Source organism: Paraburkholderia humisilvae (assembly GCF_902859855.1).
In the GTDB taxonomy this organism is placed as follows: Bacteria; Pseudomonadota; Gammaproteobacteria; order Burkholderiales; family Burkholderiaceae; genus Paraburkholderia; species Paraburkholderia humisilvae.
In genome coordinates, this window is record NZ_CADIKH010000003.1 from 1 (window position 1) to 57,671 (window position 57,671).

Genomic DNA, 57,671 nt, shown 5'->3' on the forward strand with positions numbered 1-57,671 from the left:
CGTCGTTCCGTTCGCGGAATGGCTGAGCAAGTGGAAAGACAACCGCGACGCTCCGCTCTATCCATTGCTCAGCCTGTTCCGGGACAACATGTACGATGGACGCTCCACGGTGGAACTGTACCAGGACACCTATCGCTGGGACTGCAAGAACGTGACGAATTTTCTCAAGGGCAGCGGTATTGAAGAACCGAGATTTAGCGATGAAGAACTGACTCGGTATCTTGAGAACTCAATCGGCTTCGTGGCGACAACGTCCTAGACTAGCGGGAAGTCAGACTGTGAGGCTGATCCGGAAGTCGGGATCAGCCTCACGCAGACGTGGGAGCCGGCGTGCGCGCGTGCGTTGCGAACCCACGCGCGATCGTTCTTCGTATCGTCAGCACGTACCTGTCGCATTGCGTTTCCGGTTGTGCGCCGGTCTCGCTTGGCCCGATGCTGAGCGCAAGTGCATGGCAACGACAGCGTCCGCGCGCTCCGTGTCTCTTCCCGATTTGATCGAGCAATGGCGCACCAACCTTTCAAAATGTTTTTGTAAGCGTGCATCAGGCCGCATTTTGGTGGAGTTGTGCTGAACGCATAGATACCGAGCTTTTCACGTTTCGCCTTGTGATTGGCTAATCGGCGTATGTGCGCTTGCATACATAACGGGACGCAACGCGCAAACAGGCCAATAACGAATGTTCTACCTTTAAAAGATTGATAGCCGATCTACTGACTAACCATTCGTTAGCAATCCAATTTAACCAGGCAAGCCGGGTAACACGCTCGCGAGCCGTTGTTTTGGAAATCGCCGTCATGATCAAGCGCTTGACATCGTGTGTTATATCGATCGTTGTGATCATGTTCCTTGCAATTGGGGCGTGCGGCGAAAGCTACGCCGGTGACGCGGCATCGGATGCGGCCCCCGCTACCGCGGCGTCCGCCCCTGCCCCTGTATACGTCAAGGTGCCTGCCAGCACGATCGTCGCAATGCTGAACTATTCAGTGGACAAGGACGGGATGGTGACCTTGTCTGCGGATCAACTCCCTAACATGGTCACCCAGGCTCACTATAGCGATCGCAAGGGCGAAATCTCTGTTCTGATTCTCGGTTCGATCGCATTCGGAATATTAAGCATCGCGATCATCGCGTGGCTTGCCTACCTCATACGAGCTATTTTCTGGATCGAAGCCGCAAAGGATAAATCGGCCAAGTGGCGCAAATATCTGATGCAACTTCCGCTGGGAGCGCCCGAAGGAAGCGTGCGCGCACTGATTACGTTGTTCATCGTCGTGTTCGGTCTGATCGTGCTGGCGCTGCAGAACTATCTGGGGCTGGACAACGCAAACGCTATCGCCGGCTTTGTTGGCAGCGTAATTGCCTTCTACTTTGCGGCGCGTAACAGCGATCAGGTGCAGAAGGCCGTCGAACTGGCTCATGACGCGTCAAAAGATACGACCACTACGGTCGCGGCCGCAATTCACACCGCAACGACGGCAGCCGTTAGTGCACAACAGGACGCGACCGAAAAAGCCAGTACGGCATCAGCGGCGGCCGTCAACAACGCTGCGAGCGCCACCCAAGGCGTGCTAAAGGTTGTGTCGTCACAGTTGGCACCGGCGTCAACGGACACGACAGGCGGCGCTGCACAACCGGCAGCCGATCTTCAGAACCTGTCGGACCAGCTCACGGCGATGCAGACCGTCGCGCATGCGGCGTCCACGCTCAATATCGGCGCCGACGTTTTGCCCAATGCCGCATCGACTCTGACGACCTTGAACAATCTGGTGGCGAAGATACAGCCGCTCACGACAGGCAACCCGGACCCGGCAAGCGTTCAGGACGCGATTACGACGGTGACGCAGCAGCTTCCCGCGTTACAGTCCGCCGGGCTGCCCGGCGCGCTGGGTTCCGCGCTTGCAGTGTTCCGGCGGCTCGCCGGTCCCGCAGCGACGATCGTCGCTGGACTGCCGGGCGGTCCGGTCGGATTGATAGCCGGTGTTATTACGGCAGGAATTCAGCTAGCCAATGATCGCCAACGCTACGCTCCTGTCAAAACCGCGCTGCTGAACAAACCTTTCGATCCGGCCTTTATGCCTTCGGCAGTCGATGCCGCACTGGCGAAGTGCGCGCTTTCCGGTGCTCCTTTGATGCTTGAGCATTACTCGCCGCTTGACGACGATACCGCCACAGGCTTGCTCACGTTCGCGCTTCAAAAGAAAGAGCAAGGAAGCGGTTCGCTGAGTCCGGGAGATCTGGCGTCCAAGGCGTGGAGTTTTGTGAGCAGAGCGGCGCAACCGGCTGCCGGCCAGCCCGCTTTTCCTTCACCCAAAGTGGCGTTCGCGTCGCTCGCGGACGTCACGGCCGCCTTCGACGAGTACCTCGCATCAGTCGTCTTCCAATGCGCGATCGCACATGTCGGCGCCGCGCTGCCGCTTCCTTCCGTACCCGGAATTCCGCAGGGAGCGACGATCGATTTGCAACAGCTGGCAAACGCGGCGCGCGCGATCTTGCCCGACCCCAAGGCCAGTGCGGAACTGGAGCGGCTGGTGTATATCGCCGAGGCCCTTGGCGGTCTGCCGACGCATCCCGACCAGATCGCTTCGATTGCGGCGGGCGCGCTGAACGCCTCCTTGACGGTGCCAGTTGTCGCTACACCTGACGAGGCACCACAAAACGCTAACCCGCAGCCATGAACCGTTCCGGTCGCTGAGCATTCGGGTTTGCGCTCAGCAAATTGACTCCACCCTTGAGCCGAAGACATGTCCACATTTACTCGCAATCTCTGGTTCACGTCGCCGATGATGCGCGGAGGCGACGTGGTCGACGTTCAGGGGCAGTTGTACACCAAGGGCTTCCAATTGAAGACCGATGGTCTCTTCGGCCGCGAAACCGCCAACGCGGTAAGTGACTTTCAGCGCAAGAACAGACTTTCTGTTGATGGCGTCGTAGGGCACATGACGTGGGCGGAGCTATTCGACGTTCCATCGGTGCAGCCCGACCGATTTGCAGAAGACATCCTCACTGAAGCGCAAATCAGCGCACTTATGCAGAAGCACCGATATTTCGGCGGCAGCGCGGGAAGAGCGCAGTGGGCGCTGGAAAAAAATGGGCTGGTGGTGGATGACGCGGCCGGCCCCGTGTATGCGCCGAGCGACCAGGAGGCCGTTGGGCAGGTGATGGAAAAATTCGCTTCGATTATCTACGCGGTACTGACGAAGGTACAAGTGCCGATTGAACTCGTCGTCGCCTGCATCTGCGTGGAGAGCAGCGGAAATCCGAATGCGATTCGACGGGAACCCGGCTGCTCGTTCGTCGATCCGGAACTGACACCGGCGAAGGTTTCGGTCGGGCTCATGCAGACCTTGCTCAGCACAGCACGCGACGCACTGCAGCGACAGGACATCCATATCGCGGATCTGCGCGACCCGGCACTTTCGATCGAAGCGGGTGCGACTTATATGTGGCGGCAGGGACGGCTCACCGGTTTCGATCCGCCGGTCGTCGGTGCTGCCTACAACGCGGGTAGCCTGCGTTTCGATTCGAGCCCGCAGAACCGCTGGCGGATGGTCCAGTACCCGATCGGGACTTCGCAGTACGACGACCGCTTCGTCGGCTTTTTTAACGCTGCTATGGACGGGGCTAATTCGCTTTTTGACAAGATTGCCGATCCTTTAGTTAAACAGAGGATACCGAGTCTTAGAAAATTAATGCCCATAGCTCGTTGACTCAGCCTTCGCATGGAGGACGCCGATCATACGAGACGGCAGTCACGCGGCCGGCTGACCCGCTCTAGCCTGGAGGCGGCGGCCCCCCCGGAGCCGGCGCCGGAGGGAGCGGTGGCGGTGGCGGCACGAACACCGCCGCGACATACGCCGGTTTGTTACCCCGCATCCGGGGCTCCTGGGCGCGCCCACAACCCAGCGTCCAGCTCGTACCGGCGACCTCGTTGACCAGCCACTGATGATAGGTCGTCGCCGCGCCCGCGGAGGCGGCAAACAGCAACCGCCCGATCTGCCGTGTCATGCCATGCCCCGCGCGCCACCGCACGCCATTGCGCAACACCGACCCGACGACGCGCACTGCGTTGCCGTGCGCGGTCAGGTGTAGGTGCACTTCGTAACGGTCCGGACGTAGAGGCGGAGCGGCGTCGAAATACAGCTTGACCAGCGGGCCCCACTGGTCACCCGTCACATAGCGGTGACTGATCGGCAACGCCGCCCATGCGGGCGGCGGGAGCGGCAGGGGTGGTGGGGGCGGGGGCGGGATGATCGCTACGGGCGGCGCGACTGGCCCCGGCACCGGGCCTCGCCGATGGGGCGGGACGTAAGGTGCCGGCGGCCCCGCCAGTGGAGGGGGGCCGGGCGGAGCGAGCGGCGCAGGTGGCGGTGGCACGAACGGCACCGGTGGCGCAAGTGGCACAGGCGGCGCGGGCGCCGGATTGCGTAGGTGGGGCGGTACGTAGCGTCTCATTCCGGTCGTCGTGGACGTGGTTTTTCAGTCGGCGCATCCGATCGGATGCCGACACGTATTATCCGGACCGGAACTGCCTCGCTGTATCCCTGGTTCCAGGTATAACGGGAAGTGGCCGGGGTGACGGATCACGATGCCGCTCAGCGAAACTCAAAACCTTATGGCTAGCAATGCCAGGTGCATAGGCCGATCACACAGGAACATTTGCGATGTGCTGCCGGATGGATGCGCAGAGGCCCTGCAGCACCGATCGATATCAATGTGGCAGACAAGTGTCGAGACGTCCGTTCATGAAACGGACATTCGCACACGGATGGTCTGGATATCCGCTTCCAGCCACAAAGTATCCATGTATCAAGTCGCCCACCCGCCGCCTCGCCATCGCTGATGATCCGCAGGCAGTTCATCCGTTCATTGCATTCCCCATTGCACAAAGCTGTTGCGGCGCCGCTGCGAACGCCCTTCAATGAAAATGTGGCGCTTCCCGGCGCCACGGCGCGAATCTGGTTGAACGACATCGTGCAGAACAGGCCAATCCCGCCGGCCATGAGGACCCGCGTGCAGCATGGCCTGCGCCAGCGTGGATTATCTCCACCCGGACGACAGGCCAATATCGCGCTACTTGAAGAAAGTCATTTGTGCCAGTTTGACGATGAACAAGACAATCGCGACCAGGAGATAGCCGCGCAACACGCCCATCCAGAATCGCTTGGCGAGAGTCAGCGTAGGCGCGGGCAATTCCGCCAGCGGCGCCATGCGCCAGGCTTCACGCTCTTCCTTGCTGTAGACCCGAACCTCGACTGCGTTCGCGGCGCTACGCTTGCGAGTACCCACAAGCACGGTTGTCAAATAGACAAGCGCCGCGAGCGCTGAGCCACCGCCGAGAATTCCGATGATGACGTTACTGCCGATGTCCGGAAATACGACCGAGGTGGTCAGAATAATCGACAGCATCACCAGCACCCAGATAATGGCGCCCGTGAAGACATTCATTGGCTTCGAATTGACCCACGGACCGAGCACCGCTTTGTCGTTGCACAGGAGCAGCAGAAATACCGTTGCGCTTGGAAGCACAATGCCGGCGAGCGTTTGCACAGCAAGCGTCAGTAGGCCGAGAGGGGTTCCCGGAACGAGGACGAGCGCAGCCGCTGCTGCGACGATCGCAAAGTACACGAAATAAAAACCTTTCGCGTCCGACGGCTTGCGATGAAGTGAGTGCTTGAGGCTAAACACGTCAGCGATCGCATACGAAGCCGCGAGCGATTCCGATGCGGCACCGATGAGGCAGGCATCAAACAGTGCAACCGCGAAGAGCACGGCAGATGTATGTCCGGCGTACTTGGCCAGTCCTCGAATGAAGCCTTCTGTGTCAGTGAAGTTACCGAACTCCGGCTTCCCGGCGAAGAGTGCGGCTCCAATCGAGACCATCGCAACAGCCCCGAGCATCACAATCATGATGCCGATGCAGAGGTCAGCACGCTCATACTTGATGAAACGAGGCGTAATGCGTTTATCAACGACATAGCTTTGCTGAAAGAACAACTGCCATGGTGCTACCGTAGTCCCGACGATGCCGATGATAAGCAGCATGACATCGCTCAGATTCGAGTGCGCGGGCCAGTTCGGTATGAAGAAGTCTCGAGCGACTTGTCCGACCGGGGGGTGAACGTTAAGCAGAACCGGTATCAGTAGCAGACTCCCTACGCACAGCACCACGGCAAAGCGTTCGAACCGGCGGAAACTGCCGGTGCTCACGGCAATCATGATAAGAGCAGCGGCAATGCATACGCCAGCGATTTTTGAAAAACCGAAAAAGTCCAGTACAAAGTCAACGCCGACGAACTCTGTGACCATCGTTAGCGCATTGAGCGCGAACAGATCGATGACACTGAAGACGCCCCAAAACTTGCCAAAACGTTCAAAAATCAGGCGTGCATGGCCGACACCGGAGACGGCGCCGAGACGCAGTACCATTTCCTGGTTGACATAGAGTACCGGTATGAGCAGCAGCAGAGTCCATAGCAACGTGGTGCCATAGTTTTGACCGGCTTGGGTATAAGTGCCGAACGCGCCGGCATCGTTGTCCCCGACCATCACGATAAGACCCGGCCCCACGATCGCCATGAGCGTACGAAAGCGCGCCCACCAGGTAGTACGGCGGCCATTGTCGTGCTGCTTTATCGTACCGAGGGCACCTTCGATATCCCCAATATGAAGTTCATCAAGCACCGCCGTACGCTTCGATGCGATTTGCGGTGAGGTGGTGTGCGGTGTAGACATTCTTTCTTCTCCTAAGCGATACCTGATCGGAACAATCCACGTCGGCTCATTGCATTCATTGCGACCATGGTTGGGCTAACGCCGTGTCAGCCGAGTCAGGCGAAGCCTTTGTTCGCTATTGCGTGACCGTAATCTTCTTAATGCTTTCTCAAAACCAGTAACAACTATCATCAATCGACATGAGAAGAACTCCCTCTTTTTAACTTGAATGAAAATATCCGATGTGTGGCTCTGCGGTTCTTCCATCAGAGCTGGAACGTGTAACGAGGTAACGTGATCGGAGCGGACTTATAGATAGCGGCTGATTTCCTTGAATTCGGAGAGCACCTCCTCAGCGGCCTCACGACTCATGCCCGCCCGGGCATCGAGACAGTGGTCGATATGGTCATGAATCACCGCCTGTTTTGCATGGGTGACGGCCTTCTCAACGGCATCGAGTTGCCTCGCCACATCTATGCAGTTCTGACTTGCCTCGATCATCGAAATGATGTCGTGCAGATTCAACTCCGCGTGTCTCAGCCGCAGGACGACATTAATATGGGACGTATGGATAGCAGGTTTGTTCATGGGAGTTTGTCGGCATTAATTTGGGTAAGCCGATGCTCCGTGAACTCCATGCATTGCTATCTCGAACAACCCGTCAGACGGCGGCATGCATCAGGGCTCACGTGCATCGCAAGATCGTTTCTTGTCAGTAGCGTTATGCATCAACGCCTTTGAGTCTCACGCGCGGCAAGTTTCCGGATCACGGCCCACACAGCGGCGGCGATGTCGCGCAAATGGTGAAAATGAGAGCCGGAGCGGAGCAGGTTGCCGTATTCGGCCCGCGCGTCTTCGACGTGCGGGAGTTTAGAAAGTAGCAGTGCGAAATGCATGATCGTTCCTTCAATTGAATCTGAACCTTGCGTAACGGTGCTTCGCGAGAGTCACGCCAGGCTCAAATTCGAACTTCCCCAGCGAGTGGGGGAGAGTAGAAAGAACGCTTGTGGCGGGATCAGGCGAAACGGATGAGGTCCGGCGAATGAGGGTGCCGGTTCCGTAATCGACTAGGGTCGGGATCGGGATCAGCCATGAGCCACTCCTTTTGCGTCTTGCCACGCAATATGCGCGGACGAGTTTAACCACGCGCGGGTCGGGAGGATGCCCGCGCGAACGAACGGCACGCGAGACCAGATGGCCTGCATGCACCACACCGTTTGCGCTGCGAGCGAGCAACATGCAGGCGCGCCGCGCCAACGGCTGGACGGCCATTCGAAATTGATGCGCGGGGGAGTCGAAGAAAAAGGCTACAGCGGACTACGGCGCGCACCGTCTGCCTGCGGGCAGAGCGGCGGCCAGGAAAGATCGGGGCTGGACGTCGTGCCGGTCAGGCGTTGTTCGAAGGTCGACTACTGCTACTGTCCAAGGCGTCAGCTCCTGATTACTGAAGACGTGGCATTCTAGGCAGGCAGATAAGCGGCTGTCAACGTTTTCCGCAAATTATTTAGGGGGGAAGCCTTCCTTCGTCAATATCGGCGGGCTTGCTTGATCCCCTCCAGGAGGATACCATTCGAACTATGAGCAAAAGCCATCAGTCACACCCCGATATCGTTCTTCGACTCAAGCGTGCCGAAGGGCACCTGCGCAGCACGGTTGCAATGATCGAAGCGGGCCGGAACTGCGTTGAGATCGCGCAGCAGTTGCATGCGATCGAAAAAGCCATCATCAACGCGAAGAAGGCATTTATCCATGACCACGTGGATCACTGCATCAGATTGCAAGCCGACGATGATGGCGAGTCCGCCAAGGTTGCATTGTCCGAATTCAAGGAAATCAGCAAGTATCTGTAAAACCTGCTCGGTGAGCCTTCGTCGAAGGCTCACCGACGCCTGGACGTTCAGAACACGATGCTGGTCCGCACGCCGACGACAAACTCGTTGCCGATACGTGCCGGTGAATTCCCGGGATTCGGAATGCCACCACCGGGCCGGATGAAGTACTGCATGTCGCCCTGCAGTTGCCACCATGGGGCCAGTTGGTACTGGTAGGTCGCTTCGATGACGGTTTCGGCGCTGCGCGATGGATAGCCGGGCGTGCTCAAGGCGGCTGTGTCGCTTGCGAGATCACGTGCATGCGAGCCGATTTTCGCGTATCCGACGGCAAGCCCAGCCGCATCGTTGTCACGTCCCTTGAAGGGCGCTTTCAGCGTCACGCCCGCGTTCACGCCCAGGTCGACGAGATTGCGGTCGCCCGGTGCGCCCATGATTCTCGCGAACACGTTGACTGACTGCGCACTGTCGGCTGCCGGTCGCCAAACCATCTGGTCGGCGACCGCGTACACGCTCCAGTTGCCGTGATGGTTTTGCGGGACGCCGCTGCTTGCGGGGCTTGCCAGAGAGACGCCATTGCTGGAAACACGCTGATCCGCAAACTGCTGCGTGTCGTACCAGAAGCCGAGCTTATAGGTGCCGGGTAGATCGAAAGACTGCGTGCCTGACGCGCTCGCAGAGCGTGCGTTTTCTGAGGGCGGGTTTAGCGCGTACTGGACTTCCCCGATCAACAAGGCACCGCCTTCGAGGCTGAAGTTCGTACCGTGTGCGTTTAACTGCTGCGGGTCGCCTTCACCGCTTCCCGCAGGGTTGCCCCCGAACACCCCTGCGAGTACCGTAACCGTATCCGTCAACGCGCCGCGTACACGCACGCCGGGCGATGCTAGCGGGTAAGCCGGGCCGCCGGCAGGCAAATCGACGGAAGGCAGTGCAGACCAGCCGAAGGTCGCGTTCATGAATAGGCTCGCGTAGTCGCTCGTCATGAACTCCTGGTCAAGGCTTTGCTGACCGATCTTGATGTCGACGCGACCGTCCGCGAGCGATTGCTGGTACCAGAGTTCCCAAAGGCGTGTCGTGGCCTGCGCCTCGACTCCGCTCGCGAACTGCAAAGTCTGCAGATTGCGTGTACTGATGCTCGTCCCGTGAATCTGCAAGGCGGACACATTGAAGATACCGCCCGCGATGCCGAAAGCCTTTTGCGTTTCCACGCCGAGGCTAATCTCCGTCATCCCGTCGTATGTGCCGCCGCGCGCAGTGCCACCCGACAGGTTGTTCAGATACTCGCTGGTTTCCTGCAGGCCGAACGTCACGCCGTACTTACCGAGCCACGGGCGCAGACCGCCCATATCGCCGAACAGATTGGAGCGTTCCCAGAGTCCCTGCTGGGCGGGCGGATTTGTATCGGACGCCTGGCTTGTTGCATTGCCGCTCGTGCTCTGCGCAATGGCGGACGCGCCGCCGAAGGCCATCAGCATTGCCACGCTGAGTTTCCCGCCGTACACGGGCCACGGTCGGATACCTGAGTGGCTTATCGAAGGGCGAGACAAGACGTTCGAAGTGAAGGCGCTGAACGGGCTAACGCATCCCGTGGCCCTTGGGCGAAGCATGGCAGATTTTTTGGCAAACATAGGTATCCCCAGCCGGCCGCAAGCGGCAGGCGACGAACAGAATGCGACGGTTTCCGCGCAGCCAGGCTGGCGGAAAACTGACGAACAGAGTGAGCGTGCTGAAGACAGGCCGTTTGATACCAGCCAGAAAGAAGCGCGCTAACCCGCGATGCGAGCTAGCGGCAAGAGCGTGCGCTCGTGGCTGCTAGATCGCGTATGTGTTGCCGGCGCAGGCCGGCATCGGACTTCCACTACTAGAGCAATCGTCCACAAGGGACTCCTTTCATTGAGACGGGCCGGATTCTATGCACGCTTGATGAGCAGTGCAAGTAAAAAACACATCAATTCTGACCGGTACCTTCTTGCACCACAAAACACGGATTGCCTAACCTCCGGGCATTGATAGATTCGGCATGCGAACCTCCGATACTTGTTGCGTAATTGCATCTCCGTGTCGCGAGTATCGGGTTGACCTGACAACGTCAGGCTTATTAGAATCCGGGGGTCTTCACGAACAGGTGCCGATTTTGGACTCAAGCAGTAGTCGATCTAAGAGATATTTAGCTACCTGAGCAACAGGGCGTCTGAGCTTCCTTTCATAAGCCACCGTCCTGCCATCAGGCAGACGGTGCGCGTCTTTACCATTCCCCCGTGCACCCTGATTTCCATTGTCCGGTCGAGGCTTTTGCTCGTCCGGAGAAAGGGTTTGGCCAGCCGACATTTGTCGGTCCGGCCTGTCTCCGTTCGGTCCTACGTTCGTAGTCAAAGCGAGACATATTTATAACAGTAAGGATATCGAAATATTGTGTTTAATCAGAAATGGAAGAGGATGATATGACCTTCGAATTTGTCGGGCGGCTGCTGGCCGCGTTCGCGTGCGGCGTCGCAATTGGCCTTGAGCGGCAGATACGTCAGCGCACGGCGGGGCTGCGTACGATCACGCTGGTGGCATGCGGTGCCTGCCTGTTTGTATCGCTCGGCACGCTAATGGGAACGGGAGTCACACAGATCGCGGCCTATGTCGTTTCCGGTGTCGGCTTCCTGGGGGGCGGCGTAATCATGCGGGAAAAGGGATCGATACACGGCATCAACACGGCGGCAACTTTGTGGTGTGCGGCGGCCGTGGGGGTGTTGTCAGGAACGGGATACTATGGCCCCGCTCTTGCGGGGACGATCGCGGTTCTTACCGCGAATACCGTGTTGCGTGAGATCAGCCGGGCGATCAATGCTGCTCCCGTGTCGACAGCGGACCTTATACGCGCGTATCAATTGACGGTTGTGTGCCGGGAGGAAGATGAAATCCACATTCGAGCGCTACTGTCGAATGCGATCCATTCCGAGCCTTTGTCGTTCCAGAGTCTGACGAGCCGGGACTGTTCAGATCATCCCCCGCGTGTCGAGGTCGCCGCGACGTGCCGCACCCATCCGAGCCATCAGACTCGACTCGAACAGATCGCGAGCCGCATCAGCATGGAGAAGGGTGTGTCTAGCGTCAGCTGGTCCGCAAACGAAGCCGAACCCGTACCGGAATAAGGTGCGCGCCGGACCTGCTTCGCATCATTTCCTTTCATGACCGGATAACAGCGGTACGACAATATGGAAGCACGTACCAGAGTATTGATCAAGGGATGGTTGTGTGTCACGCTGCTCGGCGTTGCTGTTTCTGAGGTGGAGGCATTGATTTTCGTGGCCACCTTCTTCCCCTTTTCTGATTCCGCTCTCTTGCCAGTCATACTGGCGCATCTGGCCAGCACCGTGATTCTGGTTATGGTCTGGGCCGTTCGGGATGCAAGGAGCGCATATCAACGCGCGTTAGACGATGGCTACGTGAGGTTGGCGCCACGCACTCGTGTGGTAACCGGTATCGCGCGAGATTGCCCGCGGCGATGGCTTGTCGTCTTGCACATTCAACTTCATCCGGAATTGATTGATCTTTAACGCCGATGTGTCTAGGGTGCGGCTCGCCGATCGGCTCGTTTCTATAGCCGTCCGGGAGCTTCGCTCAGGGGCAACTTGATCCAATATTCGAGCGTCTTTACTTATCCTATCCAGGGGGATAGGATACGGCTTATGAGCAAAATCACTACTCACACCTCTCATGCGGACGTCACTCTGCGTCCACAACGCGCCGACGGGCACTTGCGTAAGGTGGTCACGATGATTAAAACCGATCGGACCTGCGTCGAACTCGTCTTGCAGCTTTTTGGAATCGAGAAGCCCATCACTATCGCGAAGAGGGCTCTCATTCATGACCAGGCGGACCATCGCCTCGAAGTACAAGCTGCAACTGGCGTTGAGTCCGCCAGGACGTGTTCGCGGAATTCAAGGAGGTCGGCGAAAAGCTATAGGCCACATAATGGATCTTCTTACTGAGGGGTTGCATACGGAGTCAGCAGGGGTGCTCGTCGGCACGGTACTTGTGGTCGGTGTTCTGCATACGATCGTCCCTGACCACTGGCTGCCCATCACGCTCATTGCACGGCAGCGGGCCTGGAGCCGGACTGAGACAGCACGGGCCGCGCTCCTTGTCGGAATCGGGCATGTCGTGACAACGCTAGTTCTGGCTGCAATGGTCTGGCTCGTCGGCGTTGTGGTCACGGAAGAGTTCGGACATTGGGTCGACACATTGTCTAGCCTGGCACTCGTTGCCATTGGACTGTGGATTGCCGTTTCATCGTGGTTCAACCTGCATTCGGGTGATGGCCATGGACATATGAATGAGCAGCACGGCCACACGCATGAATTCTCCCGTCTCATCGCCTCGGACGGATCCGCAAATCGAATTCATGGCCCCGCGCTGCAGCGGATCAATAGTGAACACGGCGCACTTCATCTATCCATCTATGAGTTCGGTCGATCGCCGCGCTTTCGCTTTACGTCATCGCGACCTGACTCGGTGACAAATGTCACCGTCGAGACGTGTCGCGACGACGGTATCCACCAAACGTTCGCACTAGCACGACACGGAGAGTATTGGGAGTCTCTGGAGGAAATTCCCGAACCGCATGAGTTCGACGCCAGCATCATGGTCGGACACGATGAAAGCGGACGCTCTTACCAAGTAGTGTTCACGGAGCGTAAACGCCATGATCATGGCCAGAGTTACCACCATAGATCCAACAAGGGAACGCCCCGAAAGATCTCATCGCTTACGATGCTTCTGCTGATTCTCGGTTCGTCACCTATGGTCGAGGGAATCCCGGTTTTCTTCGCTGCTGGCAAGTACGGGTTAAGCCTGATCTTCATCATGGCGCTTGTGTTTGCGGCGAGCACGATCCTGACCTACGTACTGGTTTGCGTTTTCTGGGCCACATCGCTTCAGCGCGTCAATTTCGGCGCTGTCGAACGCCACGGTGAAGTACTGAGTGGGGCATTTATTGCGCTTGTTGGGATAGCGTCCTGGATGTTTCCAGTTCTCTAGGACAAGAAGCTCAACTACACCTACAGCGAGGCCGATCACGCGCACTAGCTTGCTTATTGATTGCAGTGAGCCGCATCGATAGTTCGCGCCAATCTGTCTGACAGGCCGTCAATTTCAGGAAGCTTTTATGCCTGCCAAGATAATCCGCTTCACCGGGCGTCAGTTACTTGATGATCTCAATCGGCATGTCTGGGTCCGTCTTATTCGTGATTACTATGGCATGAAATGCGAGCTGTCGGACGGGCCTCCGGCAGATTGCAATATTGTCGGCTGGCAGGCGGGGCAGGTGCAGATCATCGAAGCAGAACCTCGCTCATCAGACGCTGTCGCCGATGTCACAAAAGGATACCGGCTGGGACAGCGGCAGCCATATTTTTGTCGCCATTGTCAGACACGGATCCATGGTCATCCGGCAAAGGGATATCGTGCACAACTTCGAAGAGGGCAGCGTGCTAGTGCTCGATCCGTTGAACGAGTTCGCACAGGTGGTCGGCAAGCGGTCGCACTTCACGTTGTTGCGTTTGCCCAGGTCGGCGCTGCAGCATCGGGGTATTCCCTGCCGGCTCGGCGACATCCGCATTGACCACGCATCGTCGCCTGATTTGTGCGCTGTGCGCGATTATTTTCTGTTTCTGGCACAGTTGGCCTACACGGTCAGCGATGACCTGAAAACGCGCTTCGCGGAGCAAAGTCTGGATTTGATGGACATCGTATTGAAGGAGGAGCCGAGGACCTGCAAACGATCGAGTGCTGCGATCGTGGTATTGCACGCGAAACAGATCATTGCGCGCCTTGCTTGCAATCCGGATCTGAACATTGCGCGCATCGCGCACGAAATGAACGTATCACCGAACTATCTGGGGCGCGCGTTTCACTCGGTTGGACAATCACCCATGCGCTACGTTACGTCGTTGCGCCTTGACCACGCGGCGCGACTGCTTGCCGATGAGACATTGCAGGTGAAGCAAATCGCATTCAGTTGCGGGTTTATTAATGCCTCGCACTTCAGCAAAGCGTTTAAGCAAAAATATGGTGTGACGCCGCGCGAGTTTCGCACCGCGCGTCAGATCGAGATGACGCAAAACGCCGAATACCGCGTCGCGCAATCTGCAACGGCGTTAGCCCGGAAGGCTCGTTCTGGCGCGGTGGAATGAGCATCTCCAGTCCTGTGCTTGGCGGAAGGCAGCAGGAGTCGAACCTACCAGAGAGTGTCTGACACCCCCTACTGGGTTTGAAGCCCAGCCGCACCACCAGATGCGTATGCCTTCCCTTAACAGCAATCTGACAACCACTAACGACTAGTTGCATTTACAACGTTTCGTTTATCCTGCTATCCGCGCGCAACAGGTGCACATCACGCTGAAACCGAGTATAGCCAACCCGATCGAAGAACTCTAAAACCTGAATCGCGCGCTTGCGCCCAAGCCCCGTCGCGTCACGGAACGCTGCTGTGGACACCGCCCCATCCTGCTCCGTAGCCAACTGCGCGACCCGACCTGCGAGCTCCCGCATCAAATCCCGGTGATAGAAAAGATCGCGCACCACCTGATACACGTCGCCTTGCCGCGCGAGCTTGCGCAACAACGCACGCACATCCTCTTCGCGTCGATGTACCGCACCCGCCAGTTCACGCACCCACGGCGGGTCGTAGCCGCCATCAGCGATCAACGGCAAAATCATCTGCTTAAGCGCTTCTTCGTGCCGATCAAGCGATACCGCATGCGCGGGCAAATGTAGCCACGGCCCACGCTTCGAAACAATCCGTTCGGCCACGAGCGCGTCGATCAACGCATGCCACAACGCGTCGGACAACAGCGGCGCGGCGATGCGCCGCAGACGAGACGCATCCGGCCCCTGCTCATCGGGAAAACGTGCATGAAACTGCTGCAACGCATCGACAATCTGCTCGCGCATTTGCTTCCAATGATGTCGCAGCACGACAAACCCGTCATTGGCCGCTTTACCGTGTAACGCGATGTCGACCGCGTCATCAGGCAACCCCACCGCATCGTGCGGCAACCCTGTCAAACACATCAGCATCGAGCGCTGCATGCCCCTCGGCGCCTGCTCGAGCAGCGGTGCAATGCGTCCATCATCGAGCCATATCCGCAAAGCATCGAGCCACGCGCGCCGTTCCGCGGTCCTGCGTTTGCGCGCGGGCCCAAACGGATCGAGCACGCGTCCGCCGCCGACCGTGCGAGTCGCTTGCGCATTGCGCACGATCAAGCGATCGCCGGCCAGCGCGCAGACCGGTGCGTCGAACACCAGTTGTACACGCGCCCTCTGCCCCGCTGTCAACGCATCGCCGTCCAGCAAAGCGACGTGGGCAACGCGATGCGTCGTGCCCAGATGCACGTGCAGCGGTGTCCAATGCTGCAAGGTAAGGCCGGCGGCGTCCAGCAACGTCAGTTCGACGTCGAGCCGCTCCGATAGCTTCGCGAGACGCAAATCGACAATCCAGTCACCGCGCGCGATCGCATCCTTGTCAATACCGGCAAGGTTGAGTGCGCAACGTTGTCCCGCATGCGCGCTTTGCGCCGCGCGATTTTGTGCGTGGATGCCGCGCACGCGAACCGGCTTCAGCGCTGGCGCAAGCATCAACGTGTCGCCCGTCGCGACGCGTCCCGCGAACACCGTTCCGGTGACGATCGTCCCATGACCCGCAAGCGTAAAAACACGATCGACCGCCAGTCTGAATAACCCGTCGTCACGGCGCTCGTGCCACGCGAGCGCGGCGTCACGCAAATAGGCATCGAGCTGCACGACACCCTGGTCGCCGGCAGATGTCGCATTCGTTTCGAAAACCGGCGCACTGTCGAATGACGTGGAAGCGAGCCACGCACCGATCTCGCCGTGCACCTGCGCAAGCCGCGCCGCATCGACGCGATCCACCTTCGTCAACGCAACGGCACCGCGCGTCACGCCAAGCAATTCCAGAATCGCCAGATGCTCGCGCGTTTGCGGCATCACGCCATCGTCGGCGGCAATCACAAGCAGTGCGAAGTCGATTCCGCACGCCCCTGCCGCCATCGTATGGACAAGCTTTTCGTGTCCGGGCACGTCGATCACGCCAAGCACGTCACCATTCGCGAGCGGCGTATAGGCATAGCCCAGTTCAATCGAAATACCGCGCGCTTTCTCTTCCTTCAGGCGGTCGGTATCGACGCCCGTCAGCGCGCGCACCAATGTGGTCTTGCCGTGATCGATATGGCCCGCCGTGCCGACGATCATAGGCGCAACTCCGCCCATTGCGCGATGAACGATGTTTCGTCGGCCACCTCGAGGCAGCGCAGATCGAGCCGCAGCGCATCGTCAGCGATACGGCCAAGCACCGGGCGCGGCAAATCGCGCAGCGCCTTTTCCAGTTGCACGAGTGCACGGCCGCCGCGCCTCGCTGTCGTGACGCGCACCGCGAGTCCGTAGCTCGGCAACTGATCGACCGGCAACGCACCGCTGCCGATCTGGCTGAACATCGGTTCGACACTCACCGCGTAGCGCTCGCCAAGCGCGTGCTGCAGCGATGGCTGCACACGCCCAGCCGCTGCGTGCATATCGGAGGCCGGCCGCGTAAGCAGCCGCAGTGTCGTCAGCCTTTGCGCGAGAAATTCGGGCGCGCGGTACAGCTGCAACACCGGCTCAAGTGCAGCAAGCGTGAGCTTGCCGACGCGCAGCGCACGCTTCAACGGATGCTTTTTAATTTTGCGGATCAACGCTTCGCGCCCCACGATCAACCCCGCCTGTGGCCCTCCGAGCAGCTTGTCGCCGCTAAACGTGACAAGATCGGCGCCCGCATCGATCGTCCCGCGCACAGTCGGCTCCGCGGGCAGTCCCCATTGCGCGAGATCGACCAGGGTGCCGCTGCCCAGATCGAATGCGACCGGCAGCGTGTGACGGTGCGCAATCTGCGCGAGTTCGTCGATTTCGACGCTCTTTGTAAAGCCGCTGATCGCATAGTTGCTGCAATGCACTTTCATCAGCAATGCCGTGCGCGGATTGATCGCCTCTTCATAGTCTTTCGCATGCGTGCGGTTGGTCGTGCCGATCTCGCGCAAACGCGCGCCGGCACGCGCCATGATGTCCGGAATGCGAAACGCGCCGCCGATCTCGACCAGTTCCCCGCGCGAAACAACTACTTCCTTCTTCGACGCCAATGCAGACAAAGTCAGCAAAACCGCAGCGGCATTGTTGTTGACGACGGTCGCCGCCTCGGCGCCGGTCAATTCGCAGATCAGATCGTCAATCAGGTCGTCGCGATCGCCACGTGCACCCGTCGTCAGATCGAATTCAAGGTTGGCCGGTCGTGTCAGTACGTCGACCACCGCTCGCACCGCTTCGTCGGGCAGCAGCGCGCGCCCGAGATTCGTATGCAATACGGTGCCGGTCAGATTGAATACCGGGCGAAAATGGCTGCGCGCGCGCTGTTCGAGCACACTGCTTGCGCGTGCAACGACGTGTGCTTCATAACTGGCGGCAGACTCCAACGCCTCCCCATCTGCACCACCAGACGCAGCCACGTCGGCATTCCTCTCCGCAAGCAATTCCCCGCGCAGCGCGTCAAGCGACACGCGCACTGCGTCGATCACCTGGGTGCGCCCATACACTTCAGTCAACCTCTGCACCGCGTGCATCGACATCACACGCTCAACCGCGGGCACGCGCGCAAGACGTGCGCGCCGCCGTTCACTCGTCGCCGCATCGCTCACGCGCGCCTCCCCGCTCAACGGTCCGATGCCACTTCAGGCCACAGCAGCGGATTGGGCCCGCTGCGCTCGTAGCCCGCTTCATTCATCAGCAAATCGAGCGTAAGGCTCGCCAGATCATCGGCGAGCGGCTCGATATCGAAGTCCTTTTCCTGGTAGCCGATCTTTCGATAGGTATGACATTCATCGCACGATTCGGCCTTCAATGCGTCGCTGCCGCCTTCGATGCCGTGATAAGCAATGCCCTTCGTCGAATCGCAGTTTGAGCACTTGACGCGAACGCTATGCGTTTCGGTCCCGCACAGTCCACATTGCAGATAGCGATAACCCTGGTACGGTCCGCCGATCCGCACGATGCTGGCCACCGGCCGCCCGCCGCACACCGGGCACGTACCCGGCGTATCGAGGTACGGAATGTCGCGCACGTCGAAGCGGGTAGCAAGATCGGTCCACACCACCTGAAGCGCCGCCATGATGAACGGCGCGGTAGCCGGTTCGACCTCATTGAAACGCTGCGCAAGAATCGCGTCCGCTTGCGCGTCAAGTTCGGCGCCGCCCGTCAAACGCAGCGCATCGATCACCTTGCCGAGCGCAGGCGCCACCGGGCCCGAGGCTTCAATGCGGTCGAGCAGGCGCTGCAGCACATCGCGCCACGCCGGATCGCGATCCGGCGACAACGCGGGAACGAGCGGCATCGAGTTCCGCTGCGCTTGCGCGATGACTTCGGCGGAAGGCATCGTTGCTTCGAACTTCGCGAGCACCTGCTGCTGCGCATCCGCCAACGATGCCATGAGCCGCAGATAACCGCCGATCGGATTATCGTTCGCGAGCTTGCGCAACCGCGCAGCACGAGTCGCAAACAAAGAAACCCGCTCGGGCAAACGGATACGCGGAATGGCGGAATGATCGAGCGATTCGATCTGCCCTGGGTCGAGTATGCGCTGCACCAATGGCGGGGCTCCGGTTAGGCATCACACGATCGGCATACTTAAGCGTTTGACCACCGACACGCTGTGTCCAGATTCTCGCGCCGGTTTGACCAGTCAGCAATAGCTGCAGAGGCGGAAGCGAAAAACGGCCGCCGCGGCGGCGCATTTCCCGGATCGTGTGCCCTATTTGATGCTCTCCCGGAACCAGCGCGGATGATGTTTTCTGGCCCAGCCGAGCGTCACCGTTCCGCGCAGCATCGCGTCGACCGAGCCCTTGACCCACAGCGCCGCGTAAATATGCACGATGATGCCGACGATCAGCACGAACGCCGCGATGGCGTGCACCAGCGCCGCCGCCCGCACGACATCGATCGGAAAATAGAACGCGAAGTACGCGCGCCAGATCACGATGCCGCTCAACAGCAGCAGCATAAGGCAGACCACCATCACGAAGAACAGCAGCTTCTGTCCGGCGTTGTAGCGGCCGATTTCGGGCAGCTTGTCTTCGCGATTGGCAAGCACGTCGTTCATCTGCCGCATCCATTGCCAGTCGTTCGCGTCGAGATAGTTGTGATGCCAGAAGCGCAGCGCGAGTATCAGGAACGACACGAACATCACGATACCGATGAACGGATGCAGAATGCGCGTCCACTGGCCGCCGCCTAATATCGCGGACAGCCAGAACATCGCCGGATGGAACATCGACAGCCCGGACAACGCGAGCAGCACGAACGTGATCGCGGTAATCCAATGGTTGGTGCGCTCGTTGGGCGTGTAGCGCACGATCAGGTTCGGATCGTGATCTTTCATGGGGTCGGCTCCTCGGTCTTGCCTTCAGGCTTGTCGACAGACTGCGTTCCGCGCTGCTCCCTGATTCTGCGGGCCTCGTCGCGCGCGGCGTTTTCCTCGTCCTCGGTCACTTCATTCGGCCCGACGCGCGTGTAATGGAAGAAGCCCGCCAGCGCGGTGAACGCCATCACGGCGAGCGCAAGCGGCTTCGCAATGCCCTTCCAGACGCGCACCATCGGGCTGATGGTCGGGTTGTCCGGCAGCCCGTGGTACAGCGACGGCTGGTCCGCGTGGTGAAGCACGTACATCACGTGCGTGCCGCCCACACCCGGCGGGTTGTACAGGCCTGCCTGTTCGAAACCGCGCGACTTCAGGTCGACGATGCGTTCTTCGGCATGCGCGATCATGTCCACCTTGGTGCCGAACACGATCGCACCGGTCGGACACGTCTTCACGCAAGCGGGTTCCTGCCCCACCGCGACGCGATCCGAACACAGCGTGCACTTGTACACACGGTGATCGGACTTCGAAAGGCGCGGAATATTGAACGGGCAACCCGCGATGCAATAACCGCAGCCGATGCAGTTTTCCTCATGGAAATCGACGATGCCATTCGTGTACTGAACAATCGCGCCCGGCGACGGACACGCCTTCAAACACCCCGGATCTTCGCAATGCATGCAGCCGTCCTTGCGGATCAGCCATTCGAGGTTGCCGTTCGGGTTGTCATACTCGGCAAAGCGCATGACCGTCCACGAATGTTCGGTCAGATCGGGCGGATTGTCGTAGACACCCCGATTGATGCCGATTTCGTCGCGCAGGTCGTTCCACTCCATGCACGCGGTCTGGCACGCCTTGCAGCCGATGCACTTGCTGACGTCGATCAGCTTCGCGACGCTGCCGTTGACCGGCTCGCGCACCGACGTCGGCTGTACGGTGGTGGCCGACTGGCGCCTGATATCGAGTGATTGCAGTGCCATCGCGCCCCCTATGCCTTCTCGACTTTCACGAGAAACGACTTGAATTCCGGCGTCTGCGTATTGGCGTCACCGACGAACGGCGTCAGCGTATTCGTCAGATAACCGGGTCTGGCCAAGCCTTTAAACCCCCAATGCAGCGGAATACCGACGGTCTGAATCTTCTTGCCGTCGACCATCAGCGGCTTGATCCGCTTGGTCACGACCGCCACCGCCACAATATGGCCGCGATTGCTCGACACCCTGACACGATCACCTGCGACAACACCGACCTCCTTCGCAAGGTCTTCGCCGATTTCGACGAACTGTTGCGGCTGGATGATCGCATTCAGGCGCGCGTGCTTGGTCCAGAAGTGGAAATGCTCCGTGATCCGATAGGTGGTCGCAACGTGCGGGAAAGCGGACACCTTGCCGAATGCCGCGCGGTCGTCAGGGAATACCCGCGCACCCGGGTTATTCGTCGCGAGTGGGTTTTGCGGGTGGAACGGGTTATACCCGAGCGGCGTTTCGAACGGTTCGTAGTGCTCGGGGAACGGCCCTTCGTTCATCATGTCACGCGCGAAGAAGCGCGCGACGCCCTCCGGGTTCATGATGAACGGCCCCATACCGCCGTCCGGGTTCTCGTCCAGCTTGAAGTCGGGAACGTCCGGGCCGCTCCATGCGTTGCCATTCCATGCAATCAGCTTGCGCGACGGATCGAACGGCTTGCCGTTCGGGTCGCACGATGCGCGGTTGTACAGTACGCGGCGGTTCGCCGGCCACGCCCACGCCCAGTTCAGCGACTGGCCGATGCCGGTCGGATCCGCGTTGTCGCGCCGCCCCATCTGGTTGCCCGCCTGCGTCCACGCGCCGCAGAAAATCCAGCAGCCGCTTGAAGTCGAGCCGTCATCGCGCAGCATCGCGAAGCCCGGCAACTGTTCGCCGGCCTTCGCGAGCACCTTGGTCGAATCCTTCGGGTCGGTCACGTCCGCGAGCGCCTTGCCGTTGAACTCCATCGCGATCTCTTCCGGCGTCGGGCTACCGGGATGCGCATACGGCCAGCTCAGCTTGAGCAGCGGCTCAGGATACTTGCCGCCGTCCTTCTGATACATCGCGCGCATCCGCAAAAAGATGCCGGACATGATTTCGAGGTCGCTCCTCGCATCGCCTGGCGGCAGCACGCCTTGCCAGTGCCATTGCAGTACGCGCGACGAGCTGACGAGCGACCCGCGTTCTTCCGCAAAGCAGGTGGTCGGCAGCCGGAACACCTCAGTCTGGATCTGCGACGAATCGACATCGTTGTATTCGCCGTAGTTTTTCCAGAACTCGGACGTCTCCGTCGCGAGCGGATCCATGATCACAAGCCACTTCAGTTTCGACAGCGCCGCGGTCATCTTCGCCTTGTTCGGCGCCGACGCAAGCGGATTGAACCCCTGCGCGAGATAGCCATTGACCTTGCCTTGCACCATCAGCTCGTAGATCTGCAGCATGTCGTACGGCTTGTCGAGCTTCGGCAGATAGTCGTAGCCCCAGTTATTGTCGGCGCTTGCCGCATCGCCGTACCACGACTTCATCATGCTGACGAAGAACGCCTTGTAATTCCTCCAGTAGCTCAGCTGATTGGGCCGCAACGGCTGTGACGCGCGCTGCTTGATGTAGCCGTCGAAGTCCTGCTCGCCTTCGTTAGGCAATGTCATATAGCCGGTCAGCAGGTTCGACATCAAGCCGAGATCGGTCAGCCCCTGGATGTTCGAGTGACCACGCAACGCATTCATCCCGCCACCCGCGACGCCGATGTTGCCAAGCAGCAATTGCACCATCGCGCCACAGCGGATCATCTGCGAGCCGATCGAGTGCTGCGTCCAGCCAAGCGCATACAGGATCGTGCAGGCACGGTTCGGTGCGGCGCACGTCGCGAGCATTTCGCAGACCTTTAGAAACTTGTCCTTGGGCGTACCGCATACCTTTTCGACCATCTCGGGGGTATAGCGCGAGTAGTGCTGCTTCATCAGGTTGTACACGCAACGAGGGTTCTGCAACGTCGCATCGGTCTTCACAAAACCATCATCGCCGAGCTCATAGTTCCACGATGTTTTGTCCGTGTACTTGCTGTTTTTCGTGTCGAAGCCGGAGTAGATGCCGTCGTTGAACGCAAAGTCCTCGCGTACGAGGAACGTGAAGTCGGTGTAGTTCTTCACGTATTCGTGCTGGATTGTGTCGTGGGTCAGCAGATAGTTGATCACCCCACCAAGAAACGCGATGTCGGTCCCGGTTCGAATCGGCGCATAAAAGTCCGCCACCGACGCCGTGCGGTTAAAGCGCGGATCGACGACGATCAGTTTCGCGCCTCGATGCGCCTTCGCCTCGGTGACCCATTTGAACCCGCACGGGTGCGCCTCGGCCGAATCGCCGCCCATCACCAGTATCACGTCCGCGTTCCGGATGTCGACCCAATGATTCGTCATCGCGCCGCGGCCAAACGTCGGGGCAAGACCTGCCACCGTCGGGCCGTGTCAGACACGCGCCTGGTTGTCGAACGCCAGCATCCCGGTCGCGCGGATCACCTTGTGCGTCAGATAGCCAACCTCATTACTGCTCGCGGATGCGGCGAGCATGCCGGTAGTCAGCCAGCGGTTCACCTTTTTGCCATCCGCGGTGGTCTCGATGAAATTCGCATCGCGATCGTCTTTCATCAGTTTCGCGATACGGTCGAGCGCATCATTCCATGAGATCGGCTGCCAGTCTTTCGCGCCGGCCGGTCGGTACTCCGGAATCTGCAAGCGGCTTTCGCTATGGATGAAATCGAGCAGGCTCGCGCCCTTCGGACACAGCGTGCCGCGATTGACCGGATGGTCCGGATCGCCTTCGATATGAAAAATGCTCGCGGTGGCGTTCTTTGCGCCGTCGCCGAGGCCGTACATCAGGATGCCGCAGCCCACTGAGCAGTACGGGCAGGTATTGCGGGTTTCGGTGGCACGCGACAGCTTGTACTGCCGCACTTCGGCAAGCGCGACATCCGGCGAATAGCCGAGCAACGCCAGGCTCGACCCTGCCAATGTGGTGGCACTCACCTTCAGGAACTGACGCCGGGACATCTGTAGCATGGAAGCCCTCGCGTTCGGCTGTGGGGTATCAAAAAGTATAAGTCGTTTATTTCGCTCTGTTTAAATGGATAAAAGTGCGGGAAAACACGGTTTAATCTGATACACATAGCGCGCCGCAGCAACAGGCATAGCACTTGCGCCGGTATCGGCGGACAGCGGGCGCCGCGCGATCGCCGCAGCGCGCCGCCACTCATCCCGTGTCTTCCGGTACGGAGGATCGCCATGGAACTCGAATCTTTCTCCGCCGACAAGCTGCATCATGCAGCCCGGATGCAGGCGTCCTGGGCCGTCGGTGCGTTCCGGCAGTTCATCGAAAACCGCTGTCCGGCGATGGCCGCGAGCATCGCGTTCTATGCGGCGTTCTCGCTTGCGCCAACGCTCGTGATGGTGATCGCCGTCGCGGGTTGGTTTCTCGGCGGTGAAGCCGCGCGCGGCGAGTTGTATCGCGAGGTGCATAACGTGCTCGGCAACGACGCGGCCGCGGCAATCACGACAATCGTACAGAACGCGCACCGCAGCGGCAGCGCGGGCGGCGCAGCAGCGGTCATCTCGTTCGCCATGCTTGCGATCGGTGCGTCTGCAACCTTTGCGTCACTGAACAGTGCGCTCAATATTGTCTGGCCGGCCAGCGGGCCGCGCACATCGAGCATGATGGCGCTCGTACGGGTCAGGCTGATCTCGTTCAGCCTCGTGCTGGGCGTTGCGTTCCTGCTGATCGTATCGCTCGTACTCGATGCGACGATCACGTTCGTCGGCAACTGGCTGTGGGGCGATTCACCCTACATCGTGCTCGGCAACCTGCTGCAACTGGCGGTGGGGCTGCTGGTACTGTCGCTGTCATTTGCCGGACTGCTAAAGTTTCTGCCCGACGCGCCGGTGCGCTGGCGCGATGCGCTGGTGGGCGGCTTCGTGGCGGCGTTGCTGTTTTCCGCGGGCAAGAAGCTGTTCGCGCTGTATCTCGCGCATGCGGGCATGGCGAATTCGTTTGGCGCGGCGGGCTCACTCGCCGTATTGCTGATGTGGCTGTACTTCTCGGCGCTCGTGCTGCTGCTCGGCGCGGAATTCTCGGCGGCGCGCGGCCGGCTGCACGACCCGCGCGGCGCATGGGCGTTTCTGCAGCAGACTCCGCCGGGCAGCCGGGCGATGATCGCGTCGGTGCTCGCCGCGCCGACCGCGGGTGTGAATCCCACGCGCGGCTCCAAAGTTACGCGTGGCCAGCCTGCGACGGGAACCGCCGACGCGCAGCGGCGCGCCGAATCGGCTGCCGCTGCAAGCGGTGGCGACGCGCGACGGCGCCCCGTGTTCCGCAAAGCGGCCCGCATGGGCCGCTCAGTCATGGATGCCGAAACCCGCGCAACGCTTGCGGCGGCAACAACCCTCGTACAGGCCGGTCGTACCGCGGTCGCCGCGGACCGCTACGTGCGGCGCCACCCATGGACCTCGGTGCTGTTCGCGGCAGGCACGGCGATCCTCGTGGCCGCGCTCGCTGGCCGCCATGGCGGCGAGCACTGAGCGCACGGCGCACCTGCTGCCGCGCGAGGAATGTCCCCGCCGGGATGGCCCGATTCGGCACCCACGGTGCCGGCGCAGACGCGCCGCACCACATTTGAGCGCTGTTGTCCAGCCTTCCGACGTCGAAAGCAAGTGAACAGAATGCTTACTTCCGCGCCGCATACAGCCCTTTCGCCTAGACAACTACATTACAAATAACTGTCATAAAACAGTGTGTTATGCAATTCTCAGCGGATGTGGGCCGCCAAATCAACAATAATGCTAGTTAGAGGATAAAACATTGTCGTAATCGCAATAATCACGGATAGGCTTGTGATACAAGGGTTTCCGTCACCTGTCACATTTTCGATACACCTTTATTTTTTTCGTTTCTTGTGCATCCACCCCCTGCGTTATTCTCCGTTTCGCAACAACTAAACAATCATCTGCGTGGAGATTTGGATGAAACGAATCGCACTGTCTACCCTCTCGTTGGCTCTTCTAGGTGCTGCCAGCGCGGCGCACGCCCAGAGCAGCGTGACCCTGTATGGCTTGATCGACGACGCGTTCCAATGGGTGCACAACGCTAACCCGGCGAACGACAACCTTTACCACCTGCAATCCGGCAACATGCAAGGTAGCCGTTGGGGTTTGAAAGGTACTGAAGACCTCGGCGGTGGCCTGAAGGCGATCTTCCAGTTGGAAAACGGCTTTGACCCGAACAACGGCAAGCTGGGCCAGGGCGGCCGCCTGTTCGGCCGTCAAGCGTATGTCGGCTTGACGCAGGATCAGTACGGCACGGTCACGTTGGGCCGCCAGTACGACCCGCTGGTCGATATGGTCCAGCCGCTCACGGCTGATAACTTCTTCGGCAGCACGTTCACCACGCCGGGCGACGTCGACAACAACGACAACAGCTCGCGTACGAACAACGCGGTCAAGTACGTGTCGCCGGTGTGGAGCGGCTTCCAGTTCGAAGGCATGTACGCGTTCGGCGGCGTGGCTGGCACGACGGGTTCGGGCCAGACGTGGTCGGGTGCCGCGACGTACGGCGTCGGTCCGTTCAGCGTCGCCGCAGGCTACATCCGCATGGACAACGCGAACGGCTTCGCGGCACGTGGCGGCGCTCCGGCGACGGGCACGACCCCGGCCGTCACGCCGGGTTGGAGCACGAACGCAACGTCGGACGCAACGTTTGACGGCTCGACGATCAACAGCGCGTACGCTTCGGCGAAGTCGATCAGCATCTCGTCGGCAGCGGCCCAGTACGTCGCAGGTCCGTTCACGTTCAACGCGCGCTACAGCTTCGCGCAGTACAAGCCGGATGGCTTCTCGGCGTTCGCCGAACAGGCCAAGTTCAACGTGGTCGGCGGTTACGTCGGTTACCAGATGTCGCCGGCCCTGCTGCTGGGCCTCGGCTATATCTGGACGCACGAATCGGGCGACGTGTCGGCGAACTACCATCAGGTGTCGGCTGGCGCGGACTACTCGCTGTCGAAGCGCACCGACCTGTACCTGATCGGCGCATGGCAACACGCCGGCGGCACGCAGCGTATCAGCGCGACCGAGACGGCCGACGCAACGGCATCGGTCGGTTCGTATGGCTTCCAGTCGGGTTCGGACACGCAAGCCATGGTCAGCATCGGTATCCGTCACAAGTTCTAATAAGCAACAACAAGCTGCGCAGCTGAAGTTCAATGCTGCGTTTCGAAGCCAGTCTGAGGCGCAAGCCGCAGGCTGGCTTTTTTCTTTGGGCGGTGGGTGTCGATGGGGTCAGTCGATGCGGGAGCCGGCACGCGGCGGGATGACGCGTGAAGAACGCCGCGCTCGCCGCTTCAGCGCGGCGCTTTCGGCTTGTCTGCCTGCGCCAGCGTCTGTGCGGGCCGCGTGTCGATCGCGCCATGCGCCGCCGCACTCGCCGGCGCACGAAACAGCACCCGCTCGCCCTCCTGATCGACGTGCGGAATGGCTGCCGCATCCTGCCAGTCCGGGTCCGGAATCTCGCCGAATACCTGGCGCAGCCGTTCACCCCATGTGCGGTGAATCATCTGGTAGTACGCATTATCGTGCGTGATCGTCACGAAGCGCGTGACGCGCAGCGTGTCCTTCTGATACACCAGCAGATCGAGCGGCAAACCGACCGACAGGTTCGAGCGCAGCGTCGAATCCATCGAGATCAATGCGCATTTGGCCGCTTCGTCGAGCGGCGTTTGCGGCACCAGCACGCGGTCGATAATCGGCTTGCCGTACTTCGATTCGCCGATCTGGAAGTATGGGTTGACGCTCGACGCCTCGATGAAATTGCCGGCCGCGTAGATCATGAACAGGCGTGAACATGGCGGCGCCGTCTGCGAATCGTCATCGGTGGCGGCCTGCGCGATCTGTCCGCCAAGGATAAAGCTGCAATTGAATTCGACGCCGAAATCCTCCAGCGCCTGTGCTTCGCGCCGATGGACGTTGCGCACCGCGCGGCCGACCACGCGCGCCGCATCGGGCATCGTCCGCACGCTCCACAGCGTCGGTTCCCGCGGGTCGGCCGGTTCGGACAATTCGCGCAGCACGGCCTGCGTCAGCGACAGATTGCCCGCGGCGAGCAGCACCAGCACGCGCTCGCCCGGCTGCTCGAACACGGACATCTTGCGCGCCGTGCTGACATGGTCGACGCCGGCGTTGGTACGCGTGTCCGCCAGAAACACCAGCCCTTCATCGACGCTCAGTGCGACGCAATACGTCATGACAAACCCTTGGAGGCGACCGGACGCCGCCATTTTAAGCGTGCCGCGCGCCACCGGGCCATGATGCGGCCAGCGGCACGCGTTCGCGTTCGTTGTTATTGCGGCGACAGTTCCTGCGCGCTGACCGACACCGTGACGTCGAGGCGCTCGCCGAGGCCACCGATGCGCCGCCCGCGCACCGGCGACGCCGCTTCGTAATCGCGCGCCGCCGCGAGCCGGCAATAAACATCCGTGGCGAAAGCCGCGTGCGTGACGTCGACCGATACCCAACCGATACCGGCCAGCCACACATCCACCCACGCGTGGCTCGCGGCATCATCGACGTCGCCGTGCTCGATATAGCCGCTCACGTAGCGCGCCGGTACGCCGCGCGCACGGCAGCAGGCGAGCATCAGATGCGTATGGTCCTGGCAAACGCCGCGGCCGAGCGCGAGCGCCTGCGCCGCAGTGCTCGTGACCGCGGTCACGCCGGCCTCGAACGGCACGCGCTCGATAATCCGTTCGGCGAGCGCGATCAGCGCGGCCGGTGAATCGAGTGGCGGCACCGAATGCGCGAGCTCGCAAATCGCCGGATCGGTGTCGGTCAAGCGGGTCGCGCACGTATAGTGCTCGAGCGGAATCGGACCGGCGGCGTCGTTCAGACGTCCGTCGATGAGCGTCATCGTGTCGACTTCGCCCGACACATGCACGCGAATCTCGTCGTGCGGCCGGTTCAGCACGAGCGTATGCAGCACGTTGCCATAGGCGTCGAATGTCGAGTCGAGCTTGCCGGGCGCATCGAGCAACCAGCGCCGCACGGTCTGCGACGCGCCGCTGACCGGCGTCAGGCGTAACTGCTGGATGGAATAGTGGACCGTCGCATCGTAGCGATAGACCGTGTCGTGGCGGATCGTCATAAACATAGGGGCACTCCGTCAGGCCACCGGCAACAACAGATAGGTGCGGGCGACCATGTTGCCAAGTTCGAACACGCGCGCAAGGAACTGCGTGAGCCATGCATGCAGGCCCGCTTCGAAGATCTGCCGGATATCGGCGTACAGCAGCTCCGCGCGCAGCTTGCCGGCAAAGCGTTCGCACTGGTTCGAGCCCTGCGTGCGCAGCATCGCGAGATTCGCGCACACGCCGTCGAGCGACGCGAGCAGCGAACGCGGCATCTGCGAATTAAGGATCATCAGCTCGACGACCCGCGCCGGCGTCACGACGTCGCGATACACCTTGCGGTATATCTCCAGCGCGGACACCGAACTCAGAATCGAGGTCCAGTAATAGAAGTCTTCGAGCTGCCGCGCCGCGTCGCGGGAATTGGGCGCCGCGTCGGCAAAGCGGACGTCGAGGATCCGTGCGGTGTTGTCCGCACGCTCGAGAAATGTGCCCAACTGGGTGAAGAAAAACGCGTCGTCCTGCAGCGCGGTGCCGAGCGTCACGCCGCGCGACAGGTGCGAGCGGAATTTCACCCATTCGAACAGCGCGACCGGATGGCTGGTCAGCTGCCCGGCCGCGGTCCGTTCGTTGAATTCGAGCCAGGTGTCGTTGATCGTCTCCCACCATTCGGTCGTCAGCGTCCCGCGCACCGCGCGCGCGTTTTCGCGCGCCGCGTGCAGACACGACTGAATACTCGACGGATTGGCCTGGTCGGCCACCATGAAATCGAGCACGTTCTCGCGCGTCGGCTCCGCGTGGCGCTGCCCGAACGCGTCTTCGAGCTCGGAGATGCGCAGCACCGCTCGCTGCGCGCGCGCCTCCTGTTCGGCCGTTTGCGGCAGCAACTGCGCTTTCAGGTTGATGTCGAGCATGCGCGCGGTGTTCTCCGCGCGTTCCATATAGCGGGCCATCCAGAACAGGTGGTCGGCGGTGCGGCTCAGCATGATGGCTTTCCGTTGTCGATCGGCACGGGATAAGAACGGCGCGGCGCGTGGTCACCCGTGACGACCCACGCGCGCCGGCGGGCTGCAGTTGCCCGCCGCGGCGGCAGACTGATGCGCGGCAAACGCGCTCAGTCGACCATCCAGGTGTCTTTCGTCCCTCCTCCCTGCGACGAATTGACGACGAGCGACCCCTGCTGCAGCGCGACGCGCGTGAGGCCACCCGCAACCATCGTAACGGTCTTGCCGGACAGCACGAATGGCCGCAAATCGATATGGCGCGGCGCAATGCCCGCTTCGACGAAGGTCGGGCAGGCGGACAGCGCGAGGGTCGGCTGCGCGATATAGCCGGCCGGCCGCGCGATCAGACGCGCGCGGAACGCTTCGATCTCGGCGGCCGTCGCGGCCGGACCGACCAGCATCCCGTAGCCGCCCGCGCCGTGCACTTCTTTCACGACGAGTTCGGGCAAATGCGCAAGCGTGTAAGCGAGATCGTCCGGCTTGCGGCATTGGTAAGTCGGCACGTTGTTGAGAATCGGCTTTTCGCCGAGGTAAAACTCGATCATCTCCGGCACGTACGGATAGATCGATTTGTCGTCGGCAATGCCGGTGCCCATCGCATTCGCGAGCGAAACACGGCCGGCGCGATAGGCGGTCAATAGGCCCGGCACGCCGAGCGCCGAATCCGGGCGGAACGCGAGCGGATCGAGAAAGTCGTCGTCGACACGGCGGTAAATCACATCGACGCGCCGCGGCCCCTGCGTCGTGCGCATGAACACGTAGTTATCGTCGACGAAGAGATCCTTCCCTTCGACCAGTTCCACGCCCATCTGCTGAGCGAGGAACGTATGTTCGAAGTATGCGGAGTTGTACATGCCCGGCGTCAGCACGACCACCACCGGATCGTCGACGCCGGCCGGCGCGACCGAGCGCAGCATATCGAGCAGCAGATCGGGATAATGCGCGACCGGCGCAATGCGGTTCTGCACGAACAGCTCCGGGAAAAGCCGCATCATCATCTTGCGGTTTTCCAGCATGTACGACACACCGGACGGAACGCGCAGATTGTCCTCGAGCACGTAGAACTCGCCGTCCATCCCGGCGCGCACGACGTCGACACCGGCAATATGCGCGTAGATACCGAGCGGCACGTCGACGCCCTGCATCTCCGGACGGTACTGTGCGTTCGTATAGACCTGCCCCGCCGGCACGACGCCGGCGCGTACGATATTGCGCTCGTGATAGACGTCGTGGATAAACAGATTGAGCGCCCGCACCCGTTGGCGCAGGCCGTCTTCAAGGGTGCGCCACTCGTCGCGCGGAATGATGCGCGGAATCAGATCGAACGGAATCAGCCGCTCAGTGCCGGACAGATCCCCGTTGACCGCGAATGTGATGCCGACACGCCGGAACAGCAGATCCGCCTCCGCGCGCTTGCGCGCGATCGCTTCGCCGCCCTGTTGCGCCAACCATTTCGCGAAGCGTGCGTAGTGCGGCCGCACGGCATCGTCGAGTTGACGCATCTCGTCATAGCATCGCATGTCACGCCCCGCTCTTTTTGTCGGATAGAAGGCGAATGCGCTGCGCATTCGGTGTCTGTCAGGTTCAAGCAAGCGTTATGCCATTGGCGTCGCGTACGGCATCGGGTTGATGGGCACGGCCACACGCACATCCGTATGCACTGCGAACGCGCATCGCACCGCGAAGCGTCACGAAAGCGGATCAGAACCGGTTTGCGGGTCGAGCGCGGCGGCGAACGGCTTGATCCGATCGTACTGCGCAGCACGGCAATGCGCTAGCGAGGTGCGCGCGGTAGCGCACGAGAAACCAGTTCGATGCAGCGGCGAACCGAGTTAGGGAATCCGACGGAACGAACAATGTGAGTGGAGACGGCGCAGCGGGTTAAGCCGAAGTCTCGCTCGATCAATCTGGCGTTGGAATAAAAAATCCCCGCGAGTGTTCTTTCGCGGGGATTTGAAATGTTGCTGCAAATTCGGCGACTGCCGATGTGGCCTGATGCGCGGCTTTTGCGGAGAGATCAGCATGACATCTCACCGCCGCCCGAAGACGGCGGCGAGCAACCATGCGGCACGACCGCTTAGGCCGAAGCTGCGTCCTTCAGCTTCTTCAGCGCACGTGCCTTGACGCGCACGGAAGCCGGCTTAGCCGGGAACCAGCGCTCCTCACCCGTGAACGGGTCCTTGCCGAAGCGCTTCTTCTTCGCCGGAACCGCTTGCACGACGATCTTCAGAAGACCCGACAGCGTGAACTCGCCAGCGCCCTTCTTGTGGACCGAGCCGAGGATCGTGTCTTCGAGGGCAGCCAGAACAGCCTTGGCGGACTTCGGTTCGACACCGGAACGCTCTGCGACGTGTGCAGCCAGCGAGGCCTTCGTGAAGGTGTCCTTGATCGGCGACGATGCGCCGGACGCCTTCACGGCGACCTTCTTAGCCGCGGCTTTCTTCGCGGGAGCCTTCGTTGCAGCGGCTTTCTTGGTCGCTGCGGTGGTCGCCTTCTTGGCAACCTTCTTTGCGGAAGTCGGCATGTTTCTCCTACCTGTTGTTGGTCAGTGAGCCACGAAGCACACACGACATGTGCGCGCTTCACGCGGGATTCTACAAGCGCTAAGGCATTTCGCGCGAATCTTTTATGCGTCGACGGGCTGTTTTGTTGCGTGCCGCAGACTACACGACACATTTTGACGCTTGTTTTACGGGTTAAAAGTCACCACGTCGCATTTTGTAGGTACCTGTACATCACCTTTTGGACCTGGGCGTCTGCGTCACCCGATGGTGGGCGGCACGACCGGCGGACCCATCGTCGAGCGCCGGCAGCAACCGCTCGAGTGCGGTCAACGCCGCGTCGATCTGACCAGCCTCGATGCTGCCGTACCCGAACACGAAGCCTTGCCGCGAGCGAGCGCCAAGCTGGAACGGCGCGATGCCGTACAGCGCGATCGATGCGCGACGCGCCGCTTCGGCGACGGCCGCCTCGGTCAGCGGCGCCTTAAGCAGCGCCGCCAGGTGAATGCCGGCCACGGGCACGATGGGTTCGAACCAGTGCGCAAGACCGCCTTGCAGATGCGCGAGCAGTTGTGCACGCCGGGCCGCGTACAGTTTGTGCATCCGTTTCAGATGCTTCGCGAAGTCGCCGTTCAGCATGAACCGCGCGAGCGCGGTCTGCGTCAACATGCAGCCGTGCCAGTCGGTCACCCGGCGAGCGTTCGCAAGCGCTCGGGTCAGCGACGCGGGCGGCACCAGATAGCCGACTCGCAAGTCAAGAAACATCGTCTTCGAAAACGTGCCGACGTAGGCGACCAGCCCGGCGCGGTCGAGGCTCTTGAGCGGCTCCATCGGCCGGCCTTCGAAGCGGTACTCGCAATCGTAGTCATCCTCGATGATCACCGCGCCGCGCGCCTGCGCCCATTCGAGCAAGGCGACGCGCCGCTCGAGACTCATCGGCATACCGAGCGGGAACTGATGCGAAGGCGTCACATAGACGAGCCGCGCGTCGTTCGGCAGCTTGTCGACCGCGAGGCCGTCGCCGTCGACCGGCACCGGCACGAGCTTCGCGCCGGCCGCTGCGAAACACGCACGGGCCGGCGGATAACCCGGGTCCTCGACAACGGCGACATCGCCGCTACGCAGCGTGACGCGCGCGAGCAGATCGAGCGCTTGCTGGGCGCCTTGCGTGACGATCACCTCTTCCCAGTTGCTGTCGACCGCCCGGTTAAACGCGAGATAGCGTGATATCGCGACCCGCAGTTCCTGTTCGCCGGCCGCCTCGCGGTACGTGCCCGAGCCGCGCGCCTGCACACGCAGCGCGTGATTCACACAGCGGCGCCACACGTCGAACGGAAAATGCGACTTGTCGGTCACGCCGCCGACGAAGTCGTAGGTCACCTCCGCGCACGCCAGCGGCGGCAGAAGCGGCGCGGCATCCCATAACGGCAGAGGCCGCACGCCCGCTTTCGCGGGCGTGCGAGCCTGCTGCGCCGCGCGCGCATGCGCGGAAGGTTCGGCGGGCAATCTGCGCAACCCCTCGGCGACGTAGGTGCCCGCGCCGGGTCGCGCATAGAGAAAACCTTCGGCCAGCAACCGCTCGAACACATCGAGCGTGGTCTTGCGCGACACGCCGAGCTGCGTGGCAAGATCGCGCGTCGACGGCAATCGCGTGCCGCCCGCGAGCCGCCCTTCGACGATGCCCGCCCGCAGTTGCCGGTAGATCTGGCCGGCAAGGTCGTGACCGCCTTCGACTGCGATATGGATGTCCATCCGGCTCAGTAAGTCCGGCGAGAAGGATCGACGAGATGCGCGGCAATCAGCAGACTCACGCACGGCGCCGCAAACAGAATGAACAACCCGAAGTTCGCCCAGGCCCGGGTATGCCGCGTCGCCAGCCAATAGACCACGACGGCGAACTGCAGCGCGCAGAAGAGCCACACGGGCACAGTCGTCAGGATGCTCGCATGACGCGTGCCGGCGAACCACAAACCGACCGGCACAATCAGCGCGCTGACGAACGCCAGCATGCCGAACAGCGCGCTGCGTCGGACGCGCCGCGCAAGCATCAGCACGGCGAGCACGCACTGCCCGGCCGCGGCGCCGAACATCAGGCGCGGCACCGCGCTGCCGGTTGGGTAGGCGTGCGGATCGATCAGATACGCGGTATAGACGATCGCGGTTCGCAATGTATCTGTCATCGTATTGCAGGGCGAATGCAGCATATAAGCAAGCGGGAAAACGGCGCGCGCGTGCGGCACGCGGGTTTAGACGACCACCGACACGACGATCGCAAGCCAGATAAAGGCGACCCCCGCAATGAACATGCGACGCGCGATGCGTATTTTCGCGTCGCTGGTATCGGGCTCGACCGGCGCGGTGGCCATCCATGGTACGAGGCCGAGAAACGCAAACCCGAGCAGCGCGAGTCCCGCGATGACCCGGTCAATACCGGTCCAGCCGCTCGGTTCGTTGATCCCCCAGTAGCCGAGGAACACGATGCCGATCGAGAACACCGTTGCCGAAGCAGAACTGAGCGCCACCACCGACCCTTGGGGACTCGGCATGATTCACCTCCTGTCGCAAGGCTTCTTATCGTGCGATCGATTCTACTTGATGCGGCTGGCGGCGCTCCGCTTGCGCCGGCTGCGGCGCGACCGACGCAAGATTCGGCGAATCGCGGTCGAATGGGTAGGTTAACCGCGTGCTATGTCAGCTTCCGCGTGCCTCGCGTGCCTCATAGGCTTTCAGATGCGTATACGCGACGCGCAGCAGCGACAGCGGCAAGCCGGCCGGCGGGGCATCGGAATGCCGCGCATCGGCGCCGCGTTCGATCATGTCGCCAAGAATATGGTCGGCTTCGATCTTCGAGTGGTTTTCGATGTCGCGCAGCATCGACGCGGTCAACGGCGAGCCTTCCTTGAACAGCATCGTGCGGGCACGCGTCTGCGCACCGTCGCTCATTGGAAACCCGTTGTGCTGCGCGACCGCCCGGCACTCGTCGAACAGGCCTTCGATCAACTGCCGGCCATCCGGCGCCCGCATCATGTCGCCGATCGACGCACGGTTCAGACACGTGCTCGCGGCGAGCGTCGCGAGAAATATCCACTTGTCCCACATTTGCTGGACGATATTGTCAGCCGCCTGTGAATCGAAGCCGGCGCCTTCGAAGGTGCGCCCGATTTCCCGCACGCGCTCGGATATCCCGCCAGCAAGCTCGCCGTAGGTAATCGCATGCGCCTCGTTCAGATGCTCGATTTCGCGATTGCGGTTAAGCGTCGCGGAAATCAGTCCGATGCCGCCCACCACGTTCGCCGCGCCGAATTTTGCCTTCAGCACGTCGATATGACGCATGCCGTTCAGCACCGGCAGCACCATCGTCTGCGGGCCGACCGCGGGCGCGAACGATTCGATCGCGTCGTCGAGGTTGTACGCTTTGCAACTGAGCAGCACGAGGTCATACGGCGCGCGGATACCCTTCGCGACCACCGTCGGCACGTCGCGCAGCGTCACGTTGCCATGCGGGCTTTTTATCACCAGACCTGAGCGTTCCAGTTCCTCGGCACGCCCGGCGCGGACCAGAAACGTGACGTCGCGGCCCGCCTGAATCAGACGTCCGCCAAAATATCCACCGAGCGCGCCCGCGCCCACGACGAGAATTCGCATCGTCATTCCTTCGATTGATGATCGCCCAACGGAAGTGTACGCGTGGCGACGCCCACGACGCCGCCAAACGCGCACGGCCCGCGGCATAGGCCGCGGGCCGCTTGCATGCCTGCTTGTCCACCGGTTGACGGGTCTGCGCGCACGACGACGCGCACGCCGAACCGGTCAGAGGATTTCGAGCGCGAGTGCGATGCCCTGGCCGCCGCCGATGCATAGCGTCACCACACCGCGCTTGAGCCCATCGCGCCGCATCGAATGAATCAGCCGGGTGGTCAGAATCGCCCCGGTCGCACCGATCGGATGGCCGTGTGCAACCGCACCGCCTTCGACGTTCACGACATCTTCCGCCAGGCCCAATTGCTGGATCACCGCAAGCGGCACCGCGGCAAACGCCTCGTTGATCTCGAAACGCTCGACGTCAGCAAGTTTCCAGCCCGCGCGTTCGACCGCCGTGCGCACCGCCGGCACCGGACCCAGACCGAACATACCCGGCTCGACCGCCGCGACGCCGTACGCGACGATCCGCGCGTACGGCTCGATGCCGTTCGCGTCCGCGTAAGCACGCGACGCCACCAGCATGGCCGCCGCGCCGCTATTCAGACCCGGCGCATTGCCAGCGGTAATCGTGCCGTCGCGGCGAAACGCGGGCCGCAGCTTCGCGAGCGTTTCGACGGTCGTATCCGGACGCAACTGTTCGTCCTGAATAAAGCGGAGGGTTTCCTTGCGGCCCTGCACCTCGACCGGCACGAGTTCCGCTTCGAACGCACCGCGCTTTTGCGCGGCCGCCAAACGCTGATGCGAACGCGCGGCCCAACGATCCTGCGCTTCGCGCGTGATCGCGAGCTTCGTCGCCAGGTCTTCGGTATGCCAGCCGGAATGCTCGTTCGAAAACGCGTCGACGAGACCGTCGTGCAATGCGCTGTCATAAATCTGCGCGGTGCCCATCCGGTAACCCCAGCGGCCTTTGTCGAGCAGAAACGGCGCGCGGTCCATATTCTCCATCCCGCCCGCCACCGCGACCTCGCCGAAGCCGAGCCAGATTTCCTGCGCGGCCGATACAATCGCCTGCACGCCCGAACCGCACACGCGATTCACGGTCTGCGACGGCACCGAAACCGGCACGCCGCCCCCGATCGCCGCCTGGCGCGCCGGGTTCATCTTGTTGCCGGCCTGCACGACATTACCCATCACGACCGAGCTGAGCTTGTTCGCATCGAACCCGCTGCGGCGCACCGTCTCACGCACCGTAATCGCGCCGAGTTCGGTCGCGGGCACGTCTTTCAGCGTGCCGCCGAATGCGCCGATGGCGGTTCTGACCGGATTGCTGATCACGATTTCTCGAGTAGTCATTCGCTGTTCCTCACTAGCAAGTACTGCACTTCGAAGCCTCGCCACGCGAGGCGCCTGGGTTCATCCGGCAGCGTCCCGCAAGGAAGCCGGGACGCGTCGCCGCCTGTCCGTCAATTGACTGCCACCGTCGCCGACGCATCCCACCCTCCGCCAAGCGACCGGTACAACGCGACCGCGGCCTGCGCATGCGTGCGTTTCGCTTCATTCAGCGATTCAGCATCGGTCAGGTATACCTGCTGCGCATCGAGCACATCGAGGAAGCTCGACGCACCGCCCTTATATAACTGCGTCGACAGCTTCAAGGCCTGGTCCGATGACGTGAGCGCGCCGCCCAGCCGGTCCACCTGCGTCGCACCGCTGACCAGGTCGCTGCGCGTATCCTCGATCTCCTTTAACGCGTTCAACATCGTCTGATCGAGGGCCAGTTGCGATTCGCGCATCCGGCTTTCGCTCGCATCGATATTCGCGGTGATCCGCCCTGCGTTGAAGATCGGGCTTGTTGCGCTCAGTGCGGCGCTAAACAGGTTATCTGTAAGGGTCGGCGTGCCGACCCACGATGCGGCGAGCAACCCGTCCGTCAGATTAAGCTGAAACTTCGGATAGCGCTCGGAGCGGGCTACACCGACCTCCGCAGCACGCTGTTCGACCTTTGCGTACGCGGTGCGCACGTCCGGACGGCGCAGCAGCGCCTCGGACGGCAGCGTCACCGGCGCGCCCTGCGACGGCACCGGAATCGGTCGCGCATCGGTCAGCACGAGACTGCTGACGCTTTCCGGCGTGCGACCCGAAAACACCGCAATCAGGCTTAATTGATGCTGCATTTCCGACTGCACGCGTGGAATGCGCGCTTGCAGGTCCTGCAACTGGTTCTGCGCGCGGGCAACGTCCAGTTGCGTCGACAGCCCATAGTGCAGCCGGTCCTGGGTCAGCTTGAGCGCGCGGCTGCGGATCTTCTCGTTATCGTTGAGGATCTGCAGTTCCGATTGCGCCCATCGCAGGTTGATATAGGCTGCCGCCGTATTCGCCGCCAGCGCAAGCCGCAATTCGTTCAGCGCGGACTCGCGCCCCGACACCTGCGCCTGTGCGGCCAGCACCGCGAGCCGCTCGCCGCCGAACACGTCGGGTTGCCAGTTGGCCGAAAGGCCCACGCCGGCCGCATCGACATAACCGAGCGGTGGCGGCAGGATCTGCCGCGTATGCGCCGCAGTCGCGGTTGCGTCGAGTTCCGGCAGCAATGCCGCGTGGCGCACTTTCACGTCGTCCTGAGCCTGCTTCACGCGTTCGACAGCGGCTTTCACGTCGAGGTTGTCGTTCAGCACCGACTGCACCAATTCGTGCATCACCGGGTCGCCGAACTGCGACCACCAGGTATTCGCATCGACCGTGTCGCGCGGGGTGTCGACGCTCCATGCAGTCGGCGCCACGGTCTTCACAGCTTCCGGCAAATCGTTATGTGTCGCGGGTTGAACCGCGCAGGCCGCAAGCGTCAACACGGCGGCAGCGGCCAGCGCTTTCAGAAGCATCGGTTTCATGTCGGTTCCTTCAATGAGCATCGGGGGGCGGCGCGCCATTGACGCTGAATGGCTTCGAAAACAGCATCGCGAAGAGCGCCACGCCGAAACACAGCGCCACGGCAAGAAACGTATCGGCGAACGTGAGCGTCAGCGCTTCGCGCATCAGCAGTTGATGCAGCGACGCGACGCTGCCTTGCACACCGTTCACCACATCGCCGCCCGCGGCAGCCAGAAAAGCCGCCTGCTCGCGCAGGAACGATTCGACGACCGGGCGACCCGCGCTCACGTGCTCATCGAGCCGTTCATAGTGCAAGTTCAGCCGGTCGTTCAGCATCGTGCTGACCACCGCGATGCCGATCGCGCCGCCGAGGTTACGCATCAGGTTGAACAGACCGCTTGCCGATTTAAGCCGTGACGGCGGTAGCGAACCCAGCGCCATCGTGACGATCGGCGCAATGCAGAACTGCTGGCCGAAGCCACGCAGCGCTTGCGGAATCAGCAGTTCGCGCCAGCCCCATTCGTGCGTGATCGGCACATACAGATAGCAGCCGATGCCGAACAGGATCAGCCCGAACACCAGCAGCACGCGAAGGTTGATGAAGCGCGCGGCCGTCGAATACATGACGAGCCCGATCAGCTGGAAGACGCCGACCGAGAGCAGCACAAGACCGATCTGCAGCGAATCGAAGCCGCGCACGCGCGCGAAAAACACCGGCGTCAGGTACACCATGCAGAAGATGCCGATACCCGTCACGAACGACAGCAGGCTGCCGATGCCAAAATTGCGCAACGCAAGCGCCTTCAGGTCGACGATCGGCTCTTTCGCGGTAAAGGTATGCACGAGGAACAGAAAGCCCGAAATACCGGCGATCCACGCACACAAAACAATCACATCGTCGCCGAACCAGTTCTTGCGCGGGCCTTCTTCGAGCACGTATTCGAGGCAGCCGAGGAAACCGCACATCAGCACGATGCCGAGATAATCGCCACGCTTGAGTAACGAAACGTCGGCATGGTCGACCCGTACGAATTTCGGCACCAGCACCGTGACGAGCACGCCGGGCACGAGGTTCAGATAGAACAGCCAGTGCCACGACCATTGGTCGGTAATCCAGCCGCCGATCACCGGGCCGATGGTCGGCGCGATCGTGGCCAGCGTGCCGATTGTTGTCGACGCGATCAGACGCTGGCTGCCGGGAAACATCATGAATGCCGTGGTGAACACGGTTGGGATCATCGCCGCGCCGAGTGCGCCTTGCAGCGCACGGAAGATGATCATCGAGTCGATGTCCCAGGCGAGGCCGCACAGCATGCTGGTTACCGTGAAACCGAATGCGGATGCGGCGAACAGCCAGCGCGTCGAGAACACGCGCGTGAGCCAGCCGGAGACCGGTATCACCAGAATTTCAGCGATCAGATACGCGGTTTGCACCCAGGACAACTCGTCCTGGCTCGCGGAAAGTCCACCGCCGATGTCTCTGAGCGACGAAGCGACAATCTGGATATCGAGCGTCGCCATAAAAAAGCCGACGCACATCAGCGAGAACGCGAAGACTTTCTCGCGAGTCGGCAGATTCATCGGGTTGATCGGCGTCTGCGCGGGGTGGGTCATGATGAGTCTTCTCCGGAGCGTGCGGTAACGGGGGGTCGGGGGGTCGGGTGGCCGAATTGCTCGATCACGCGCCTGCGCGCTCTTTATCCAGATGCACTTTCACGGTCGCCGACAAACCCGGACGCAGCACGTGATGCACGCCCTTGGGAACGTCGAGCCACACACGCACCGGCACGCGCTGCACGATCTTCGTGAAGTTGCCGGTCGCGTTCTCCGCGGGCAGGATGCTGAACGTCGCGCCGGTCGCGGGGGCGAGGCTTTGCACGACACCGGTCAGCGGCTCACTCGACGCATCGAGTTGCACATCGACCTTGTCGCCCGCACGCATATGCTTGAGCTGGTCTTCCTTGAAGTTCGCATCAACCCACAGGCCGTGCTCCGGCACCACGGTCAGCACCGATACGCCGACGTTCGCCAGCATGCCGACCCGCGCAGTGCGGTTGCCGACATAGCCGTCCACCGGCGAGCGGATCGTCGTGTATTCGACGTTCAGTTCCGCGACACGCTGCGCAGCTTTCGCGGTGGCCACGCGCGCCTGCGCATCGCCAATCTGCGCGTCGAGCACGGTGAGCTGCCGCTGTGCGGCGAGCAGCGACGCATTGCTGCGGTCCACCGCGGCGCGCGCCTTCTGCAGATCGGCGTCCGCACGCTCGACCACCTGGCTCGATACCGCCTCGTCTTTCACCAGTTCGCGATAGCGGTACTGGTCGGCGGCGCTGCGCGTGAGTTCCGCGCTCGAGGCATGCACGCCGGCGCTCTGTTCGTTGATCACCGCGAGTTGCAGCGAGTACTTCGCTTCGAGTTCGGTAACCGCGGCCTGCGCGCTCCGCACTTCGGCATTGGCCTGGGCGAGCCGGGCGTCGTAATCGCGCGAATCGATGCGGATCAGCACCTGGTTCGCATGCACAAACTGGTTGTCCGTCACCAGCACATCGGTCACGAAGCCGCTCACGCGCGGCGCCATCACGGTGACGTCGCCGCCGACGTACGCATCATCGGTCGTTTCGATCCATCGGCCGACGAAGTACCAGTAAGATCCGGCGCCGACAAGCACGACGACGACAGAGAGAACCGCCAGCCACATCCATGGAATGGTGCGCGTCTGCTTCGTGACCCCTACGTTCGGCGGCGCAATGGTCGATGGAGTTGAGCTCATGATTTATGTGCGTATGCACTCAAATGTTTAAAAAAATGCGCCTTCTGGCGCCATCCTCGTTAAACCGGCTTCTTCGTCAAATCGAACAGTTCCTGCCTCAACAACGCGGCACGCTGCGTGCCGAAGTGCTTCTCGAATTCGTCCTGCGCCGCGTACCAGTGGCTTGCAGCGGCTTCCAGTCTCACCAGCCCGGCTGGCGTCAAACTCATCTTCAACGCGCGACGATCAGTCTCCGAGACCTCGCTTTGCACCAGCCCGTCGCGCTGCAGCGGCTGGATCGCGCGAACCAGCGTCGTGCGCTCCATCACCATCGACTCCGCCAGTTCCTTCATCGTGATGCCCGGTCTGCGTTGCAACCGGTGCATGATCGAATACTGCGTGATCTTCAAACCGGCCTTGCCGAGGTGCCGATCGTAAAGCTGCGATACATAGCGCGCGGCTTGCCGGATCGCAAAGCAATCGTCGTCCGGCAGACTCTGTGCGAATGTCGCTTCGATCTCAGTGTGTATATACACCATAATGGCATCACGCTTTCGAAAACTTGACTCAACAACAGGGAAAATCAGGCGGTGAGATTGAACAGTTCGCTGCGCAACGCCTTTGCGCGAGCCTTACCGAACTTCGCTTCGAACTCATCCTGCGCTTCACGCCACGCGCCGGCGGCCTGTTCGAAAAGGTGTTTGCCCGCATCGGACAGGCTGAACAGAAAGGTACGGCCATCGTGCTCGGACGGCTCGCTGACCACCAGCCCATCGCGCTGCAACGGCTTTAACGCGCGAACCAGCGTGGTGCGCTCCATCACCATCAGATCGGCGAGGTCGACCATCGACAACTGAGGCTTGCGCGCGAGTTTCGCCATGATCGTGAACTGCGCCGCCGTCAGGCCGACCCGGCTCAGATGGCGTTCGTAGATCTGCGTCACATAGCGCGCCGCCTGACGCAGCGCGAAGCAATTGCAGTCGTCATGGGACAAGGGCTTGTTCATAGCTGCGCAGTGTATATGTGCGTACGCACATCGTCAACCGGTTTATTGCATAAAAATGCCGGGCGGTGCACGCCGGAAAGCTGGGAAAAGTCAGAGCAATGACAACGCCAGCACGTTGACCGCCACCTCCATACGATGCGCGCCGCCGCCCAGAATCATCCCGCGTAACAGCGACACATCGCTGTAGTCGCGTCCGATCGCAAGCGTAATGTGTCCCGTGTCGGCCAGCACGTCGTTGGTCGGGTCGAGGTCGATCCAGCCGCTGTCCGGGCAATGGACCGATACCCACGCATGCGACGCGTCCGCGCCGATCAGCCGCGGCTGTCCTGGCGGCGGGTCGTTGCGCAGATAACCGCTCACGTAGCGCGCCGGCAAACCCAGCGAGCGCAGGCAACCGATCATCACCTGCGCGAAATCCTGGCACACGCCGCTTTTCAGCTCGAACGCGCGCTCAGCCGGGGTATCGAACATCGTCGCTGACGGTTTGTAAGTGAAATCGGCATGGATCCGATGCATCAGATCGATTGCCCCGGCGGCGATCGGCGTGCCGGGCGCGAAGCTCGGCGACGCATACGCGCGCAGCGCCGGACGCAACGCGATATTCGGCGACGCGAAGCAGAATTCGGCCTGCGGCGCGTACGCGGCGCCCACCCGAAAGCGCACCGCATCGGCAACGCTTTCCCACGCGGGCGTCGCGCGGGGATCGAGGTTCGCCCAGCGCGGCGTCAACTGCACGGTCGTTTCGCTGACGAGCTGCAGGCGTTCGTGCGGCGTGTCGAGCGCAAAGTACAGCAGATCGTTGCCAAATGCGTCGATACGGCTGTGCATGTACGACGGCGCCGGCTCGATCCGCTCGTCATGCGCGACGACCTGCTGCCATGCGCACGCACGCGGCCGGATTGTCGCGAGATGCTGCGCGGTTTCGACGAACGTCGAGTAGTGATACGTGGTGCGGTGCGCGACCGACAGTAGCGAGCGCTGCATCTGCGCGCTTTTCATGGGGACACCTGCGCGGCCAACGTGTTCGCATGGCTGAAATAGCGCGCGCTGATCTCATTCGCGGCGGCGCTGACCCAACCCGCGATCCGATTGCAGATATCAATCAGTTCCGCATACGCGCCGCTCGCATCGGTTGCGCATAGGCGCTCGAGCGGCGGTAGCGATGCGGCAGGCGGCAATAGATTGTTGAACGGACGATGCCGGGTGCTGCCCGCCGCGAGCGAAATATCGTCGAGCTTCGTGCATAGGCGCTCATACACACCGTACAGGCCACGCGGATTGGTCGGCTCGACCACCAGCAGATCGATCAGCGCCGCGACTTCGAAACGCCCCGGATACAGCGAACGGTAGGTAAGCGTACTGTCGAACAATTGCAAAAGCAGATCGAAGCTGGCGGGCGTCGCCAGTTGCCCGTGGCTCGCGACAACTCGCAACATCGTCGCCATCGCCCAGACACGCTCGATATGGCGGCCGGCGAATTGCAGCCGCCAGGCTTCATCGCGCGTCATCCGGTCGCCCTGTGCGCCGCTGATCGCGGAGAGCTGCATCGCGAGACGCTCGAGCGCGTCCATCAAGGTCACGCGGTTGTCACGCGCCTTGCCGCGCGCTTCGCCCGCCGACGACGCAACCGCCGGCGTCAACGTCAGCAGCACATCGCGGAAGTCGTTGCGCGCGGCGAGAATGGTGCGCCAATGGTCATTCGATAAACGCCCGCGAATTTCGCCGCTTGAGCGCGCCATGCTCGCGAGGTTTTGCCCGATGCTCGCCGTGCCGGTGCTTTCATGCAGATTCGCGACGAGCGTGCGCTCGAACGACTGCGGTGACTGGTTCGCCAGCATGTCGCCCTGCTGCACGAGGCCGAATTGCAGAGCGAGCTCGACCAGCGTCGAAAACATCGCGCCGGCGTCGTTGCTTTCCAGCGAGCCGAGAATCAGCCGCAACAGTCGCACATTGTTTTCGGCGCGCTCGCCATAGCGGCCTGCCCAGAACAGGTTTTCCGCGTCCCGGCTCGACACGGTCCGATGCTTGCGCGCGAGATCGGCCGGCTGCAGCGGCGACGGCAACAGCGTAAACGTCGAACTGGGCTGGCTCGACAGCACCCACGTGTCCGCACTGCTGCCGCCGAACTGCATCGACACGCTCGCCTGACCCTGCGCCGCGAGCCGCGTAAAACCGCCGGGCAGCACATGCCAGCCGCCGTTCAAATCGGCAATCGCGTACGCGCGCAGCACCGACGGCCGGTTGCCGAGCGCACCGCTCTCGTAGCGCGGCGTGCACGAATACGGCAGCGGTTGCTGGATCGTGAATGCATCGGGGGTGTCGTCGATACGGCTGCGCCACGCGGCGAGCCGCTGCGTGCCGCTCGCCATCCCGGGTGGTCCGTCGGATGCGCGAGCGGCGGGTACGGGCCAGGTCGGCACGAGAAACGCGTCATCGAGCTGCGTGAAAGCGTGCTCGCGTGCCGCTCGCTCGCCGCACCACCAGGTCGGCACGCCCGGCAGCAGCAGCGTTTCATTGAGCAGCGCTTCGGCGATGCCAGGCAAAAAGCCATGCAACGCCGGCGATTCGACGAAACCCGAGCCCGGTACATTCGACACGATCACATTGCCCGCGCGCATCACCTGCAACAGGCCGGGCACGCCGATGGTCGAATTGGCGCGCAGTTCGACCGGGTCGCAGAACGCGTCGTCGAGGCGACGCAGCAGCACGTGCACGCGTTCGAGACCGGCGAGCGTCTTCAGATAAAGCATGTCGCCGCGCACCATCAGGTCCTTGCCTTCGACCAGCGTCACGCCGAGATAACGCGCGAGAAACACATGCTCGAAATAGGTCTCGCTGAACGGCCCCGGCGAAAGCAGCGCGATACGCACATCGCGTTGCTGCGCGCCGGCATCCGGCGTATCGTCGCGGATCGTTGTGCGCGCAAGCTGTGCGAGCGTGCTGATGAGTTGCGAGTACGACGGTGCAAGGCGGCTCACGTGCATCTCGCGAAAGGCGTCGCCAAACAGGCTCGAGACGATCAGCCGGTTTTCGAGCGCATAGCCGAGCCCCGACGGCGCTTCGGTGCGATGCGACATCACGGTCCAGTTGCCGCCGGGCCCGCGCGCAAGGTCGACGCCGACCACCTGCAGAAATTGTCCGCTGGCTGGCTTGAAGCCCTTCACCGCACGCAGATAGCCCGGGTGCCCGTAGACCAGCGCCGGCGGCAGCTTGCCGCGCTGCAGAAGCGTTTGCGGACCGTATACGTCCGCAACCAGTGCGTCGAGCAGCCGCGCGCGCTGTATCACGCCGCGCTCGATCAGCGCCCAGTCGCCTTCGTCGATCAGGAACGGCAGCAAGTCGAGCGCCCATGGGCGCGGCTCGCCCTTGTCGGCGTACACGTTGTAGCTGATGTCGTTGTCGCGGATCTGCTGGGCAATCGACGCGGTGCGTACGTCGAGCCCCGCGACGCCCTCGTCGCCCAGCCACTCGAAGAAACGCCGCCACGGCTCACGCAGCGCGCCGGATGCGTCGCGCAGTTCGTCCCAGTGGCCTTCGCGCGCCGGCAGTGCGCGCAGCAGCGCGAGCGCATCGGCGCGGCTTGCCGCGGCTTCGAACGGAAAGGTCGATTGAAAGGCCAAGATCGTGTCGCGTTGCTTGTTCTTCGGGTCACCGGGAAGCGCGCGTCGCCCGCTTCAGGTCTGCGCGTCGTCTGCGTTGACGGGAACGCCCGAGCGCCGCGTTCAGCCGGATGAGCGACATGATACTGGCAAGCGCTGATTGCACGCCCATTGCCGGTGTGACGGCTCGCCCCGCTTCGGCCAGCGCCGACGCCGCACGTGCACCAGAAAGGCGCAGCGCCGATGCGCGGTCTTCGCGCCGAGCGCACGCCGTTATCGGCGTCCACCGCGCGCGGAACGAACCTTGCGGCGCATCGACGCGAGCCGTATTCTCCGTACGAGACGCACGAGTACTCGAACCGCCGCTCCGCATTCACCGTTCTCAGGCAGACGCGATGAAACCCTTTCACTGCAATCGTTGCGACCAGCGCGTTTTCTTCGAAAACGTCCGTTGCGAACGTTGCGACGCACGGCTCGGCTACGTCACGGAGCTGCGCGAGATCGCGTCATTCGAGGCAGCGGAAAACGGCCTGTGGCGCAGCCTGCACCCGGCTGCGCCGGGCAAGCTATACCGGCCGTGCCACAACTATGCGGTGGAAAACGTCTGCAACTGGATGGTGCCCGCCGACGATCCAGCGCCATTGTGCCGCGCGTGCCGGCTGACGCGCACGATCCCGAACCTGAGCACGCCGGAGAACCGCTATTACTGGTATCGGCTCGAAATTGCAAAACGGCGGCTGCTCTACACGCTCGCCGATCTCGGGCTCGATTTCGATTCGCGCGCGGCCGACCCGCGGCACGGGCTCGAATTCGCGTTTCTCGAAGACCCGGGCAATGGCGAGCGAATCATCACAGGGCACACGAACGGCCGCATCACGCTGAATATTGCCGAAGCCGACGACGCCGCACGCGAGCGGATGCGTACCGCAATGGGCGAGCCTTACCGCACGCTGCTCGGGCACTTCCGCCACGAATCCGGCCACTACTATTTCGAGCGGCTGATTGCGGGCACGCCGTGGCTCATCCCGTTTCGCGCCCGCTTCGGCGATGAGCGCGCCAATTATGCGGCCGCGCTCGACACGTACTATCGAAACGGCGCACCCGCGGACTGGACACAGCGGTTCGTCAGCGCCTACGCGACGATGCATCCGTGGGAAGACTGGTCGGAGACATGGGGGCACTATCTGCTGATCGTCGACGTGCTGGACACAGCGGCGTCTTACGGTCTCGCGTTGCTGCCGGGCGGGCCGAACGAGCCTGGATTGACCGACCAGACGCCGGTCGCGAAAGCGAGCTTCGAGAACCTGATGCAGCGCTGGTTTCCGCTGACCTACGCGCTGAATAGCCTGAACCGCAGCCTCGGGATGGCCGACGGCTATCCGTTCGCGCTGGCGCCGCCCGTCGTCGACAAGCTGAAGTTCGTGCATCGCGTGATCGCGGCAACGGCAGCGCGCGACGCAGGCGCGGAGGCGAAAACCGGCGCGCAAACCGATGCGGGCTCGGCAACGACGGGCTAACCGGCCGCGCGAGCAATCTCAAGCGGATTCAGGCAGACTCATACCGACTCAAGCGGCCTCAAGCGGCCGCAGGCGCACGCGAGCCAGCGCCAAGCGCACCGGGCCGCGCCCAGCGCGCCTGCATCAGACCGCACCCGCCGCACCGCCCGCGCAGCATCACTTGCTCACGGCTTCCTCTGCAACATCGCCTTCAACTCGTCCACGTTTTCCTGCACGCGCTTCGCAATCACCGCATATGACTCGGCCTGCGACTTGTAAGCGGCCTGCGCGAGCTGCTGCAAATCGGCAAGCGACTTATGCAGCGTCTGCTGAACGAGCTCAGCCGTCTGTGTGGACGGCATGCCGCCGGCCGCCGCCTGTTTCGACGCGACCGACTGGAGTTCCGCGAGCGTCGAACGCAGCATCTCGGCCTGCTGCTGCGCGAGCGACTGCATGCCCATCAAGGCGGTCTGATTGGCTTCGACCAGCGCTTCGACGTCCTTGCGCCGCGCTTCCATCACAGCCGGGACGTCGAAACCGGGTAACCTGAACTGCTCAAACATCTTGCTGAATTCGGCAAACGGATTGGCTGCGTCTTTGGGTTCCATGCTCGATTCTCCAGGAACGATGCGTCGAAAAGATCGGTGCGGTCGGGTGACCAACCGCAGGTGCGGCGTGGCCGATTTGTCCGCACGTGGACGGATCATGCACGTTCTGTTCCCGATACGCCAGTCCTGACCGACCTCAGCGCACGCGGTGCATGCTTTGCGCCGTGCCGAACGGGGCGGTCCGCCCTATGACACGGCGCTTGCGGTCCGTGCAAAAGTCCGCCAATTGCATACAATGGCGCCGAAGCATTAATCCGAGCAAAAAATGCACTCAAGGCGGACCGGTCACCGGTCAATCCGCTGCCTGCGGCGCGCCTACGCAGTGCACCTGCCTGCGCCATACCGGAGACCCTCCATGAGCACCACCGCAAGCGGCGGTACAGATAAAACCAGCGGCACGCGGCTGCGCCAGCTAAGCGACCTGCCGTCACCGAAAGGCCTGCCGCTGATCGGCAACGTACACCAGGTCTCGCTGCGGACGTTTCACCTGAATCTCGAACGCTGGGGCCGTGAGTTAGGCACGCCCTACGTATTCCGGATGTTCGGGCGGCAGATCGTCGTGCTCGGCGACACCGATCACGTGCAAAGCATCTCGCGCGAGCGCCCGCAGCGTTATCGCCGCTTCAAGCCGATCGAAACGATCCTCGCGGAGTTCGGCGCGAATGGCCTCTTTTCGGCGGAAGGCGCCGCATGGGAACCGCAACGCCGACTGGTGATGCAGGCGCTGTCCATACCGCAGATCCGCGCGGTCTACCCGACGCTCGCCGACATTACCGGCCGGCTGCGCACGCGCTGGCTGCGCGCGGCGCAGGAGCAGCGCACCATCGACATGGTCGAAGAGATGAAGCGCTACTCCGTCGATGTGACGAGCGCGCTCGCGTTCGGTGAAGATCCACGCACGCTCGAGCGCGACAACAACGTCATTCAGGAGCATCTGAAGCAGATCATGCCGATGCTGATGTCGCGCACCAACGCGCCATTTGCCTACTGGCACTACGTGAAGCTGCCGCGCGACTGGCGCCTCGACCGCGCGCTCGTCGAAATTCACCGCTACGTGCGCCAGATGATGGACCGTGCGCGCGAGCGCATGCGCGACGAGCCGTCGGAAGCACCGCGCAATCTGCTCGAAGCGATGCTCACGATGCGCGACACGCCCGATTCCGGCATCACCGACGATCAGGTCGCCGCCAATGTGCTGACCATGCTGCTGGCCGGCGAGGACACGACCGCGAATTCGCTTGCGTGGGCGATGCTGTTTATCGCCGGAGATCAACCCTTGCAAACGCGTCTTGCGAACGAGGCGCGCGCGGTGCTCGGTGACTCGCCGGTCTGCACCGAGTACGCGAAGTTGAAAGAGCTCGATCTGTTCGAAGCAGTCTGCACCGAAACCGGCCGTTTCAAACCGGTGGCCGCACTCAGTTCGTTCGAACCGATCGAGGACGTGACGATGGGCGACGTGCGTGTACCCGCCGGCACCTTTATGTTTTTCCTGAATCGTCCGCCGATGCACGACCCGGGCCACTTTGTTAACCCCGAGCGCTTCGACCCGGACCGCTGGCTGCATGCCCGGGACCCCGCGCGCGGCGCGCACGAGCCGCGCGCGTACCTGCAGTTCGGCGCCGGACCTCGCGTATGCCCGGGACGGCATCTGGCCGGTGTCGAAATGCGCGCGGCCCTGTCGATGCTCGTCGCCAACTTCGAAATGAAGCTCGCCGTCGATCCATCGGAAATCGAGGAAATCAACGACTTCATCATGAAGCCGAGCAAGATGCCGGTTACTCTGACCATCCGTTCCTGACTGACGTAGCGCGTAGCGGAATCACGGCATGGACCGACTACAGGCGATGACCACGTTCGTCACGGTCGCCGAAACGGGCGGCTTTTCAGCGGCCGCGCGCAAGCTCGACGTGTCGCCGTCAGTGGTCAGCCGCATCGTCACCGAACTCGAAGAACATCTCGGCGTGCGCTTGCTCACGCGCACGACGCGCATCGTCCGTCTGACCGAAACGGGCGCGTCCTACTTCGAGAATTGCCGGCGCATTCTGGGAGAAATCGACGAAGCCGAGCAGTCGGCGACCGGAGCCCATGCGGCGCCGCGCGGCGTGATGACGATCACCGCGCCGGTGCTGTTCGGCGCCGCGTATGTGACGCCGGTCGTCGTCGAGTATCTGACGCGCTACCCTGAAGTCGATATGAACTGCTGGTTTATCGATCGGGTCGTGAACCTCGTCGACGAAGGTATCGACGTCGCGGTGCGCATCGGCGAACTGCCGAACTCATCGCTACAGGCGATTCGCGTCGGCTCCGTGCGGCGTGTCATATGCGCGTCGCCGGCGTATCTCGCGCGATACGGCACGCCGCTCACGCCCGACGATCTCACCTCGCATACAATCATCTCGACGAACGCCGCATCCACGCCCCCCGAGTGGCGCTTCACCGTCGAGCGCCGGGCAGCCACGCCGCGCTTGCAGCCGCGCATGACCAGCACCACCAACGATTCGGCGATCGCCGCGGCGGCCGCCGGATTCGGCATCGTGCGTCCGCTGTCGTATCAGATCGCCGGCCATCTGCGCGCCGGCACGTTGCAACTGCTGCTCGAGCAATACGAGTCGCCGCCGCTACCGATCCACGTCGTCCATCGCGAAGGACGTCATGCGACACAGAAGGTCCGCGCGTTTCTCGACCTCGCGATCGACCGGCTGCGCTCGGACCCGGCACTGAATCCGACCTGACGCGCCCCGGCCGTTTTCATCATCCATATGTATCACAACATGATATATAATTGAAACGTGCTCTTTTTGGGTGTGCCGCGTGATGCGCCGCGCTGCTCGGTCTTGCGCTGATCGAAACCGTACCGATGATCACATAAAGCGGAAACAGGGAGAACGCAGATGATTCCGTTCAACCGCATCCTGCTTTGCTACGACGCAACGCCGGAAGGACAGCTTGCGCTACGCGCGGGCGCGGTGCTGGCGCAGCAGTTGCATGCCGAAACGCACCTTTTGTCTGTGCTCGATACCACGCACTGGTCAAGCGGCTATGACGTGCTGAGCGCGACCCGCTTCGATGCCGACGACGAATTCGCGCGCGAAACGCTCGACGAAGGCATTGCGCGCCTGCACACATGGGGCGTGGACGCGATGGGCCATCACGCGGCCGGCAGCGCGATCGATGAGATATCGCGCCTCGCGTCGCAATTGAAAGTCGATCTGATTGTCATCGGACATCATCCGCACGGGTTCTTCGCGCGCTGGCTGTCCGGAGAAAATCACGCGCTGCTGCTCGATCGGGTGTCGTGCGGCGTGCTGTTCGAAGTGTCGCGTTGAGAACGTACCGGCGTCGTGCGCGAGCGGCGCCGGCGTGCAGGACTAACGCTACAGCCCCCAGATGATATCGGCGTCGTGCCGGTACGCTTCACGCATCATGTCCAGAAACGGCCAGGCCCGCCGCGAGAGGCCGCCGCCCGCATCCTCGTTGCGGTCGCGCGCATAGTGCAGTGCCTCCAGTGCGGCTTCCGCCTTGTCGTCGTCCGAGATGGCCGCTTCGAGACGGCGAATCGCGCCGGGCAATTCGTCATGCAGGATGACGCCGCGCGCATCGAGCCGTTTGCCGACCAGCCCCAGCAGATATTGGGCAAGATCCCTCAGCATCACCACATCCGGTGTCGCGCGGGATTGAAAAGTGATCATCACAATGCCTCCTTCCCGGGGAGTGCGCGCGCCTGTGCGGGACGCTCTTCGCTCCGGTATTCCGGACGTTAATCGGTGTCAAAGCCGGATTGTCTCCATTCCATTTTATGTCATGCCATGACCCGTTTCAGCGAGTCGGGCATGCTTTCTTCATGCTTGCGCAGCGCTAACGGGTAGCTTTTCCATCATCGGGATTTCCCGGAGGACTATCAAATTTATATCACATTGAAATATAATTACAGACCTTTTGCTCTGTTCCCATCCATCGTGTCCAGTGCCAACGTGATCCGCTGGTTGTCCAGCTTTGTGCCTGGCCCCATCCTGCTGAACTGGCCCGAGCGTGTGCGCTCGGCCGCGGGAGCGTTCGTCGGCCTCGCGCTGACCGCGACGCTGATGCAACTCGTATTCGGCTCCAGCGCCGCTTTTCCGATGCTGATCGCGCCCATGGGCGCATCGGCAGTACTCCTGTTCGCGGTGCCCGCCAGCCCGCTCGCGCAGCCCTGGTCGCTGATCGGCGGCAACCTCGTGTCGGCCACGGTCGGCGTCGCCTGCGCGATGCTGATTCCCGATCCGTTCATCGCCGCCGCGATCGCAGCGGCCGGCGCGATCGCCGGAATGTTCACGCTCCGTTGTGTCCACCCGCCATCAGGCGCGGTCGCGTTGACCGCCGTGCTCGGCGGCCCCGCGATCCGCGCGCTCGGTTTTCACTTCGTGCTGGAACCGGTATTCGTGCAGTCGGCGCTGCTGCTCGGCTCGGCGATGGTCTATCACACGATCACCGGTCACCGCTATCCCCATGTCGCGCCCATCGCGAGCGAAGCAACCACCGATGCCGCGCAGCACCCGTCATTGCGCTCCGATCTCGAAGCGGTATTGCGCCGTCGCAGCGAACTGCTCGACGTGAACCCCGACGATCTCGAAACGCTGTTGCGTGAGACCGAAATGCAAGCGTATTCGCGCAACTTCGGCGAGCTCTCGTGCAGAGACATCATGTCGAATCCGGTCATCAGTGTCACGCCGGACGCGACCGCGGGCACGGCCTCTTACCTGCTGAACCAGCACCGCATCAAGGCGTTGCCGGTCGTTACCGAAGACCGGCGCGTGGTCGGCATCGTCACGCGCGCGAACCTCGCGGGCGGCGCCGCGGAAGCGATCCCATCGGTCCTCAACCGGTGGCGGCAGCGCTGGCTCGCGCCCCGCCCGAGCCTCGGAATCGCGCGGCAGGTCCGTCGAACCAGCGTCAAGGAGCTGATGACCACGCACGTGCATACGGTCTCCGTCAACGCGCCGATTGTCGAACTGGTGCCGCTCTTCGCCACGCACGGGCATCACCACATTCCCGTGCTGGATACACACCGGCGTCTTGCCGGCATCATCACGCAAGCCGACCTGATCGCCGGGCTGTATCGCCGGACCCGCTCGCCTGAATACCGGGCCGCTTGAAACAGCGGGCCTGAATAACGCGCCCGAATGCGCGCGCATATAGCGATATGGCGGCGACTGCAGGCGGCAACCGCAGCGACCGTTGATGCCGCTCCGGGCTTTGCTCCCCGATAATATATATCACTTTGTGATATATTTTGATTTGCCCTTATCCGATCCCCGACGAACCCCGTATGAAGACCCTCGCACGCGAGTTGAGCAAGGCTGACTTCGAGCAGCTATCGGAATTCCGCTATCAGATGCGGCGTTTCGAGCGTTTTTCCGAGCAGGCCGCGCAAGGCGAAGGCATCACGCCGCTGCAATACCTGCTGCTACTGCATATCAAAGGCTATCCGGACCGCGCATGGGCGACCATCGGCGAGCTTGCGGAGCGGCTGCAGGCACAGCACCACGGCGTGGTCGCACTGGTGTCGCGCTGCGAAGTGCTCGGGCTCGTCGAGCGCCGCGTCAGCGAGATCGATCGCCGGCAAGTGGAAGTTCATTTGCTCAAGGCCGGTGAGCGCGTCCTCGCACGTCTTGCCGAACTGCATCGCGCCGAACTGCGATCGCTCAAGGGCGCCTTCACGATTCCGCACATCGATTTGTAAACATCATGAGTCTCGACGATCACAAGCGCGATTTCTCCAGCAACGCCCGACTGCCCGGCATTTCCGCGCTTGCCGTGGTCATCGGGATGCTCAGCACGCTCGCCGCATTCGTGCTGTTGAATCTGATCCACCTGTTCACGAACCTGTTCTTCTACGGCAGCTTTTCGTTTGTGGACCGTTCACCGGCGCTCAACACACTCGGCCCGTGGGTCGTGCTGATCCCGGTCGCCGGCGGCCTGATCGTCGGCCTGATGGCACGCTACGGCTCCGAGAAAATTCGCGGCCACGGTATCCCGGAGGCGATCGAGGCCATTCTGTTCGGCAAAAGCCGGATGTCGCCGAAAGTCGCCGTATTGAAGCCACTGTCGTCGGGCATCGTGATCGGCAGCGGCGGCCCGTTCGGCGCGGAAGGTCCGATCATCATGACGGGCGGTGCGCTCGGTTCGTTGCTCGCGCAATGTTTCAAGGTCACCGCGGCCGAGCGCAAGACGCTGCTGGTCGCCGGCGCGGCGGCCGGCATGACCGCGGTGTTCGGTACGCCGGTCGCGGCCGTGCTGCTTGCGGTCGAACTGTTGCTGTTCGAATGGCGCCCGCGCAGTTTCTTGCCGGTCGCGGTCGCGTGTGCGGTGGCCGGCTTCGCGCGCGCGGTGTTCTTCGGCACCGCCCCGCTCTTTCCGCTGCAGACAGCGGAGCCGAGCGCGATGTCGCTCGTGTCCTGTGCGGTTGCCGGGCTGTTGTCCGGTGCGCTCGCATCGGGTCTGTCCACCGCGCTGTATAAAGTCGAAGACCTGTTCGCGCGGCTGCCGCTTCACTGGATGTGGTGGCCCGCGCTCGGCGGCCTCGTGGTCGGTATCGGCGGGTTTGTCGAACCGCGCGCACTCGGCGTCGGCTATGACGTGATCGGCGACCTGCTGCATCAGCATATCGCGTTGCAGTTCGCGGTCGCGCTTCTGGTCGTGAAAGCGGTGATGTGGGTCATTGCGCTCGGCTCGGGCACGTCGGGTGGCGTGCTGGCGCCGTTGCTGATGCTCGGCGCCGGGCTCGGCGTGGTGCTCAGTCATTTGCTGCCCGGCGGCGAGCCGGCGCTGTGGCCGCTCGTGTGCATGGCGGCCACGCTCGGTGCGACGCTCGGCGCACCGCTCACGGCAATCGTGTTCGCGTTCGGCCTCACGCATGACGCGAACGCACTTCTGCCGTTGCTCGCGGCCACGCTTGTCGCACACGGCTTCGCGACCGTCGTGATGAAACGTTCAATCATGACCGAGAAAATTGCGCGCCGCGGGTATCACATCTACCGCGAGTACGGCGTCGATCCGCTCGAGCGTCACTACGTGGATGAAGTCATGTCGCGCACCGTCGAAGCGATCGACGCGAACGTCACGGTTCGCGACGCGCTGGCCACCTACTTCGGCACACATCAGAAGCGGCGCGCGTACCCGGTGATCAGTAATGAAAGAGTACTCGGGGTGATAGACCGCGCGGCACTGGAACGACTCCGTGAGCTGGCGGCAAGAAACACGGTCGCGGCGGCAACCGCGACCCACGCTACCGCCGCTGCAAGCGGCGCCGCCACCGGCACGCTGCCCGATCCGCTCGACACGCGCATCGGCGACCTGCTGCAGGACGCGCCGGCCGTCGCTCTGCCGCACGAAACCTGCCGTCTCGTCGCGACGCGGCTCGCTGTGCATGGGCTCGAGCGCTTGCCGGTGGTTTCAGATCGCAAGTCGCTGCGTCTGATTGGCATCGTGTCGCGCAGCGACCTGATCAAACCGTCGCTCGGTCACTTCGAAGAAGAACAGAAGCGCGAGCGCTTCCGTCATATCGGCTTCTGGTCGAACGCGCGCAAGCGGGTGCTCCCCACCGCGCGAAAAGAAACGCACTCGTCTAGCTGATCGCGGTTTGCGTCCTCCGCACTCCTGCCGCGCAATGAAAGAGGCCCGCTAACGCGACTTCGCGTTAGCGGGCCTGACCGTCACGCAAGCGGACGCAAGCGCCGTTTAGCGTGCCTTCTTGCTCGCCTCAATCGCGGCAAGCGCCTTGCTGACGCCCGCACCGTAGGCCGGGTCCGCCTTCGTGCAGTGCTCAACGTGCAGACTCTGCACCGCCGCGGTCGTGCCCTGCAGCGCGCGCGCCGTATTATCGAACAGCACCTGCTGCTGCGCCGGCGACATCTTACGGAACAGCGCACCGGGCTGCGAGAAGTAGTCGTCGTCGACGCGATGGTTCCAGTGATCGGCGGCCCCTTCGATCGACAGCGGCGGCTCGCGGAAATCCGGCTGCTCCTGCCATTCGCCGACCGTGTTCGGCTCATACGATGCGGTGCCGCCACGGTTGCCGTCGACCCGCATCATGCCGTCGCGGTGATAGCTGTGCACCGGGCACTTCGGCGCGTTGACCGGAATCTGGTAGTAGTTCGCGCCCAGCCGGTAACGCTGCGCATCGGCATACGAGAACAGACGCCCTTGCAGCATCTTGTCCGGCGAGAACCCGATGCCCGGCACGACATTCGACGGTGCAAAGCCGGCCTGCTCCGTTTCGGCGAAGAAATTCTCCGGGTTGCGGTTCAGTTCCACGACGCCGACTTCGATCAGCGGATAGTCCTTCTTCGGCCAGACCTTGGTCAGGTCGAACGGGTTGACATGATATGAGCCCGCTTGCTTCTCCGGCATGATCTGCACGTACAGCGTCCAGCGCGGGAATTCGCCACGCTCGATCGATTCGTACAGGTCGCGCTGGTTGCTCTCGCGGTCGGTTGCGCATACCGCGGCCGCTTCCTGGTCACTCAGGTTCTGAATGCCCTGCTGCGTGCGGAAATGAAACTTCACCCAGAAGCGCTCGTTTTGCGCATTGATAAAGCTGTACGTGTGGCTGCCGAAGCCGTGCATATGCCGGAAGCTCTTCGGAATGCCGCGGTCGCTCATCACGATCGTCACCTGATGGAATGCTTCGGGCAGTTGCGTCCAGAAGTCCCATTGGTTTTGCGCGCTGCGCATGCCGGTGCGCGGGTCGCGCTTGATCGCGTGGTTCAGGTCGGGGAATTTCAGCGGGTCGCGGAAAAAGAACACCGGCGTGTTGTTGCCGACCATATCCCAGTTGCCCTCTTCCGTATAGAACTTCAGCGAGAAGCCGCGGATGTCACGCTCGGCATCCGCCGCGCCGCGTTCGCCCGCCACCGTCGAGAAGCGCGCGAACATCGGCGTTTTCTTGCCGATCTGCGAGAAGATCTTCGCGCGCGTGTACTTCGTGATGTCGTGCGTCACCGTGAACGTGCCATGAGCACCCGCCCCCTTCGCATGCATGCGCCGCTCGGGAATCACTTCGCGCGCAAAG

General features: G+C 62.1%; 49 protein-coding genes, 1 tRNA gene and 1 pseudogene (1 of these 51 running past the window's edge). 19 read left to right on the top strand and 32 right to left on the bottom strand.

What is annotated here, in order from left to right; translation table 11 throughout:
- The 3 genes and pseudogenes from HV796_RS03245 to HV796_RS03255 form a co-directional block, all read left to right on the top strand.
- A pseudogene (locus tag HV796_RS03245) lies at positions 1-259 on the top strand (hypothetical protein); the annotation flags it as partial.
- A gap of 725 nt (positions 260-984) precedes the next feature.
- Positions 985-2,676: a hypothetical protein gene (locus tag HV796_RS03250; RefSeq protein WP_175225028.1), complete on the top strand. Its 1,692-nt coding sequence runs from the start codon at positions 985-987 to the stop codon at positions 2,674-2,676.
- A 66-nt stretch (positions 2,677-2,742) separates the two neighbouring features.
- On the top strand, positions 2,743-3,708 hold the full coding sequence (locus HV796_RS03255) for a transglycosylase SLT domain-containing protein (RefSeq protein ID WP_175225029.1): 966 nt from the start codon (positions 2,743-2,745) through the stop codon (positions 3,706-3,708).
- A gap of 64 nt (positions 3,709-3,772) precedes the next feature.
- Here HV796_RS03255 and HV796_RS03260 read toward each other — a convergent pair whose 3' ends face one another.
- The 4 genes from HV796_RS03260 to HV796_RS03275 form a co-directional block, all read right to left on the bottom strand.
- Positions 3,773-4,453 (bottom strand): hypothetical protein, encoded by a 681-nt coding sequence (locus HV796_RS03260; RefSeq protein ID WP_175225030.1) that lies wholly within the window; start codon positions 4,451-4,453, stop codon positions 3,773-3,775.
- A gap of 618 nt (positions 4,454-5,071) precedes the next feature.
- Positions 5,072-6,733 carry an NRAMP family divalent metal transporter gene (locus tag HV796_RS03265; protein WP_175225031.1) on the bottom strand — a complete coding sequence of 554 codons (1,662 nt, stop codon included), beginning with the start codon at positions 6,731-6,733 and terminating at the stop codon, positions 5,072-5,074.
- 288 nt (positions 6,734-7,021) lie between these two features.
- Positions 7,022-7,300 (bottom strand): metal-sensing transcriptional repressor, encoded by a 279-nt coding sequence (locus tag HV796_RS03270; RefSeq protein WP_175225032.1) that lies wholly within the window; start codon positions 7,298-7,300, stop codon positions 7,022-7,024.
- A gap of 140 nt (positions 7,301-7,440) precedes the next feature.
- On the bottom strand, positions 7,441-7,608 hold the full coding sequence (locus HV796_RS03275; RefSeq protein WP_175225033.1) for a hypothetical protein: 168 nt from the start codon (positions 7,606-7,608) through the stop codon (positions 7,441-7,443).
- A 762-nt stretch (positions 7,609-8,370) separates the two neighbouring features.
- Between HV796_RS03275 and HV796_RS03280 the strand changes: the two genes are divergently transcribed.
- Positions 8,371-8,562: a metal-sensing transcriptional repressor gene (locus tag HV796_RS03280; protein ID WP_425497091.1), complete on the top strand. Its 192-nt coding sequence runs from the start codon at positions 8,371-8,373 to the stop codon at positions 8,560-8,562.
- A gap of 47 nt (positions 8,563-8,609) precedes the next feature.
- Here HV796_RS03280 and HV796_RS03285 read toward each other — a convergent pair whose 3' ends face one another.
- Positions 8,610-10,016, bottom strand: a complete 1,407-nt coding sequence (locus HV796_RS03285) for a carbohydrate porin (RefSeq protein ID WP_175225270.1) — start codon at positions 10,014-10,016, stop codon at positions 8,610-8,612.
- An 82-nt stretch (positions 10,017-10,098) separates the two neighbouring features.
- On the opposite strand from HV796_RS03285, the gene HV796_RS43340 reads away from it, so the two are divergent.
- The 6 genes from HV796_RS43340 to HV796_RS03310 all read left to right on the top strand — a co-directional run bounded on the left by HV796_RS43340 (position 10,099) and on the right by HV796_RS03310 (position 14,723).
- Complete coding sequence (locus tag HV796_RS43340) at positions 10,099-10,311, top strand: hypothetical protein (RefSeq protein ID WP_217477842.1); 213 nt, start codon at positions 10,099-10,101, stop codon at positions 10,309-10,311.
- A gap of 671 nt (positions 10,312-10,982) precedes the next feature.
- Entirely contained in the window at positions 10,983-11,681 is a 699-nt protein-coding gene (locus tag HV796_RS03290; RefSeq protein WP_175225035.1) for an MgtC/SapB family protein, read from the top strand.
- A gap of 63 nt (positions 11,682-11,744) precedes the next feature.
- Entirely contained in the window at positions 11,745-12,086 is a 342-nt protein-coding gene (locus HV796_RS03295; protein WP_175225036.1) for a hypothetical protein, read from the top strand.
- 132 nt (positions 12,087-12,218) lie between these two features.
- Positions 12,219-12,521 (top strand): metal-sensing transcriptional repressor, encoded by a 303-nt coding sequence (locus tag HV796_RS45795; protein WP_175225037.1) that lies wholly within the window; start codon positions 12,219-12,221, stop codon positions 12,519-12,521.
- Entirely contained in the window at positions 12,505-13,569 is a 1,065-nt protein-coding gene (locus tag HV796_RS03305; protein WP_175225038.1) for a hypothetical protein, read from the top strand. Before HV796_RS45795 ends, HV796_RS03305 begins: the two co-directional genes overlap by 17 nt.
- A gap of 332 nt (positions 13,570-13,901) precedes the next feature.
- On the top strand, positions 13,902-14,723 hold the full coding sequence (locus HV796_RS03310; protein ID WP_175225039.1) for a helix-turn-helix transcriptional regulator: 822 nt from the start codon (positions 13,902-13,904) through the stop codon (positions 14,721-14,723).
- A 19-nt stretch (positions 14,724-14,742) separates the two neighbouring features.
- Here the strand turns inward: HV796_RS03310 and HV796_RS03315 are convergent.
- The 7 genes from HV796_RS03315 to fdnG all read right to left on the bottom strand — a co-directional run bounded on the left by HV796_RS03315 (position 14,743) and on the right by fdnG (position 24,047).
- A tRNA-Sec gene (locus HV796_RS03315) sits at positions 14,743-14,838 on the bottom strand.
- Between the two features lie 39 nt (positions 14,839-14,877).
- Positions 14,878-16,800 carry a selenocysteine-specific translation elongation factor gene (gene selB / locus HV796_RS03320; protein ID WP_175225040.1) on the bottom strand — a complete coding sequence of 641 codons (1,923 nt, stop codon included), beginning with the start codon at positions 16,798-16,800 and terminating at the stop codon, positions 14,878-14,880.
- A complete protein-coding gene (gene selA / locus HV796_RS03325) occupies positions 16,797-18,272 on the bottom strand; it encodes an L-seryl-tRNA(Sec) selenium transferase (RefSeq protein ID WP_175225041.1) in 1,476 nt (491 codons plus the stop codon). The genes selB and selA overlap by 4 nt, the downstream gene beginning before the upstream one ends.
- Positions 18,273-18,286: 14 nt before the next feature.
- Entirely contained in the window at positions 18,287-19,219 is a 933-nt protein-coding gene (gene fdhE, locus HV796_RS03330) for a formate dehydrogenase accessory protein FdhE (protein ID WP_175225042.1), read from the bottom strand.
- A gap of 162 nt (positions 19,220-19,381) precedes the next feature.
- Positions 19,382-20,008, bottom strand: coding sequence for a formate dehydrogenase subunit gamma (locus tag HV796_RS03335; protein ID WP_175225043.1), 627 nt, complete (start codon positions 20,006-20,008; stop codon positions 19,382-19,384).
- On the bottom strand, positions 20,005-20,967 hold the full coding sequence (gene fdxH / locus HV796_RS03340; protein ID WP_175225044.1) for a formate dehydrogenase subunit beta: 963 nt from the start codon (positions 20,965-20,967) through the stop codon (positions 20,005-20,007). Before fdxH ends, HV796_RS03335 begins: the two co-directional genes overlap by 4 nt.
- A gap of 8 nt (positions 20,968-20,975) precedes the next feature.
- A complete protein-coding gene (fdnG, locus tag HV796_RS03345) occupies positions 20,976-24,047 on the bottom strand; it encodes a formate dehydrogenase-N subunit alpha (protein ID WP_175225045.1) in 3,072 nt (1,023 codons plus the stop codon).
- A gap of 222 nt (positions 24,048-24,269) precedes the next feature.
- On the opposite strand from fdnG, the gene HV796_RS03350 reads away from it, so the two are divergent.
- The gene (locus HV796_RS03350; RefSeq protein ID WP_175225046.1) at positions 24,270-25,559 is read left to right on the top strand and encodes a YhjD/YihY/BrkB family envelope integrity protein; all 1,290 of its coding nucleotides are present in this window, start codon (positions 24,270-24,272) and stop codon (positions 25,557-25,559) included.
- A 441-nt stretch (positions 25,560-26,000) separates the two neighbouring features.
- Entirely contained in the window at positions 26,001-27,203 is a 1,203-nt protein-coding gene (locus tag HV796_RS03355) for a porin (protein WP_175225047.1), read from the top strand.
- A 170-nt stretch (positions 27,204-27,373) separates the two neighbouring features.
- Here HV796_RS03355 and HV796_RS03360 read toward each other — a convergent pair whose 3' ends face one another.
- The 17 genes from HV796_RS03360 to HV796_RS03440 all read right to left on the bottom strand — a co-directional run bounded on the left by HV796_RS03360 (position 27,374) and on the right by HV796_RS03440 (position 46,539).
- Positions 27,374-28,273, bottom strand: a complete 900-nt coding sequence (locus HV796_RS03360; protein ID WP_175225048.1) for a proteasome-type protease — start codon at positions 28,271-28,273, stop codon at positions 27,374-27,376.
- A gap of 95 nt (positions 28,274-28,368) precedes the next feature.
- Positions 28,369-29,175 (bottom strand): transglutaminase family protein, encoded by an 807-nt coding sequence (locus HV796_RS03365; protein ID WP_175225049.1) that lies wholly within the window; start codon positions 29,173-29,175, stop codon positions 28,369-28,371.
- Positions 29,176-29,187: 12 nt separating this feature from the next.
- Complete coding sequence (locus HV796_RS03370; protein WP_175225050.1) at positions 29,188-30,138, bottom strand: alpha-E domain-containing protein; 951 nt, start codon at positions 30,136-30,138, stop codon at positions 29,188-29,190.
- A gap of 128 nt (positions 30,139-30,266) precedes the next feature.
- Positions 30,267-31,676, bottom strand: a complete 1,410-nt coding sequence (locus HV796_RS03375; RefSeq protein ID WP_175225051.1) for a circularly permuted type 2 ATP-grasp protein — start codon at positions 31,674-31,676, stop codon at positions 30,267-30,269.
- 557 nt (positions 31,677-32,233) lie between these two features.
- The gene (locus HV796_RS03380; RefSeq protein ID WP_175225052.1) at positions 32,234-32,680 is read right to left on the bottom strand and encodes an HU family DNA-binding protein; all 447 of its coding nucleotides are present in this window, start codon (positions 32,678-32,680) and stop codon (positions 32,234-32,236) included.
- Positions 32,681-32,891: 211 nt separating this feature from the next.
- Positions 32,892-34,409 (bottom strand): MocR-like pyridoxine biosynthesis transcription factor PdxR, encoded by a 1,518-nt coding sequence (gene pdxR / locus HV796_RS03385; protein WP_175225053.1) that lies wholly within the window; start codon positions 34,407-34,409, stop codon positions 32,892-32,894.
- Between the two features lie 5 nt (positions 34,410-34,414).
- The gene (locus HV796_RS03390; RefSeq protein WP_175225054.1) at positions 34,415-34,837 is read right to left on the bottom strand and encodes a hypothetical protein; all 423 of its coding nucleotides are present in this window, start codon (positions 34,835-34,837) and stop codon (positions 34,415-34,417) included.
- Between the two features lie 66 nt (positions 34,838-34,903).
- Positions 34,904-35,203 carry a hypothetical protein gene (locus HV796_RS03395; RefSeq protein WP_175225055.1) on the bottom strand — a complete coding sequence of 100 codons (300 nt, stop codon included), beginning with the start codon at positions 35,201-35,203 and terminating at the stop codon, positions 34,904-34,906.
- Positions 35,204-35,348: 145 nt separating this feature from the next.
- Positions 35,349-36,302 carry a 2-dehydropantoate 2-reductase gene (panE, locus tag HV796_RS03400; RefSeq protein WP_175225056.1) on the bottom strand — a complete coding sequence of 318 codons (954 nt, stop codon included), beginning with the start codon at positions 36,300-36,302 and terminating at the stop codon, positions 35,349-35,351.
- 165 nt (positions 36,303-36,467) lie between these two features.
- Positions 36,468-37,652 (bottom strand): thiolase family protein, encoded by a 1,185-nt coding sequence (locus HV796_RS03405; RefSeq protein WP_175225057.1) that lies wholly within the window; start codon positions 37,650-37,652, stop codon positions 36,468-36,470.
- 110 nt (positions 37,653-37,762) lie between these two features.
- Positions 37,763-39,184, bottom strand: a complete 1,422-nt coding sequence (locus HV796_RS03410) for an efflux transporter outer membrane subunit (RefSeq protein ID WP_175225058.1) — start codon at positions 39,182-39,184, stop codon at positions 37,763-37,765.
- 10 nt (positions 39,185-39,194) lie between these two features.
- The gene (locus HV796_RS03415) at positions 39,195-40,778 is read right to left on the bottom strand and encodes a DHA2 family efflux MFS transporter permease subunit (protein ID WP_175225059.1); all 1,584 of its coding nucleotides are present in this window, start codon (positions 40,776-40,778) and stop codon (positions 39,195-39,197) included.
- Positions 40,779-40,842: 64 nt separating this feature from the next.
- Entirely contained in the window at positions 40,843-41,934 is a 1,092-nt protein-coding gene (locus tag HV796_RS03420) for an HlyD family secretion protein (protein WP_175225060.1), read from the bottom strand.
- Positions 41,935-41,993: 59 nt separating this feature from the next.
- Positions 41,994-42,452: a MarR family winged helix-turn-helix transcriptional regulator gene (locus HV796_RS03425; RefSeq protein WP_175225061.1), complete on the bottom strand. Its 459-nt coding sequence runs from the start codon at positions 42,450-42,452 to the stop codon at positions 41,994-41,996.
- 44 nt (positions 42,453-42,496) lie between these two features.
- The gene (locus HV796_RS03430) at positions 42,497-42,919 is read right to left on the bottom strand and encodes a MarR family winged helix-turn-helix transcriptional regulator (protein WP_175225062.1); all 423 of its coding nucleotides are present in this window, start codon (positions 42,917-42,919) and stop codon (positions 42,497-42,499) included.
- 90 nt (positions 42,920-43,009) lie between these two features.
- Positions 43,010-43,918, bottom strand: a complete 909-nt coding sequence (locus tag HV796_RS03435) for a transglutaminase family protein (protein WP_175225063.1) — start codon at positions 43,916-43,918, stop codon at positions 43,010-43,012.
- Entirely contained in the window at positions 43,915-46,539 is a 2,625-nt protein-coding gene (locus HV796_RS03440; RefSeq protein ID WP_175225064.1) for a circularly permuted type 2 ATP-grasp protein, read from the bottom strand. The genes HV796_RS03435 and HV796_RS03440 overlap by 4 nt, the downstream gene beginning before the upstream one ends.
- Positions 46,540-46,913: 374 nt before the next feature.
- On the opposite strand from HV796_RS03440, the gene HV796_RS03445 reads away from it, so the two are divergent.
- Entirely contained in the window at positions 46,914-48,035 is a 1,122-nt protein-coding gene (locus HV796_RS03445; protein WP_175225065.1) for a zinc-binding metallopeptidase family protein, read from the top strand.
- A 164-nt stretch (positions 48,036-48,199) separates the two neighbouring features.
- On the opposite strand, the gene phaP is transcribed toward HV796_RS03445, so the two are convergent.
- Positions 48,200-48,622, bottom strand: coding sequence for a phasin family protein (gene phaP / locus HV796_RS03450; RefSeq protein WP_175225066.1), 423 nt, complete (start codon positions 48,620-48,622; stop codon positions 48,200-48,202).
- Positions 48,623-48,977: 355 nt separating this feature from the next.
- Between phaP and HV796_RS03455 the strand changes: the two genes are divergently transcribed.
- The 3 genes from HV796_RS03455 to HV796_RS03465 all read left to right on the top strand — a co-directional run bounded on the left by HV796_RS03455 (position 48,978) and on the right by HV796_RS03465 (position 51,948).
- Positions 48,978-50,420, top strand: a complete 1,443-nt coding sequence (locus HV796_RS03455; RefSeq protein ID WP_175225067.1) for a cytochrome P450 — start codon at positions 48,978-48,980, stop codon at positions 50,418-50,420.
- A 28-nt stretch (positions 50,421-50,448) separates the two neighbouring features.
- Positions 50,449-51,354 (top strand): LysR family transcriptional regulator, encoded by a 906-nt coding sequence (locus tag HV796_RS03460; protein ID WP_175225068.1) that lies wholly within the window; start codon positions 50,449-50,451, stop codon positions 51,352-51,354.
- Between the two features lie 159 nt (positions 51,355-51,513).
- Positions 51,514-51,948 carry a universal stress protein gene (locus HV796_RS03465; protein WP_175225069.1) on the top strand — a complete coding sequence of 145 codons (435 nt, stop codon included), beginning with the start codon at positions 51,514-51,516 and terminating at the stop codon, positions 51,946-51,948.
- A gap of 48 nt (positions 51,949-51,996) precedes the next feature.
- On the opposite strand, the gene HV796_RS03470 is transcribed toward HV796_RS03465, so the two are convergent.
- Entirely contained in the window at positions 51,997-52,314 is a 318-nt protein-coding gene (locus HV796_RS03470) for a DUF1840 domain-containing protein (protein WP_175225070.1), read from the bottom strand.
- Positions 52,315-52,596: 282 nt separating this feature from the next.
- On the opposite strand from HV796_RS03470, the gene HV796_RS03475 reads away from it, so the two are divergent.
- From HV796_RS03475 to HV796_RS03485, 3 genes are all read left to right on the top strand, one after another.
- Complete coding sequence (locus tag HV796_RS03475) at positions 52,597-53,754, top strand: HPP family protein (RefSeq protein WP_175225271.1); 1,158 nt, start codon at positions 52,597-52,599, stop codon at positions 53,752-53,754.
- Between the two features lie 173 nt (positions 53,755-53,927).
- Entirely contained in the window at positions 53,928-54,341 is a 414-nt protein-coding gene (locus HV796_RS03480; protein WP_175225071.1) for a MarR family winged helix-turn-helix transcriptional regulator, read from the top strand.
- 5 nt (positions 54,342-54,346) lie between these two features.
- The gene (locus HV796_RS03485; protein ID WP_175225072.1) at positions 54,347-56,233 is read left to right on the top strand and encodes a chloride channel protein; all 1,887 of its coding nucleotides are present in this window, start codon (positions 54,347-54,349) and stop codon (positions 56,231-56,233) included.
- 105 nt (positions 56,234-56,338) lie between these two features.
- On the opposite strand, the gene HV796_RS03490 is transcribed toward HV796_RS03485, so the two are convergent.
- Positions 56,339-57,671, bottom strand: partial view of a catalase gene (locus HV796_RS03490; protein WP_175225073.1) — the 3' portion only. The gene runs 119 nt beyond the window's last position; 1,333 of the gene's 1,452 nt are visible here — the last part of the coding sequence; the start codon falls outside the window, past its right edge — the gene reads right to left on this strand; its stop codon occupies positions 56,339-56,341.

Excerpts from the sequence above, each read along its gene's own strand:
- HV796_RS03255 (WP_175225029.1), top strand. The coding sequence starts at position 2,743 with ATGTCCACATTTACTCGCAATCTCTGGTTCACGTCGCCGATGATGCGC.
- HV796_RS03260 (WP_175225030.1), bottom strand. The coding sequence starts at position 4,453 with ATGAGACGCTACGTACCGCCCCACCTACGCAATCCGGCGCCCGCGCCG.
- HV796_RS03265 (WP_175225031.1), bottom strand. The coding sequence starts at position 6,733 with ATGTCTACACCGCACACCACCTCACCGCAAATCGCATCGAAGCGTACG.
- HV796_RS03270 (WP_175225032.1), bottom strand. The coding sequence starts at position 7,300 with ATGAACAAACCTGCTATCCATACGTCCCATATTAATGTCGTCCTGCGG.
- HV796_RS03275 (WP_175225033.1), bottom strand. The coding sequence starts at position 7,608 with ATGCATTTCGCACTGCTACTTTCTAAACTCCCGCACGTCGAAGACGCG.
- HV796_RS03280 (WP_425497091.1), top strand. The coding sequence starts at position 8,371 with ATGATCGAAGCGGGCCGGAACTGCGTTGAGATCGCGCAGCAGTTGCAT.
- HV796_RS03285 (WP_175225270.1), bottom strand. The coding sequence starts at position 10,016 with ATGCTGATGGCCTTCGGCGGCGCGTCCGCCATTGCGCAGAGCACGAGC.
- HV796_RS03290 (WP_175225035.1), top strand. The coding sequence starts at position 10,983 with ATGACCTTCGAATTTGTCGGGCGGCTGCTGGCCGCGTTCGCGTGCGGC.
- HV796_RS03295 (WP_175225036.1), top strand. The coding sequence starts at position 11,745 with ATGGAAGCACGTACCAGAGTATTGATCAAGGGATGGTTGTGTGTCACG.
- HV796_RS45795 (WP_175225037.1), top strand. The coding sequence starts at position 12,219 with ATGAGCAAAATCACTACTCACACCTCTCATGCGGACGTCACTCTGCGT.
- HV796_RS03305 (WP_175225038.1), top strand. The coding sequence starts at position 12,505 with ATGGATCTTCTTACTGAGGGGTTGCATACGGAGTCAGCAGGGGTGCTC.
- HV796_RS03310 (WP_175225039.1), top strand. The coding sequence starts at position 13,902 with ATGTCACAAAAGGATACCGGCTGGGACAGCGGCAGCCATATTTTTGTC.
- selB (WP_175225040.1), bottom strand. The coding sequence starts at position 16,800 with ATGATCGTCGGCACGGCGGGCCATATCGATCACGGCAAGACCACATTG.
- HV796_RS03335 (WP_175225043.1), bottom strand. The coding sequence starts at position 20,008 with ATGAAAGATCACGATCCGAACCTGATCGTGCGCTACACGCCCAACGAG.
- fdxH (WP_175225044.1), bottom strand. The coding sequence starts at position 20,967 with ATGGCACTGCAATCACTCGATATCAGGCGCCAGTCGGCCACCACCGTA.
- HV796_RS03350 (WP_175225046.1), top strand. The coding sequence starts at position 24,270 with ATGGAACTCGAATCTTTCTCCGCCGACAAGCTGCATCATGCAGCCCGG.
- HV796_RS03355 (WP_175225047.1), top strand. The coding sequence starts at position 26,001 with ATGAAACGAATCGCACTGTCTACCCTCTCGTTGGCTCTTCTAGGTGCT.
- HV796_RS03360 (WP_175225048.1), bottom strand. The coding sequence starts at position 28,273 with ATGACGTATTGCGTCGCACTGAGCGTCGATGAAGGGCTGGTGTTTCTG.
- HV796_RS03365 (WP_175225049.1), bottom strand. The coding sequence starts at position 29,175 with ATGTTTATGACGATCCGCCACGACACGGTCTATCGCTACGATGCGACG.
- HV796_RS03370 (WP_175225050.1), bottom strand. The coding sequence starts at position 30,138 with ATGCTGAGCCGCACCGCCGACCACCTGTTCTGGATGGCCCGCTATATG.
- HV796_RS03375 (WP_175225051.1), bottom strand. The coding sequence starts at position 31,676 with ATGCGATGCTATGACGAGATGCGTCAACTCGACGATGCCGTGCGGCCG.
- HV796_RS03380 (WP_175225052.1), bottom strand. The coding sequence starts at position 32,680 with ATGCCGACTTCCGCAAAGAAGGTTGCCAAGAAGGCGACCACCGCAGCG.
- pdxR (WP_175225053.1), bottom strand. The coding sequence starts at position 34,409 with ATGGACATCCATATCGCAGTCGAAGGCGGTCACGACCTTGCCGGCCAG.
- HV796_RS03390 (WP_175225054.1), bottom strand. The coding sequence starts at position 34,837 with ATGACAGATACATTGCGAACCGCGATCGTCTATACCGCGTATCTGATC.
- HV796_RS03395 (WP_175225055.1), bottom strand. The coding sequence starts at position 35,203 with ATGCCGAGTCCCCAAGGGTCGGTGGTGGCGCTCAGTTCTGCTTCGGCA.
- panE (WP_175225056.1), bottom strand. The coding sequence starts at position 36,302 with ATGCGAATTCTCGTCGTGGGCGCGGGCGCGCTCGGTGGATATTTTGGC.
- HV796_RS03405 (WP_175225057.1), bottom strand. The coding sequence starts at position 37,652 with ATGACTACTCGAGAAATCGTGATCAGCAATCCGGTCAGAACCGCCATC.
- HV796_RS03410 (WP_175225058.1), bottom strand. The coding sequence starts at position 39,184 with ATGAAACCGATGCTTCTGAAAGCGCTGGCCGCTGCCGCCGTGTTGACG.
- HV796_RS03415 (WP_175225059.1), bottom strand. The coding sequence starts at position 40,778 with ATGACCCACCCCGCGCAGACGCCGATCAACCCGATGAATCTGCCGACT.
- HV796_RS03420 (WP_175225060.1), bottom strand. The coding sequence starts at position 41,934 with ATGAGCTCAACTCCATCGACCATTGCGCCGCCGAACGTAGGGGTCACG.
- HV796_RS03425 (WP_175225061.1), bottom strand. The coding sequence starts at position 42,452 with ATGGTGTATATACACACTGAGATCGAAGCGACATTCGCACAGAGTCTG.
- HV796_RS03430 (WP_175225062.1), bottom strand. The coding sequence starts at position 42,919 with ATGAACAAGCCCTTGTCCCATGACGACTGCAATTGCTTCGCGCTGCGT.
- HV796_RS03435 (WP_175225063.1), bottom strand. The coding sequence starts at position 43,918 with ATGAAAAGCGCGCAGATGCAGCGCTCGCTACTGTCGGTCGCGCACCGC.
- HV796_RS03445 (WP_175225065.1), top strand. The coding sequence starts at position 46,914 with ATGAAACCCTTTCACTGCAATCGTTGCGACCAGCGCGTTTTCTTCGAA.
- phaP (WP_175225066.1), bottom strand. The coding sequence starts at position 48,622 with ATGGAACCCAAAGACGCAGCCAATCCGTTTGCCGAATTCAGCAAGATG.
- HV796_RS03455 (WP_175225067.1), top strand. The coding sequence starts at position 48,978 with ATGAGCACCACCGCAAGCGGCGGTACAGATAAAACCAGCGGCACGCGG.
- HV796_RS03460 (WP_175225068.1), top strand. The coding sequence starts at position 50,449 with ATGGACCGACTACAGGCGATGACCACGTTCGTCACGGTCGCCGAAACG.
- HV796_RS03465 (WP_175225069.1), top strand. The coding sequence starts at position 51,514 with ATGATTCCGTTCAACCGCATCCTGCTTTGCTACGACGCAACGCCGGAA.
- HV796_RS03480 (WP_175225071.1), top strand. The coding sequence starts at position 53,928 with ATGAAGACCCTCGCACGCGAGTTGAGCAAGGCTGACTTCGAGCAGCTA.
- HV796_RS03485 (WP_175225072.1), top strand. The coding sequence starts at position 54,347 with ATGAGTCTCGACGATCACAAGCGCGATTTCTCCAGCAACGCCCGACTG.